At 23.2% G+C, this 57671-nt stretch carries 64 protein-coding genes, 1 tRNA gene, 1 rRNA gene and 2 pseudogenes (2 of these 68 only partly in view); 48 read left to right on the top strand and 20 right to left on the bottom strand.

The genetic code is table 11. The features are described from left to right. Both AC5SLW_RS00630 and AC5SLW_RS00635 read left to right on the top strand, forming a co-directional pair. A protein-coding gene (locus tag AC5SLW_RS00630) for a polysaccharide biosynthesis protein (RefSeq protein ID WP_494575225.1) crosses the window boundary here: on the top strand, positions 1-298 show its 3' portion. Its footprint begins 65 nt before the window's first position; only the last 298 of its 363 coding nucleotides appear in the window; the start codon falls outside the window, past its left edge; the stop codon is at positions 296-298. Further along, a complete protein-coding gene (locus AC5SLW_RS00635) occupies positions 279-1100 on the top strand; it encodes a polysaccharide biosynthesis protein (protein WP_494575227.1) in 822 nt (273 codons plus the stop codon). The genes AC5SLW_RS00630 and AC5SLW_RS00635 overlap by 20 nt, the downstream gene beginning before the upstream one ends. A gap of 78 nt (positions 1101-1178) precedes the next feature. Here the strand turns inward: AC5SLW_RS00635 and AC5SLW_RS00640 are convergent, their stop codons facing one another. Together AC5SLW_RS00640 and AC5SLW_RS00645 are read right to left on the bottom strand one after the other, a co-directional pair. Then, a complete protein-coding gene (locus tag AC5SLW_RS00640) occupies positions 1179-1835 on the bottom strand; it encodes a formyltransferase family protein (protein WP_494575229.1) in 657 nt (218 codons plus the stop codon). Further along, positions 1810-2655 (bottom strand): hypothetical protein, encoded by an 846-nt coding sequence (locus AC5SLW_RS00645; protein WP_494575231.1) that lies wholly within the window; start codon positions 2653-2655, stop codon positions 1810-1812. The genes AC5SLW_RS00640 and AC5SLW_RS00645 overlap by 26 nt, the downstream gene beginning before the upstream one ends. A gap of 51 nt (positions 2656-2706) precedes the next feature. Here AC5SLW_RS00645 and AC5SLW_RS00650 point away from each other — a divergent pair, with 51 nt between their 5' ends. Next, positions 2707-2907: a hypothetical protein gene (locus AC5SLW_RS00650; protein ID WP_494575233.1), complete on the top strand. Its 201-nt coding sequence runs from the start codon at positions 2707-2709 to the stop codon at positions 2905-2907. 44 nt (positions 2908-2951) lie between these two features. Here the strand turns inward: AC5SLW_RS00650 and AC5SLW_RS00655 are convergent, their stop codons facing one another. Beyond that, positions 2952-3587, bottom strand: coding sequence for a PIG-L deacetylase family protein (locus AC5SLW_RS00655; RefSeq protein WP_494575235.1), 636 nt, complete (start codon positions 3585-3587; stop codon positions 2952-2954). Then, positions 3580-4239 carry a WbqC family protein gene (locus tag AC5SLW_RS00660; RefSeq protein WP_494575237.1) on the bottom strand — a complete coding sequence of 220 codons (660 nt, stop codon included), beginning with the start codon at positions 4237-4239 and terminating at the stop codon, positions 3580-3582. Before AC5SLW_RS00660 ends, AC5SLW_RS00655 begins: the two co-directional genes overlap by 8 nt. Here AC5SLW_RS00660 and AC5SLW_RS00665 point away from each other — a divergent pair, their 5' ends adjacent. Then, positions 4240-5364 carry a DegT/DnrJ/EryC1/StrS family aminotransferase gene (locus AC5SLW_RS00665; RefSeq protein ID WP_494575239.1) on the top strand — a complete coding sequence of 375 codons (1125 nt, stop codon included), beginning with the start codon at positions 4240-4242 and terminating at the stop codon, positions 5362-5364. A 2-nt stretch (positions 5365-5366) separates the two neighbouring features. Here the strand turns inward: AC5SLW_RS00665 and AC5SLW_RS00670 are convergent, their stop codons facing one another. Then, positions 5367-6650 (bottom strand): radical SAM/SPASM domain-containing protein, encoded by a 1284-nt coding sequence (locus AC5SLW_RS00670; RefSeq protein ID WP_494575241.1) that lies wholly within the window; start codon positions 6648-6650, stop codon positions 5367-5369. A gap of 347 nt (positions 6651-6997) precedes the next feature. Between AC5SLW_RS00670 and AC5SLW_RS00675 the strand changes: the two are divergent. The 5 genes and pseudogenes from AC5SLW_RS00675 (at position 6998) to AC5SLW_RS00695 (ending at position 13215) form a co-directional block, all read left to right on the top strand. Continuing rightward, a pseudogene (locus tag AC5SLW_RS00675) lies at positions 6998-7896 on the top strand (N-acetylneuraminate synthase family protein). Beyond that, complete coding sequence (locus AC5SLW_RS00680) at positions 7893-9623, top strand: carbamoyltransferase family protein (protein WP_494575243.1); 1731 nt, start codon at positions 7893-7895, stop codon at positions 9621-9623. Before AC5SLW_RS00675 ends, AC5SLW_RS00680 begins: the two are co-directional and overlap by 4 nt. Positions 9624-9625: 2 nt before the next feature. Continuing rightward, on the top strand, positions 9626-10291 hold the full coding sequence (locus AC5SLW_RS00685; protein ID WP_494575245.1) for a cytidylyltransferase domain-containing protein: 666 nt from the start codon (positions 9626-9628) through the stop codon (positions 10289-10291). Positions 10292-10379: 88 nt separating this feature from the next. After that, positions 10380-11444, top strand: coding sequence for a sugar phosphate nucleotidyltransferase (locus tag AC5SLW_RS00690; RefSeq protein ID WP_494575247.1), 1065 nt, complete (start codon positions 10380-10382; stop codon positions 11442-11444). 70 nt (positions 11445-11514) lie between these two features. After that, complete coding sequence (locus AC5SLW_RS00695; protein WP_494575249.1) at positions 11515-13215, top strand: hypothetical protein; 1701 nt, start codon at positions 11515-11517, stop codon at positions 13213-13215. Between the two features lie 98 nt (positions 13216-13313). Here the strand turns inward: AC5SLW_RS00695 and AC5SLW_RS00700 are convergent, their stop codons facing one another. Continuing rightward, the gene (locus AC5SLW_RS00700) at positions 13314-14009 is read right to left on the bottom strand and encodes a class I SAM-dependent methyltransferase (protein ID WP_494575251.1); all 696 of its coding nucleotides are present in this window, start codon (positions 14007-14009) and stop codon (positions 13314-13316) included. Positions 14010-14041: 32 nt separating this feature from the next. Between AC5SLW_RS00700 and AC5SLW_RS00705 the strand changes: the two genes are divergently transcribed. The 7 genes and pseudogenes from AC5SLW_RS00705 (at position 14042) to AC5SLW_RS00735 (ending at position 20197) form a co-directional block, all read left to right on the top strand. After that, positions 14042-14983 carry an NAD-dependent epimerase/dehydratase family protein gene (locus AC5SLW_RS00705; RefSeq protein ID WP_494575253.1) on the top strand — a complete coding sequence of 314 codons (942 nt, stop codon included), beginning with the start codon at positions 14042-14044 and terminating at the stop codon, positions 14981-14983. Between the two features lie 21 nt (positions 14984-15004). Next, positions 15005-16006, top strand: a complete 1002-nt coding sequence (locus tag AC5SLW_RS00710; protein WP_494575255.1) for a glycosyltransferase family 2 protein — start codon at positions 15005-15007, stop codon at positions 16004-16006. Positions 16007-16041: 35 nt separating this feature from the next. Next, positions 16042-16839: an SDR family oxidoreductase gene (locus AC5SLW_RS00715; RefSeq protein ID WP_494575257.1), complete on the top strand. Its 798-nt coding sequence runs from the start codon at positions 16042-16044 to the stop codon at positions 16837-16839. Further along, positions 16833-17411 (top strand): D-sedoheptulose-7-phosphate isomerase, encoded by a 579-nt coding sequence (locus AC5SLW_RS00720; protein ID WP_494575259.1) that lies wholly within the window; start codon positions 16833-16835, stop codon positions 17409-17411. Before AC5SLW_RS00715 ends, AC5SLW_RS00720 begins: the two co-directional genes overlap by 7 nt. Before the next feature lie 2 nt (positions 17412-17413). Then, positions 17414-18248: pseudogene (locus AC5SLW_RS00725) on the top strand (N-acetylneuraminate synthase family protein). Further along, complete coding sequence (locus AC5SLW_RS00730; protein ID WP_494575261.1) at positions 18249-18977, top strand: cytidylyltransferase domain-containing protein; 729 nt, start codon at positions 18249-18251, stop codon at positions 18975-18977. Beyond that, positions 18974-20197 (top strand): aminotransferase class I/II-fold pyridoxal phosphate-dependent enzyme, encoded by a 1224-nt coding sequence (locus AC5SLW_RS00735; protein WP_494575263.1) that lies wholly within the window; start codon positions 18974-18976, stop codon positions 20195-20197. Before AC5SLW_RS00730 ends, AC5SLW_RS00735 begins: the two co-directional genes overlap by 4 nt. On the opposite strand, the gene AC5SLW_RS00740 is transcribed toward AC5SLW_RS00735, so the two are convergent. Then, the gene (locus tag AC5SLW_RS00740) at positions 20194-20946 is read right to left on the bottom strand and encodes a hypothetical protein (protein WP_494575265.1); all 753 of its coding nucleotides are present in this window, start codon (positions 20944-20946) and stop codon (positions 20194-20196) included. The two genes, AC5SLW_RS00735 and AC5SLW_RS00740, sit on opposite strands and share 4 nt — an antisense overlap. A gap of 21 nt (positions 20947-20967) precedes the next feature. On the opposite strand from AC5SLW_RS00740, the gene AC5SLW_RS00745 reads away from it, so the two are divergent. The 3 genes from AC5SLW_RS00745 to AC5SLW_RS00755 are packed head-to-tail and all read left to right on the top strand — an operon-like array spanning position 20968 to position 24241. Beyond that, on the top strand, positions 20968-22755 hold the full coding sequence (locus AC5SLW_RS00745; protein WP_494575267.1) for an ATP-binding cassette domain-containing protein: 1788 nt from the start codon (positions 20968-20970) through the stop codon (positions 22753-22755). Continuing rightward, positions 22748-23902 (top strand): glycosyltransferase, encoded by a 1155-nt coding sequence (locus AC5SLW_RS00750; protein WP_494575269.1) that lies wholly within the window; start codon positions 22748-22750, stop codon positions 23900-23902. Before AC5SLW_RS00745 ends, AC5SLW_RS00750 begins: the two co-directional genes overlap by 8 nt. 18 nt (positions 23903-23920) lie before the next feature. Beyond that, positions 23921-24241: an FkbM family methyltransferase gene (locus tag AC5SLW_RS00755; RefSeq protein WP_494575271.1), complete on the top strand. Its 321-nt coding sequence runs from the start codon at positions 23921-23923 to the stop codon at positions 24239-24241. Between the two features lie 101 nt (positions 24242-24342). On the opposite strand, the gene AC5SLW_RS00760 is transcribed toward AC5SLW_RS00755, so the two are convergent. Then, positions 24343-25698 (bottom strand): GMC oxidoreductase, encoded by a 1356-nt coding sequence (locus AC5SLW_RS00760; protein ID WP_494575273.1) that lies wholly within the window; start codon positions 25696-25698, stop codon positions 24343-24345. Positions 25699-25750: 52 nt separating this feature from the next. On the opposite strand from AC5SLW_RS00760, the gene AC5SLW_RS00765 reads away from it, so the two are divergent. From AC5SLW_RS00765 to AC5SLW_RS00785, 5 genes are all read left to right on the top strand, one after another. After that, positions 25751-26581 carry a hypothetical protein gene (locus tag AC5SLW_RS00765; protein ID WP_494575275.1) on the top strand — a complete coding sequence of 277 codons (831 nt, stop codon included), beginning with the start codon at positions 25751-25753 and terminating at the stop codon, positions 26579-26581. A 149-nt stretch (positions 26582-26730) separates the two neighbouring features. Then, on the top strand, positions 26731-27129 hold the full coding sequence (locus AC5SLW_RS00770; RefSeq protein ID WP_494575277.1) for a cupin domain-containing protein: 399 nt from the start codon (positions 26731-26733) through the stop codon (positions 27127-27129). A 7-nt stretch (positions 27130-27136) separates the two neighbouring features. Then, the gene (locus tag AC5SLW_RS00775) at positions 27137-28243 is read left to right on the top strand and encodes a DegT/DnrJ/EryC1/StrS family aminotransferase (protein ID WP_494575279.1); all 1107 of its coding nucleotides are present in this window, start codon (positions 27137-27139) and stop codon (positions 28241-28243) included. Further along, positions 28240-28977, top strand: a complete 738-nt coding sequence (locus AC5SLW_RS00780) for a class I SAM-dependent methyltransferase (RefSeq protein WP_494575281.1) — start codon at positions 28240-28242, stop codon at positions 28975-28977. Before AC5SLW_RS00775 ends, AC5SLW_RS00780 begins: the two co-directional genes overlap by 4 nt. After that, positions 28970-29914, top strand: coding sequence for a GDP-L-fucose synthase family protein (locus AC5SLW_RS00785; RefSeq protein ID WP_494575283.1), 945 nt, complete (start codon positions 28970-28972; stop codon positions 29912-29914). Before AC5SLW_RS00780 ends, AC5SLW_RS00785 begins: the two co-directional genes overlap by 8 nt. 364 nt (positions 29915-30278) lie before the next feature. On the opposite strand, the gene AC5SLW_RS00790 is transcribed toward AC5SLW_RS00785, so the two are convergent. Genes AC5SLW_RS00790 through AC5SLW_RS00820 form a run of 7 tightly spaced genes read right to left on the bottom strand, consistent with a single transcriptional unit; the run spans position 30279 to position 35507 of the window. Further along, complete coding sequence (locus AC5SLW_RS00790; protein ID WP_494575285.1) at positions 30279-30623, bottom strand: Gfo/Idh/MocA family oxidoreductase; 345 nt, start codon at positions 30621-30623, stop codon at positions 30279-30281. Then, positions 30610-31674 carry an NAD(P)-binding protein gene (locus AC5SLW_RS00795; RefSeq protein WP_494575287.1) on the bottom strand — a complete coding sequence of 355 codons (1065 nt, stop codon included), beginning with the start codon at positions 31672-31674 and terminating at the stop codon, positions 30610-30612. Before AC5SLW_RS00795 ends, AC5SLW_RS00790 begins: the two co-directional genes overlap by 14 nt. Then, the gene (locus AC5SLW_RS00800; RefSeq protein WP_494575289.1) at positions 31667-32782 is read right to left on the bottom strand and encodes a glycosyltransferase; all 1116 of its coding nucleotides are present in this window, start codon (positions 32780-32782) and stop codon (positions 31667-31669) included. The genes AC5SLW_RS00795 and AC5SLW_RS00800 overlap by 8 nt, the downstream gene beginning before the upstream one ends. 35 nt (positions 32783-32817) lie before the next feature. Then, positions 32818-33105, bottom strand: coding sequence for a hypothetical protein (locus AC5SLW_RS00805; RefSeq protein WP_494575291.1), 288 nt, complete (start codon positions 33103-33105; stop codon positions 32818-32820). A 59-nt stretch (positions 33106-33164) separates the two neighbouring features. Further along, positions 33165-33587, bottom strand: a complete 423-nt coding sequence (locus AC5SLW_RS00810) for a glycosyltransferase (RefSeq protein ID WP_494575293.1) — start codon at positions 33585-33587, stop codon at positions 33165-33167. Continuing rightward, positions 33565-34833 carry an O-antigen polymerase gene (locus AC5SLW_RS00815; protein ID WP_494575295.1) on the bottom strand — a complete coding sequence of 423 codons (1269 nt, stop codon included), beginning with the start codon at positions 34831-34833 and terminating at the stop codon, positions 33565-33567. Before AC5SLW_RS00815 ends, AC5SLW_RS00810 begins: the two co-directional genes overlap by 23 nt. Next, the gene (locus AC5SLW_RS00820; RefSeq protein ID WP_494575297.1) at positions 34833-35507 is read right to left on the bottom strand and encodes a glycosyltransferase; all 675 of its coding nucleotides are present in this window, start codon (positions 35505-35507) and stop codon (positions 34833-34835) included. The genes AC5SLW_RS00815 and AC5SLW_RS00820 overlap by 1 nt, the downstream gene beginning before the upstream one ends. A 73-nt stretch (positions 35508-35580) precedes the next feature. Here AC5SLW_RS00820 and AC5SLW_RS00825 point away from each other — a divergent pair, with 73 nt between their 5' ends. Beyond that, on the top strand, positions 35581-36543 hold the full coding sequence (locus AC5SLW_RS00825; protein ID WP_494575299.1) for an NAD-dependent epimerase/dehydratase family protein: 963 nt from the start codon (positions 35581-35583) through the stop codon (positions 36541-36543). A 10-nt stretch (positions 36544-36553) separates the two neighbouring features. Then, the gene (locus AC5SLW_RS00830) at positions 36554-37714 is read left to right on the top strand and encodes a glycosyltransferase (RefSeq protein ID WP_494575301.1); all 1161 of its coding nucleotides are present in this window, start codon (positions 36554-36556) and stop codon (positions 37712-37714) included. Here the strand turns inward: AC5SLW_RS00830 and AC5SLW_RS00835 are convergent. Beyond that, a complete protein-coding gene (locus AC5SLW_RS00835; protein ID WP_494575303.1) occupies positions 37711-38565 on the bottom strand; it encodes a glycosyltransferase in 855 nt (284 codons plus the stop codon). The two genes, AC5SLW_RS00830 and AC5SLW_RS00835, sit on opposite strands and share 4 nt — an antisense overlap. Further along, a complete protein-coding gene (locus AC5SLW_RS00840; RefSeq protein ID WP_494575305.1) occupies positions 38541-38810 on the bottom strand; it encodes a hypothetical protein in 270 nt (89 codons plus the stop codon). The genes AC5SLW_RS00835 and AC5SLW_RS00840 overlap by 25 nt, the downstream gene beginning before the upstream one ends. A gap of 50 nt (positions 38811-38860) precedes the next feature. Here AC5SLW_RS00840 and AC5SLW_RS00845 point away from each other — a divergent pair, with 50 nt between their 5' ends. From AC5SLW_RS00845 to AC5SLW_RS00950, 22 genes are all read left to right on the top strand, one after another. Continuing rightward, complete coding sequence (locus tag AC5SLW_RS00845) at positions 38861-39610, top strand: glycosyltransferase family 2 protein (protein WP_494575307.1); 750 nt, start codon at positions 38861-38863, stop codon at positions 39608-39610. After that, positions 39607-40605, top strand: coding sequence for an MraY family glycosyltransferase (locus tag AC5SLW_RS00850; protein ID WP_494575309.1), 999 nt, complete (start codon positions 39607-39609; stop codon positions 40603-40605). The genes AC5SLW_RS00845 and AC5SLW_RS00850 overlap by 4 nt, the downstream gene beginning before the upstream one ends. Before the next feature lie 36 nt (positions 40606-40641). Beyond that, entirely contained in the window at positions 40642-40872 is a 231-nt protein-coding gene (locus AC5SLW_RS00855; RefSeq protein WP_494575311.1) for a hypothetical protein, read from the top strand. A 47-nt stretch (positions 40873-40919) separates the two neighbouring features. Then, positions 40920-42308: a DUF8201 family protein gene (locus AC5SLW_RS00860; RefSeq protein ID WP_494575812.1), complete on the top strand. Its 1389-nt coding sequence runs from the start codon at positions 40920-40922 to the stop codon at positions 42306-42308. Then, positions 42301-42693 (top strand): FkbM family methyltransferase, encoded by a 393-nt coding sequence (locus AC5SLW_RS00865; RefSeq protein ID WP_494575313.1) that lies wholly within the window; start codon positions 42301-42303, stop codon positions 42691-42693. Before AC5SLW_RS00860 ends, AC5SLW_RS00865 begins: the two co-directional genes overlap by 8 nt. Before the next feature lie 2 nt (positions 42694-42695). Continuing rightward, complete coding sequence (locus AC5SLW_RS00870) at positions 42696-43028, top strand: FkbM family methyltransferase (protein WP_494575814.1); 333 nt, start codon at positions 42696-42698, stop codon at positions 43026-43028. Then, on the top strand, positions 43025-43813 hold the full coding sequence (locus AC5SLW_RS00875; protein ID WP_494575315.1) for a glycosyltransferase family 2 protein: 789 nt from the start codon (positions 43025-43027) through the stop codon (positions 43811-43813). The genes AC5SLW_RS00870 and AC5SLW_RS00875 overlap by 4 nt, the downstream gene beginning before the upstream one ends. Then, on the top strand, positions 43806-44531 hold the full coding sequence (locus tag AC5SLW_RS00880; RefSeq protein WP_494575317.1) for a hypothetical protein: 726 nt from the start codon (positions 43806-43808) through the stop codon (positions 44529-44531). Before AC5SLW_RS00875 ends, AC5SLW_RS00880 begins: the two co-directional genes overlap by 8 nt. Then, positions 44528-45826, top strand: coding sequence for a hypothetical protein (locus AC5SLW_RS00885; protein ID WP_494575319.1), 1299 nt, complete (start codon positions 44528-44530; stop codon positions 45824-45826). Before AC5SLW_RS00880 ends, AC5SLW_RS00885 begins: the two co-directional genes overlap by 4 nt. A 6-nt stretch (positions 45827-45832) precedes the next feature. Beyond that, a complete protein-coding gene (locus AC5SLW_RS00890) occupies positions 45833-46642 on the top strand; it encodes a Rossmann-fold NAD(P)-binding domain-containing protein (protein ID WP_494575321.1) in 810 nt (269 codons plus the stop codon). Positions 46643-46658: 16 nt separating this feature from the next. Then, positions 46659-47681 (top strand): GDP-mannose 4,6-dehydratase, encoded by a 1023-nt coding sequence (gene gmd, locus AC5SLW_RS00895; RefSeq protein WP_494575816.1) that lies wholly within the window; start codon positions 46659-46661, stop codon positions 47679-47681. Positions 47682-47913: 232 nt separating this feature from the next. Next, entirely contained in the window at positions 47914-48795 is an 882-nt protein-coding gene (locus AC5SLW_RS00900; protein WP_494575323.1) for an NAD-dependent epimerase/dehydratase family protein, read from the top strand. A gap of 54 nt (positions 48796-48849) precedes the next feature. Continuing rightward, a 5S ribosomal RNA gene (gene rrf / locus AC5SLW_RS00905) occupies positions 48850-48964 on the top strand. A 13-nt stretch (positions 48965-48977) separates the two neighbouring features. After that, on the top strand, positions 48978-49103 hold the full coding sequence (gene ykgO, locus AC5SLW_RS00910; protein WP_006997331.1) for a type B 50S ribosomal protein L36: 126 nt from the start codon (positions 48978-48980) through the stop codon (positions 49101-49103). Positions 49104-49108: 5 nt separating this feature from the next. Then, the gene (locus AC5SLW_RS00915; RefSeq protein WP_494575325.1) at positions 49109-49219 is read left to right on the top strand and encodes an aa3-type cytochrome c oxidase subunit IV; all 111 of its coding nucleotides are present in this window, start codon (positions 49109-49111) and stop codon (positions 49217-49219) included. A 9-nt stretch (positions 49220-49228) separates the two neighbouring features. Continuing rightward, positions 49229-50317: a Re/Si-specific NAD(P)(+) transhydrogenase subunit alpha gene (locus AC5SLW_RS00920; RefSeq protein ID WP_494575327.1), complete on the top strand. Its 1089-nt coding sequence runs from the start codon at positions 49229-49231 to the stop codon at positions 50315-50317. Positions 50318-50321: 4 nt separating this feature from the next. Then, complete coding sequence (locus AC5SLW_RS00925) at positions 50322-50630, top strand: proton-translocating transhydrogenase family protein (protein WP_020169127.1); 309 nt, start codon at positions 50322-50324, stop codon at positions 50628-50630. A gap of 2 nt (positions 50631-50632) precedes the next feature. Further along, the gene (locus AC5SLW_RS00930; protein ID WP_020169128.1) at positions 50633-52027 is read left to right on the top strand and encodes an NAD(P)(+) transhydrogenase (Re/Si-specific) subunit beta; all 1395 of its coding nucleotides are present in this window, start codon (positions 50633-50635) and stop codon (positions 52025-52027) included. Between the two features lie 6 nt (positions 52028-52033). Continuing rightward, positions 52034-52732: a transaldolase family protein gene (locus AC5SLW_RS00935; RefSeq protein WP_494575330.1), complete on the top strand. Its 699-nt coding sequence runs from the start codon at positions 52034-52036 to the stop codon at positions 52730-52732. 1308 nt (positions 52733-54040) lie between these two features. Continuing rightward, complete coding sequence (locus AC5SLW_RS00940) at positions 54041-55282, top strand: DegT/DnrJ/EryC1/StrS aminotransferase family protein (RefSeq protein ID WP_494575332.1); 1242 nt, start codon at positions 54041-54043, stop codon at positions 55280-55282. Beyond that, positions 55279-56100: an NAD-dependent epimerase/dehydratase family protein gene (locus tag AC5SLW_RS00945; protein WP_494575334.1), complete on the top strand. Its 822-nt coding sequence runs from the start codon at positions 55279-55281 to the stop codon at positions 56098-56100. The genes AC5SLW_RS00940 and AC5SLW_RS00945 overlap by 4 nt, the downstream gene beginning before the upstream one ends. Next, the gene (locus AC5SLW_RS00950) at positions 56101-56814 is read left to right on the top strand and encodes a glycosyltransferase (RefSeq protein WP_494575336.1); all 714 of its coding nucleotides are present in this window, start codon (positions 56101-56103) and stop codon (positions 56812-56814) included. Positions 56815-56882: 68 nt separating this feature from the next. Here the strand turns inward: AC5SLW_RS00950 and AC5SLW_RS00955 are convergent. The 3 genes from AC5SLW_RS00955 to AC5SLW_RS00965 form a co-directional block, all read right to left on the bottom strand. Then, positions 56883-56959: transfer RNA gene (locus tag AC5SLW_RS00955), tRNA-Met, on the bottom strand. A 6-nt stretch (positions 56960-56965) separates the two neighbouring features. After that, a complete protein-coding gene (rpsU, locus tag AC5SLW_RS00960; RefSeq protein ID WP_006997326.1) occupies positions 56966-57160 on the bottom strand; it encodes a 30S ribosomal protein S21 in 195 nt (64 codons plus the stop codon). 55 nt (positions 57161-57215) lie between these two features. Next, positions 57216-57671 carry the 3' portion of a DUF1013 domain-containing protein gene (locus AC5SLW_RS00965; RefSeq protein ID WP_271625934.1) on the bottom strand. It continues 132 nt past the right edge of the window, so only the last 456 of its 588 coding nucleotides appear in the window; its start codon lies beyond the right edge, outside the window; it ends in the stop codon at positions 57216-57218.

Below are 57671 nucleotides of genomic sequence, written 5' to 3' on the forward strand. Positions count from 1 at the left end.
AAAAGACAAAAAAGAATCATTCAAAACATTTCATAATTCGAATGTACTAATAACTGGTGCTGCTGGGTCAATAGGCAAAGCCTTTTGTAAAGATATTATTAACTATAATTTTAACAAGATTTATTTATTAGATAAAAATGAGAATGAACTTACAGAATTAAATAGAGAATTAATTTTAAAATGTAGCAAAAAAATAATTAAAAAAATTCATTATATTTGTTCAGATTTAGTTTTAATTAATTTAGACGATTTTTTAAAAAAAAAAAATTTCTCATTATTTGAATTTTGCAGCGATTAAACATGTAAGAAGTGAAGAAGAGTTACTTTCAACTAAGTATATGTTTATGACAAATTCAGATAAATTTATACCTACTGTAATAAATAATAAATATTTAAAATGTGTTTTTTCTGTTTCAACAGACAAAACTGTAAACCCAACAAGCTTATTAGGTGTAAGCAAATCTTTAATGGAAGAAAATTTGTCTTATTTTAAAAAAAAAAACAAAAAAATTTTTGTATCAAGTGTAAGATTTGCAAATGTAAGTTTTTCCAATGGTAGTATTTTAAAGTATGCAGTAGACCGTATAAACAAAAAAGAAATATTTGGTATACCAAGAATTATAAAAAGATTTTTTATTACGCATAGAGAAGCAAGTTCTCTTTGTATGAAATCTTTATTAGAAAGAAATAATGGTCATATCATAATCCCAAACAATAAGGTTTTAAATAAAAAGCATTTGATTAAAAATGTAGTAATCAAAATATTGCAATTAAAAAAATATAAACCAAATTTCATAAAAAAAATAAGTTCTAAAAATAAGAATATTAAAAGTAAATTCCCAGTTTTGTTAACTTCACCTAACAACCATGGGCAAAAGTACTTTGAGGAATTTTCTGAAGTTAATGAAAAAATTTATCCAGATATTTTTGATAAAACAATTTGTAAAATTAAATTGAAATGTAAAATAAAAAATTTACCAACTATTCTTAAAAAAATTTCCAAATTTGATAAAATAAATAAAATTAAAGATTATCTATTTAAAAATCATAATTCATATAAAATAAAAAAAAAAGTTTATAAAGTAAGCAGAACTATATAATTTAAAATTTAGTACTATTTTAAATTTTTTATTTAATAATTTGTTAATAAAGAAATGTTAATAAATAATATATTAATTTTAATTTTTAAACTTATTGATTGTAATTTGAAACTTTTTTCCATTTATATAAAAAAAATTTTTATATAGTGGATTAGTTGACCTAATTATATCAAATTGTTCTATTAGAGGTTTTCTTGGATCAATTTTATCATTCAAATTTGTAAGTTTTGGTAGATAAGTTGGTTTACCTTTTTGTTTATATAATTTTATATATTTGTGTTTATTTATAAAACGAGATATTAAACTTTCAGTAACTATCATTTGTTTAAGCTTTATTTCATTAAACATATCTGTTTTTTTTATTTTAAAATTCTCTTGAAATGCTATGTCACCAGAATCTAATTTATCATTTAGTTTAAAAAGAGTTGAAGTAAAATTTGTTTTCTTTTTCATTATTTGCCACTTTAGAGGAGAGGAACCACGATCTTTTGGTAATGCACTTTCATGAACAGTAAAGTAATTTTTATTTTTTTGTAATTTTATCTTTGAGGTGAAACCGACTAAAAAAATATTTTGAAAATTTTTTATATCTCTTTCATTAAATGAAACTTTAATTTTTACTTTTCTTTTAATTTTATCTTTTAATCTTTTTAAAGAAAAATATGAATAATTAATATTATTTTTTTTATCAAAAATGATTAAATATTTTTTATCTAAAGATTTTACTGTATTCATTTATTATTTTTCTTTTATTAATTGAAATGTTTTTTTTGTATTTAACTCCCATGTATTGTGAATTTATATTCTTATTGATATCTAAAAAATTAATATTAGTAAAATTTTTAAATTTTATAACATATCTTCTTTCTATTTTATTGGTTGGTAAAATTAAACATGGAATTTTTTTACTTATCATTTCGAACATGGTATTCCCCCCCGAACCTATGAAACATTTTACTTTGTATTTATTAAATATTGTGGCATAATTATTTATAATTTTGCTTTTTGGAATATTTTTATTCTCAATAAATTGTCTTAAAAACTTAAATGTTAAATTTTTATGTTTTGAAAGATATTTATAAATTATTTTAGAATAATTATAATAATCACTTCCCCCAAATGAAATCAAGTAATCCAAATTTTTATTTTGAATATTGTTTTGATTATTTGAGTGATTTAAAACAAATGCAAATTTTAAAAAATAAAATTTTTTGAAATTTGAAGATCTAAATATTTTAAATTTATTTATATTTTTAAAGTTATTAAATTCATCAATAATTATAATCTTACTTTTAAAATATTTTTTAAAATTTATTTTATTTGAATTAGGTAAGTCAATTAAAATGTAATTATATTGTATTGATGAATTATGTTTTTTAATAAATTTATATTTTTTCAATATTTTTTTTGATATTAGAGTATTTGTTTTAAAGTAAATTTCATATGAACTTTTAAAAAACAAACCAATATTAATACACCTGAATAAATGTCCAAACCCAAGATATTTTTTTGATCCAGCATTAGTTATAAATAAAATTTTTTTTTTGTTTTTCATCACAATAATTTAGCTATACATAGAAACCTATATTAAAAAAATTTAAATTAAATGTCTAAATACGTACTTTCTAAACGTAAAAAGAAGCTTAAATCTAAAGATTTAAATCTAGTTGATAAAATTTTTAATCCTGCATTGAAAATAGCCCTAATAAATATTGATAAGTTTAAAAATTTTCAAGAAGATATAGTTAAAATAAAAGTAAATTCAAAAAAATGTTTTTTGTTATTCTTTTTCACCTTAAAATTTTAAAAAAGGAACAAATGTACTATCAATTATTTCTGGTTATTTCTAAATTAATCAATAGATATTTTATTTATTTCAAAGCTTTCCGCATAATCAGCATTAATTAATTTACCATCAAAAGAGTTTAAATTTTCAATTTGATTCAACCATTTATATGAATGCCTTTTTAATTCGTCTTTATAGATTTTAATAATATTTATTTTTTTTTGAAAATTTTTAGAGATATTTATAAACAAATTTTTATTAAATGGGGTTGTGGGTTGATAAAAATTACTTCTATAAAAAAGTATATTCTTAACGTGTCTACCAGCTGATATTGAGGATTTTCCCACTGCACTATGGTCTTGATGTATATCATTTGGCCAGTGTGTGAAGATAATGTCTGGTTCTATTTTTTCTATAACCCTTAAAATATTCACTACTAAGTCATCATTAAATATAAGCTTGTTACATTTAAAATTTAAGTTAGTAAAACTTTTAATATCCAATTTCTTTTTTATTTCGGTAAAATTTTTTTTAACACTTCTTTTATTTCTAATAACTTTTTTGTTCTTTATTATTGAGTCAGTTACTATTAAATAGTGAATCTCAGAATACTTTTGATAATTTAAAATTGTACCACCGCATGCAATTTCAAGATCGTCTTGATGTGCACCAATGAATAAAATTTTTTTATTTTTAAACATTTAAATCTTTTTTATTTGAATTAAAAAGATAGTGTAAAATCGACAAATTATCATCAAGATTATTGTTATTTTTTAAATATTCAGTTTTAATATTATTTTGGCTAAGTAAATTTTCATCCAAATAATCCTTTGATCCTATACCAGTAATATAATTTGTAGCGTTTGTTTGTTTTAAAATCTCTAAAATTTTAAACCCTTTTTTTTCTTTTATAAACAAATTACTTGAAAAAATAGTATCATTTTTGATATTAAAATAATTCATAACATATTTTATTAACTTCATATTCAAATCTATTAAATACTCATGTTCATCACTGATAATCTTTTTTATAAACTCGTAGTGAGAATCGAAACAAGGGGCTTTTCTATAATTATGTTCCAAAATTTTAAATAATTTACTTGTCCAATTATTTTTATAATCTATTTTAATATTTTTTATTATTTCATTATAGTTTCCTTTGTTTTGGACTGGTATTGTTATCCAAGTAGGCTTGCTGTTTATTAAAATTTTATCCCTATTCGTCCATCCACGTCTATTAAACTTGACATCGTCAAGAACAACAAATAATTGACTTTTTTTTAACTTTTTAAAAAAACCTTTCCATGGTAAAAAATCTGGCTGGTGAATAAATACAAACTTCTTTTCTAACATATGATTAACTTTTATAAAACTAATATAGGCAAACAAGAAATAAAAGCAACAGAACTTGTTTTAAAAAGCGGCTTTTTAACATCTGGAAAATATAATTTGAAATTTGAGAAAGCCTTTTTAAAAAAAATAAATATTAATAAATTAAAAAATATTGATTGCTGTACTGTATCAAATTGTACCTCGGCATTAATGCTCAGCTTAAAAGCTTTAGGAATTACTAGAGGAGATGAAGTAATAATACCATCTTTAACATTTGTTGCTGATGCATCTGCTATAACACAACTAGGAGCAAAACCTGTTTTATGCGACTCAATTTCAGACCTAGATTGGAATATAAGTCCATTAAGTGTAGAAAAAAAAATTACTAAAAAAACTAAAGCAATAATTATAGTTCATTTTGCAGGTTTTCCTTGTGATATCCCAGCTATAAAAAATATATCAAAAAAATATAATATTGCAGTAATTGAAGATACTTGTCATGCACTTTTTTCAAAAAATAAGAATAAATTTTTAGGACTAGATTTTGATCTATCAACTTTTAGTTTCTATGGAAATAAAAATTTTACTACTGGAGAAGGAGGTATGGTTGTTGGTAAAAAAACAATTATAAATAAAATTAGAAATTTAAAATCTCATAATATAATTAGAGAAAATAACAAAAATAATTTTTATCCAGGCTACGAGATAAATGAATTTGGATATAATTTTAGATTAACAGATATCCAGGCTGCTATTGGAATTGAGCAATTAAAAAAAATAAACAATTTTAATAAAAGACGAAAGTATTTATACACTCATTATGTTAAAAAAATTAAATATAATAATTTAAATGTTAAAATACCATTTACAGATAGAAAAAAAGACAAATATTCGTATCACATATTTCCAATATTGCTGCCAAAAAATTGTGATAGAAGAAAAATTATTACTAAATTATTTTATCATGGAATTGAGACCAGTATTCATTATAAACCTATACATAAACTTAAAGCATACAAGACAAATGCAAGAGGTATTAAAACAGTTGACTCTTTTTATGATAGAATTCTTACTTTGCCTCTTTACCCCTCGTTAAAAGAAAAAAATATAAATTATATAGTTAAAATCTTAAAAAAAATTTTATAGTATCATCCATGCTTAAAATCATGACCTTTCCAGTCCATGGTTTCAAAATCCCAATCAATAGGGACATAATCTGCACCTTGCTTTTTTGCTCCATGTCTACAATTTCTACAACCTTTTTTTAAATCTTTTCTCTCACCTGCCTTATGTTTTTGTCTAATATAATTTATTTTTTTTGACTCCCACACATCTTTGATATTAAAAAATTCTGGTTTAGTATTAACTAAATCTTTACCAAGTTTTATTTTTTTTGCTTCTGTATCCATATATTGACCTAAGTTAAGTTCTTTTTCTTCATTATGTGCACCTGTGCAAGGAAGCAAGACACCATTTGCAGCTACTGTAAGTCTTTGAAATGGATATTGACATGCCCAATCTTTTTTAATTTCATCATCATTTAAATCATCAGATCTAAAATCTAATATTTCATTTACAGTGCACCAGCTTACACCATTTTCATACATAAAATTTTTATATTCTTCAACATTACGACTTATAGAGGGAAATATTGCATTAGTTCTAATTTGTGGTCTTACAAGATTAAGCTCATTTTTATAATAATTAATTTTTCTAATTGTATTAATTACTTTTTCAAAAGCATCGTATGATTTATCTTTTTTTTTGTTCCTTGGTGTTCTTATTTTATTATAATCTTCACCTAAACCATCTATAGAAAAACTTATCCAATTTGGTTGAGCTTTCACTAAATTTTCACAAAATTCATCCGAAAAATTTTGGCCATGAGTTAATGAAGTTACTTCTAAAATTCCTTTTTTGACAGCATAACTGAGAACATCAGTAAAAGTAGTTATGGAGCCATCTTCATTTTTGTATCTATAAAGGCTAGACTCCCCTCTCCAGCTGAAAAGAATTGAATAAACTCCTATCTCACAGCACTCATCAATTATATTTTTTACAACTGGCCAAGGGAGCATTCTTGTTGATCCGACTACAGAAGACTGAAATTCTTCAGTTATAGTGTAGCACATAGTACAACCCAAGTTGCAAGTACTAACCAATTCAATTGTCACCGCCAAAGGCGCATTGCCATGATCAAATTCTTTTGCTCTTCTATACCATTCCTCTCTATAATGATTATATTTTTTTAAATCTTCAGGATTTGAAAACTGTTTTTTTTTGAATTCTTTTTCTTCATTTTCACTTTTTAATAAACTAAATTGGCTCTCATTGACTGTAACTGTTTCATTTTTTCCCTCCCATTTAGTTTTTAATTCTTTTTCTCTTGGATAGATTTTTAATTTAGGATTTGAACCAAATAAATTATTCATATAATTGTATATATATTATAATAATCTACTTAAACTATAAATTTATCTTAAGCAATAGTAAACAGCCATATGGTATTCTAGATACTATAATATATAACAAAAAATACTTAACTAAGGCATTTAATTTTTTGCTATGATCTTCTCATTATTAGCATTAAATAATAAATTAATAACTAAATTTTATATGTTTACAATTTCAAAAAAAAAAATTATTCCAAAGAAGTTATATTGAACCAACTATGACTATTTTCATAAACAAAAAAAAAATATTGCTCGATAAAAATAGACCTTATCTCATTCTTGAAGCTGGTATTAATCATGAGGGAAGTATGTCTAAGGCTTTTAAAATGATAGATGATGCCTCAAAGACAAAGGCTGATGCTATTAAATTTCAATATTTTGAACTAGATGATTTTTATTTAAAAAATTCAAAAGGTTATAATTTGCTAAAAAAAATGTATTTAACAAAATCAAATATATTAAAACTTAAAGAATATTCAGAAAAAAAAAAATTACTTTTTTATGTACCGCTTACTCAAAAAGATCATTTGATTTTTTAGATAAAATAGGTGTTTTAGCCCATAAAATTTCATCTATGGATAACAATAATGACGATTTATTAAAACATGTAGCAAAGTTTAAAAAACCGGTAGTATTTTCTACAGGAATGTCAGATTTACAAAATACAAAACAAAAAATTAATTTAATTTCTAAATATAATAAAAAAATTATTATTTTACATTGTATTTCAAATTACCCAACATTAGCAAAAGATTTAAACTTAGAAAATATAAACTATTATAACAAAATATTTAAATTTCCAATTGGTTTGTCTGATCATTCTGAAAACATTTTTGGAATGATTTCGTCTTTAGATTATAAAACCTCAGTAATAGAAAAACATTTTACTTTTGATAAAAAAAGAAAAGATTTTGACCATAATATTTCAGTAGATTATAAGGATATTAATTTTTTTTATGATTTAATTGACTTTAAAGTAAAATCTACCGGAAAAAACTTTTTAAAACTTGAAAGACCAGATAAAAAAAACCAAAAGATATTTAGAAAAGGACTATATTATAAAGAAGATTTTAAAAAAAATGATTATCTAGCTAGGGATAATTTATTTGAAGCAAGACCAGGTTTAAATTTTAAAATGATTAATAAAATTAAAAGTAATAAATCTTATAAGATGAAAAAAAATGTTATAAAATTTAGTATTGTAAAAAGAAATGATTTTAAATGAATATAATTGGCTTTAGTTATGATTTTTTTATTTCATCAATATGCTTGATCTCAAAAAATAAGTTAGTTTTTGCGACACCTGAGGAAAGGCTGAATAGATCAAAAAATTCAAAAAGTTTTCCAACCCAGTCAATTAATTTATTAAAAAAAAGATATAATTTAGATTTAAGGAAAATAGATTATTTTGTAAATTCTGTTAATCCAGGTGTTTATTTAAATAAATTTAATCCAATTATATCATCCCAAAAAAAACATTTTTCTGAGCATTTGATATCTTTTCCAGATAATGTTCTTAATATAAGCTCCAAGAGAGATAAACTGACATCCACCTTAACTAAACAAGAATTTTTTTTTAATAATAACTCATTTAAAACTTATTTTGTAAACCATCATGAGGCACACGCGGCTAACTCTTTTTATCAGTCTAAATTTAATACAGCTTTGACCTTTGTATTTGATTTGCAGGGTGAAATTGCGTGTTCTTCGGTTTATATTTGCCAAAATGGAAAATTTGAAAAAATTGAAGAAATAGATTATCCCAATTCACTTGGCATGCTATATGCGTCAATTACTGAATACTTAGGATTTAGAGCTAATTCTGACGAATGGAAAGTTATGGCAATATCAAATTTAATTAAAGTTAACAATAATAAATATTATGACATTTTTAGAAAAAATTTAATCACTTATAATCAAGAGGGTAATTATAAAATTAACTTAGATTTATTTAATGGGTATTACCCATCAAAACCAGGATTATTTAATAACAATTTAATTAAAATTTTAGGTGAGCCGAATAATAATTCCGACAGACCAACCAAAAAACAAATTTTAATAGCCAATGCATTACAACAAGTTTTGGAGGAGGTAACTAATTTTAAAATTAATTTTTTTTCAAAAAAGACAGGTATAAAAAATATTTGTCTATCTGGTGGAATATTTATGAATTGTTTAATGAATGGAAATTTAGAAAGAAAATTTAAAAATTTAAATTTTTATGTCCCTTTTGCACCAGATGATAGTGGAAATTCAATAGGTGCTGCATTATATTTGAAAAATAATATCATAAAAAATAAAATAAAAGTAAGTAATTTAAATAATCCTTATTTAGGAAATTCTTATCCAGATTATGAAATTTTCAAAATTTTAAAAAAATATAAATTAAAATTTGAAAAAGTAAAAAAAATTGAAAAAAAAGCTGCAAATTTGCTTCATCAAAAGAAAATAATAGGTTGGTTTCAGGGAAATTCTGAATTTGGACAGCGCGCCTTAGGCAATAGGTCAATATTAGCAAATCCATTAATGAAAAATGTAAAAACTATTTTAAATTCTGCAATTAAATATCGAGAAGATTTTAGACCATTTGCACCTGCAATTATAGAAGAAAAATTTGACTATTATTTTTCAACAAATTCAAAAAATAAAGTACCTTATATGGAAAAAATTTATTTTTTAAAAAATAAGTTTAAGAATAATTTAAAATCAGTTTGTCACGTAGATGGTTCTGCTAGAGTTCAAACTGTTTCAAAAAGTTCTAATAACTTGTTTTATAAACTTTTATGTGAATTTAATAAGATTTCAAAAGTACCAATTTTGATTAATACATCCTTTAATATAAAAGGAGAGCCAATGGTATTTTCACCAGAGGATGCAATTAAAACATTTCATATTTCAGGGTTAGATTGCTTAATATTAGGCAATTATGTTATTGAAAAAAATAAAAAATAATAATGAAGACGCTTTTTATACTCCAAGCAAGAGTAAATTCTAAAAGATTATTTGCTAAGTCTATACTACCAATTTACAAAAATAGAAGTTCCATTGAAATAATTATTGATAAAGTAAAAAAATGTAAGTTTATCGATAAAGTTTATATTGCAACAGGACCGTTTAAAAAAAATAAAAAAATTTTTAGTATTCTAAAGAATAAAACGAATATTTTTTTTGGAGACGAAAATAATGTTAGAAAAAGATTTGAAATAATACAAAAAAAAGAAAACGCAGATCTAGTAATAAGAGCGACTGGTGATAATCCATTAATAGATATAGATCTATTAAGATACCTCTTAAATTATATAAAAAAAAATAACCAAATTTCTTACTTAAAAGTTAATCACGATTATGTTTCTCCAGGTTTTTCAGTAGAAATATTTAAAAGTGAATATTTTTTTAAACATCTTAATTCGGACCAATCCAGTTATGGAAAAGAACATGTTACTTGTCACATGTTAAAAAAAAATAAATCGAAAATTTTAAAACCTCCTAAAATTTTTCACACCCCCCCTATAAGAATTACCCTAGATACTATTGATGATTTTAAATTTTTGAAATATTTATATTCAAAAATAAAAAATCCTAATTTAAAAAAATTTAATAAATTTTTTAAATTTAAATAGCTTTAGATTAAAGAAAAATTTCTTTTAAAATTTATTAATGATATATATATAGTTGATAAAATAATGATAACTCATTTTTATGGATTAAATGAATAATAAAATATTAAAAAAACTTTCAGTTAATAAATATGAAACGATACTAAACTGTTTAAAAAAATTAAATTCTACTAATAAACAATTTCTTTATATTAAGGATAGGAAAGACAAATTAATTGGAATTTTAACAGATGCTGACATAAGACGGGCATTATTAAAAAAAAAAAAATTATCTGACACAATTAAAAATATTTATAACCACTCCCCAAAATTTGTTTTTGAGAGTGATAGTATTGATAAAATAAAGAATACTTTTAAAAAAACAAAAGTAAATTTTTTACTTGTAGTGAATAAAAGATATCAAGTAGTAAATTTTATAGATATTCAATCAATTAACTTTAATAAAAAAATTAAAAATTCAATGGTTATAATGGCTGGTGGGAAAGGTTTAAGGTTGAGGCCATATACTGCTAATAGACCAAAGCCATTAATGTTATTAAATAAAAGAAATACAATTTTAGATAATTTGATTTATTCATATAGAGAAATTGGTGAAGATAAAGTCTATGTGATAACAAATTACTTATCGAGTCAAATAACAAAAAAAATCAAAAAAAATAAAGATTACACAACACTTGTAGAAGTAATCAAAGAAAATAAAGAACAGGGCACAATTGGTGGAATTTCTAATATTGATAAAAAAAAATTAAAATTTCCAATAATTTTATCAAATGGAGATATTGTAAGTGATTTAAATTACAGATCACTTGTCAACTTCCACAAAATAATGAAAAATAATTTAACAATAGTCCTAAAACCAGTTCAAACTCAATCAAGCTATGGTGAGATCACCTTAAAAAAATTACAAATAAGAAAAATTGAAGAAAAAAAAATTAAAATCTCTTTTTTAAATGCAGGGATATATTGCATGGATGAAAAAATATTTGATTTAGTTAAAAAAGAATTTTTAAATATGGATAGTTTAATCAATTATGCCATCAGAAAAAAACTAAAGGTTGGCGGATATCCATTAATTGAATTTTGGATGGATATTGCTAATAAAAAAAATCTTGAAAAAATAAGAAATATATTCTCTAAAAAGAAAATATTTTATTGATGAAGGGGATATAAAGAAAACAGGTCAACTAATAAAATTATCAATTAAATTTAAATTAATAATTTACTATATGGCAAAAAACTATCTAATAATAAACTCTAATAGAATAGAAAAAAAGTTATTAGTTTATTACAAAAATAAGAACTATAAATTAATTTGTATAAATCTTGAATCAGCCCTTTTTTGTAAAAACAATAAATTAAAATTTTATTTCTTTGAAAGTTTTTTAAATAATCAAGATAAAAATGTTATATTTAAAAAAAGAATTCAAATTTGGAACCGTATTTTTAATTTCAAAAAAAGCACAAGTTTAATTAAGAAAATAATTACTTATGATTATTATTCTCTACATTATTTTTTAGATTCTTTAATTACCGGACATCATTTAGCAAAAAAATTATCTTTTTTTAATTCTAATCATATTGTTTATTATGGGGAAAGAATAGATTATAAAAATTTTTTTGAATTTTATTCAAAGAAGCAAAACGCAATAGTTCTTGGGTCTTTTTTTAATCACTGTAATACTAAAACAAAAATTACATTTAAAAATCAAAACAGTAGTAACATTTATCATATTAATTTCTTTAAAAGTCTAGCGCAAAAATTCATAAATTTAATGATTAGGCTAATAAAAAAAACTACAATTATTATTTCTATTTTTAAAAATAAAAAAAAATATGTAGATGTTATTTTTTTGAATAAAAATGAATTATTCAGATTTTCAAATATCAAAAAAAAAATAACTTTATTTTTATTAGGGATTAATGAAAAATCAGAATTTATGATTAAATATAAAAATATTTTTAATCATAATATTAGTTTTTATAATAACTATGATCAAACCTGTTATAAAAGTAAGATTCAACCTATTTTTAAAATAATAAATAAAAAAATTATAAAAAATTATAAAAAAGAATTTAATAATTTTGATCATTATATTAATAAATATTTTTTTTATAGAATTAATAAACTGTTAAATCAGTATTTTACTATTCAAAGACATTTTAAAAATAAAGAAATAAAGAATATCTTTATAAGTAATTTGTGGGACCTTGAAAGTTTTATGCCTGTTTTGTCTTTAGATAAGGTTTATACTGGTTTTAACTATCTTATTCCACATTCTACACTACTTCCCACATATTTGAGTAACTCTAAATCTGTTTTACTATATCAAGATAAGTTAGAAAAACTTATCCACAAAAAAAAATTAAATTTAAAAAAAAATCCTTTTAAATTTAAAGTCAACGAATATATTTTTAATGATAAATTATTAAATTTACAAAAAAATAAAAAAAAAAGATTAATAGTTTTATTGCAAAATAATTACCCAATTAGTGATATTATTTCTTCAGACAATCATAGAAATATTATTTTGAAAAATTTAGAAAAACTAAACATATTTTTTTCAAAAATTAATGATGTAGATATATATATTAAAATGCATCCTTTGCTAGAACAAGAAACCTTCTGGAAAAATTATTTCTCAACTTATTTAAAAAAATTTACTTTAATTCAAAATTGTTCGTATGAGCTTATTGATAAAAATTTTAAAAAATTTTTATTTTTACATTATCCAAATAAAATTTATTTCAACCTTATAAAAAAAAATACGGTAGCAGTCATGAGTGATTCATTTAAAATTAATCATAAAAATCAACAAATTTTTTCATCTGAAAATATTAAACTTACTAGATTTCAGAAATTAATAAAAAAAAAGAACACAGTTACGATTAAAAGCGAAAGTGATTTGTTAAAATACATAAGACAATAAATTACTAGTTTAATAAATCGTACTACTTTATTTTCATAATAATCAATTATCAATACAATCCAATTATTTCATATTAACCTTTAATATCTATTAAGCTTTTAACTAATTTTTTTTAATATAAGCTGGGAGTACAATGCAACAATTTTAAAATCTGAACACTTCTCTGTAAACTTTTTTATACCAATTATTGGATTGTTGTTTTTATTTTTAAATTCATCACAGAAAAAATCATCAAAAATAAGATATCCACCTTTTTTTAAATGTTTCCAAGAATTAATAGCATCAAAATAAACAACATCAGCATTATGCTCACCATCTATGAAAATAATATCAAATTTTTCTTCTATTGGGAGATCCTTAAAAAAGTCTTCTGACTTCAATCTTATTTTTTTAAATCTTGATGAATATTTTTTAAGATTATAGTCAAAATTTTTTTCTGTAATTGAAAAATTTTGATTATAATACTCTTCATTTGGCTCTATAAATGGATCAACACAAACAAGATAACTTTTAGCATAATAATCAAGGAAAAAACATGAAGATAATCCTTCATACGAACCAATTTCTAATATTTTCTTATCTTTTTTATTTTCAATAAAATAGACTATAAACGGAATATTTTTTAAAAACCAAAAATAATTCAACTGTTTATTTGTAATTTTTTTTTTAAAATTTTTAAAAGCTATCTTATTTTTAATATGAATTTTTTTTGACAAATAATTTGTAGTTATAATTTTTATTATAAAAATTAAATTTAAGTTAGCTTTAAGTATAAATAGTATTTTCTTTAACATTGTTGTAAACATTTAAGTAATAAGCAGATTATATGAAAAAAAAATTAAATAAAAATATAATTATTACTGGTGGATCAGGTTATATTGGAATTCACCTTATATACATTTTATATAAGTATAAAAACTACAATATAATCGTTTTAGATAAAAATAATCATTCATTTATTAAGAAACATAAAATTAAATTTTTTAAAACTGATCTAAAAAATTCTTATAAACTAAATAAAATATTTAAAAAAATTAAACCATTTTTAGTTATTCATCTTTCAGGGTTAGCATTTATTGAAGAATCTTTTGCAAGGACAAAACTTTATGAAACGAACAATCAGCTTGTTTCACTCAATATATTGAATGTTATGAAGAATAATAATTGTAAAAATATTTTATTTTCTAGCTCTTGCTTAGTATATGGAAATAATAATTATAAAGATGAAAATTTTAGTAAGTTAATGGGACTATCGCCATATGCAAAAAATAAAATTTATATTGAAAAAAAAATTCATTCATTTTCAAAAATGTATGGTTTAAATTTTTGTATTTTGAGATTTTTCAATGTTGCGGGAGTGTTAGGTGGAAAATATAAAATTGGTTTTAATAAAATCTCTGGAAATCGAATTGTACCTATAATTTTAGAGTCAATTATAAAGAATAAAACTTTAAACATAAATGGTGATAATTATGATACGCCTGATGGTACCGCTATTAGAGACTTTATTCATCCTCTAGATATTGGAGAATTTATTAAAAAAATGTTGAAAAATTTTGAAAGAGAAAAATTTAATGAGATTGTTAATTTAGGTTCCGGAAGAGGATATTCGATAAGACAATTAATAAAAATAGGTTTAAAAGTAACTAATAAAAAAAATGTTAAAATTTTAACTAAAAAAAAAGAAAAGGAGACGCTCCAATTCTTAAAGCAAATATTCAAAAAGCTAGAAAAAAATTTAATTGGAAGCCAGTTAACTCAAATATAAACAAAATTATGCAATCATCATATGAGTGGATTAATAAAAACTAGTATAATAATACCAACTTATAATCCCCTAAAAAATTTAACAATAATTTTTAGATCTTTAAAAAATCAAAAAAATGTAAATTTTAAAAATATTGAATTTTTAATTGTACAAAATAATAAATATTATTTTTCAGAAGTTATTCCTAGCTTTTTAATAAAAAATAATTTTAAATGTAAAATAATACATGAACCCCAATTAGGTCTGCACTATGCGAGGAACGCAGGTATTAAAATGGCACAATCAAATAATTTAATATTATTAGATGACGACATAAAATTAGCAAATACTCATTTATCAAACATGATCAAGTCTTTAAGATACTACAATTTAGTTGGGGGTCCAAACCTATTAGACAAAAAAATTAAAATTTTGAATTGGATAAGAAAATTTTATTTTAAAAAATTATCAGAAAATCAATATTATTGTCCATATTTGAGTTATTTAGATTTAGGAAATAAAAATAAAGCAATTAAACCAAATTTTATTTTTGGTATGAATATGGGATTTAAAAGGAAACTTTTTTATAAATTAAATGGTTTTCATCCTGATTTAATAGGACGTGGCTATGATAATATTTTTATAGGTGATGGTGAGACTGGTTTTTTAAATAAATGTGCAAAAAATAACACTATAGCTTTTTATAATTATAAATGTAAAGTTTTTCATGAATTACCAGCGAAAAGACTTACAAAATCTTATTTTATAGAAAGATCGAAGTATCATGCGTTTAATGACTCCTTTTCTATTTTAAGAGATAATAAAAGTTCAATTTTTGTTATTTTAAGATTATTTAAAAAAGTATTAAAATTTTTATATTTAAATATTAAACTTATTTTCTTTGCAAAAAAATCTAACAAGTTATATTTCAATTATAAATTACCTATGGAAATCCAATATATAAAAAGTTTCATAAAGCATCATTTTTTATTTATATTTGATAAAAAGTTAAATAGTTGGGTTAAAAAAGAAAAGTATTTTTAAAAATGAATTTTATAGAAGGTAAATTAGTATAATTAATGAACAAAATTAAAGATAAAGTTGTAGTAATTACAGGCGGTGCTGGTCTTTTAGGTATCCAGCATATTAACGCAGTTTTAAGTAATGGTGGCAAAGCTGTTGTAATTGATATTAATTTAAAAAAAATAAATTTACTCAAAAAAAAATTTAAATCTGAAGGTAATAATATTATTTTTGTAAGGTGTGATATTTCAAATGAAATGAGGGTCAAAAAAGCTTTATCAGAAATATTAAATAAATTTAGAAGGTTGGATATATTAATAAATAATGCATCAATTGACTATCCTCCATTAAAAAAAAATAACAAATTAAAATTAGAAAACTTTTCTATTAATGATTTTAAAAAAGATATCAATGTATCATTAATAGGTTCATTAATATGTACCAAAATTTTTGGTACATATATGGCAAAAAAAGGAGGGGGTGTAATTTTGAATATTGCTTCTGATCTAGCATTAATATCACCAGATAATAGAATTTATAATAACAATGAAAAAAAACTAGATTTTGTTAAGCCAATCTCTTACTCAATTTCAAAACATGGTTTAATTGGTCTAACTAAATATACAGCAACATATTGGGCAAATAAAAATATGAGATGTAATGCTTTAGCACCTGGAGGAATTTTTAATAACCAAAAATCTAACTTTTTAAAGAAAATAAAAAAATTAATACCATTGGGGAGAATGGCAAGGCAAGGTGAGTACGAAAATGCAATTTTATTTTTAATCTCTGATGACTCGTCTTATATGACGGGTTCGACATTAGTTTTAGACGGAGGAAGAACAGCATGGTAGATAATATTAAAATTTTAAAAAGAAATATTTTAACTACAAGAGATAATCTTAATATTTTAATCAATTCTGATTTACTTAATAAGATAGATAAGTTGTCTAGATTAATTCACACTTCATTAAAGAATAACAAAAAGCTCTTATTTTGTGGAAATGGTGGATCAGCAAGCGAAGCTTCACACATTGCAGCTGAGTTTGTTGGCAGGTACCTTAAAGAAAGAAGAGAGCAACCTGCTATTTCTTTAACAACTGACACCTCAATTATTACTGCAATTGGTAATGATTATAGTTTTAAAGAAATTTTTTCAAAACAAATAAAAGCAATTGGAAACAGGGGTGATATATTAATTGCACTTTCAACGAGCGGTAAAAGTGAAAATATTATTCATGCTATCAAATCTGCTAAAGCAAAAGGCATGAAGACAGTTTTATTCACAGGAGAAAAAAAATTTAAACATAAAAAATTAACTAATTTTGAAATTAATGCACCCGCTAAAAGAGTTGATAGAATTCAGGAATTACACCTTGTTTTACTGCACAATTTATGCGAATTAGTTGAGATAAAATTGAAATAAATATGAGTGTATACTTAATAGCAGAGATTGGAATTAATCATAATGGCGACCTAAAAATTGCCAAAGAATTGATTAAAAAATCAAAAGAAGCTGGATTTGATGCCGTTAAATTTCAAAAGAGGGATTTAGATTTAGTTTATTCAAAAGAATATCTTGATGGTTTAAGAGACAGTCCATGGGGCAAAACTCAAAGGGATCAAAAAAAAGGCCTTGAGTTTGAAAAAAAAGAATATGATGAAATTAATGAGTATTGTAGAGAATTAAATATAGATTGGTCTGCTTCAGCATGGGATATTAATTCGCAAAAGTTTTTACAAGATTATAATCTTCCATTTAATAAAATTGCCTCACCGATGCTAACATTTACTAAATTATTAGAAATGATAGCAAAAGAAAAAAAAAACCTTCATATCGACAGGAATGTCAACACTCGAAGAAATAGAAGTAGCTATAAATATTTTTAGGAAAAATCAGTGTGAATTTGAATTAATGCATTGTAACAGCAGCTACCCAATGAAAGAAGAAGATGCAAATTTACTTTGTATTCCTATGCTTAGAGATAAATTTAAATGTAATGTTGGCTATTCAGGACATGAAAGTAGTTTATTAAAAGTTTGCACAACAGCCATTGCTTTAGGTGCGACTTCGATTGAAAGGCACATTACATTAGATAGAGCTATGTATGGATCAGATCAGGCGGCATCAATTGAAGTTGAAGCTTTAAATAGCTTTGTAGAGACAATCAGAAAAATTCCTAAAATATTGGGCAATGGCAAAAAAACTGTTACTGAAACTGAAATTAAGATAAAAGAAAAACTTAGATCAGTAAGCCTTTAAATGAAACAATACTCCGTTCTTATTACGGCAAGAACAAATTCATCAAGACTTCCAAAAAAATGTCTACTTCCTTTTGGAGATCAAAACGTAATTTCGTATATTATTACTATAGCCAAACAAAACAATTTATCTCCAATACTTTCCACAACAAAACAAAAGTCAGATGATATATTGTGCAAAATTGCAAAAAGTCATAAAATAAATTTTTTTAGAGGATCTGAAAAAAATAAACTAAAAAGATGGTTAGACACTGCCAATAAATATAATCTAAAATACTTTCATACTCTAGATGCAGACGATCCTTTTTTTTGCACAAAACAAATAAAAAAAAGTATTAATTTATTAATAAAAAATAAACTTGATATAGTGTATCCATCTTTAATTTCTTCAAAAGGAGAGGCGTCAGAAGGTTATTCAATTAATGTTAAATTTTTAGAAAAAAAATTATCTAAAATGAATAATAGCAATAAAGATACTGAGATGATTACTAAATACATAAAAGGAGGTAAAAGTGCAATTTTATCAAATTCTGAGTTTATAACCAAATCAAGATTGACTTTAGATTATTATGAGGATTATATTTTTCTAATGACTATAAAATTAATACTAAAACAAAAAATAACTAGAGAAAAAATCCATAATCTTGTACTTAGAAATCCAGATTTAAAAAAAATTAATTTCTTTAAAAATATTGAGTGGAAAAATAGACAAAAAAAATTATCTAAATGATTAATAAAAAAAAATTAAATTGGAGATTTAAGGGTAATGAACTTAATTATGTTAGTGAGGTTTTAAAACAAGGTTTTAAAGCCGGATCTGATGGAGCATTTAGCTCATTACTTGAGGATAAATTTAATAAAACACATAATGTAAAATATTCCATAGCAGTTAATTCAGGAACATCTGGTTTATTCACAGCTTTATTGGCTCTTGGCTGTAAAAATGGAGATGAAGTATTAGTTCCAGCACTTACACCTTTAATGTGTGGACTATCAATTCATTACACCGGAGCATCACCAGTTTACGTTGACTCAGATTCTGAAACTTTCTTGATGTGCACCAAAGATCTTGAAAAAAAAATTACTAAAAAAACAAAGTGTATAATGGTAGTTCACATGTATGGAGCTGTATGTGATATGAAAAAAATCATACAATTATCTAAAAAATATAATCTGCCAATTATTGAAGATTGTGCTCAATGTTTTTATGGCAAAGATGAGAAAGGCAGAATAAGTGGAACTATTGGTGATATAGGAGTTTGGAGTTTTGAAAACTCAAAACAAATTACTTGTGGTGATGGAGGATTGGTAAGCACAAATAATAAAAAGCTTGCAAAAAAAATACGGCAAATTGCAGGACTTGGTTTTAAAACCATAACTGCCAAAACTGGAAGGATTAGAATAAATAAAGATAAATTTCAAAATCCTAATTGGACTAGATTTAGCGAAATTGGATATAATTTTAGAATAAATCAATTAGCAGCAGCAGTATGTTTGGCTCAACTGGAAAATTTTAATTTTTATATAAAAAAAAGAATAAATTCTGGTGAAAGTTATAGCAAAATTTTAAAAAATAATAAATTTTTCAAAGTTCAATCAATCCTAAAAAATAAACAGCATACCTACTATACATTTTCAGCATTATATTTGGGAGCAAATTACAGTGTTTCTTGGGAGTCGTTTAGAAAAAAATATATATATTTTGGTGGAGATGGAATCTATGCAGCATCAAAACTATTACATCAAGAACCAGCTTTTAAAAAATATGATATTGGTTATTGTTATAAAAATTGCAAAGATAAATGCCAATTAATATGTTCAAAAACGCCAGTTGCAACACACTTACAAAAAAATTTAATGAACTTTACAACCAATCAAAAAAATAAAAATGAAATAAGTAAGCAAGCTGACGCTCTTATCAAAACCTTAGATTTTTTTAAAAAATATTAAACTAGATTAATTTTAACATTTAGAAAATTAGAAGTTATTTTAGATTTTGTATAAATTGTAAATTTAATATTTGGAAAAAATTTTAATATAGCATCAAAAGTTTTTTTAAAACTTTTAACCATTTCAATTGATCTTTCATTTATTTCAATATTGCTTAGCTTGTATTTTACGCCACCATTAAAATAATCAGTCTCAAAAAAATCCATTCCATATAAGTTAATTTCATTTGGGTTTTTGGTACATGCTATAAACAAACTGTATAAACCAGTATTCCAATTTCCCTCAGAATTAACATTTATATTATTATAAATTGACAAAAATTTTGAGTTAATAAACTTTACATTCCTTGAAATAGAATTAAGCCTAAAATTGTTTCTTTTTAAATATAAACTTTTGTTATCTCTACCGTCACTAATTCTGCTAATAAATACTTCGTCAAGATAAATTGATTTTAAGCTAGATAGCTTTAGAATAGGCTCTGAAATATTAGAAACAATCGTAATAGGTATGTTTTTTATAATATCTAATATTTTGCTATCACAAATGTCATTTTTTTCAAAGTTAGCCAAAATAATTAAATCGACATTATTTCTACTTTTAATTTTAGTAAAAAACTTTAGACTTTCTCCTCTACACAAAACATCAATAATTTTTGGATAAATTGTCTGTTTTCTTCTAATAAATAAGTTTTTATAATGATATATACAATTGTAGTATATTTTAAATAATATAGGTTTTAATAAAATCATTATAAATTAATTAATTTTTTCATGCTAAAGTTAGTATTCCAAATCTATAAAACTTTAAATAAAGATTTAAAAGAAAAAATTTTAATTCTACAATTTTTGAATATTTTTCAAGCATGTATTGAAGTACTAATGCTTGGATCATTGGCGTCTTTTATTTCAATAATTAATAATCCTGAGATTTTGAAAAAAAATATGTATATCAAAGATTATTTTGAAAAAATTTTCAAAGGCAGTGTTGATGAATTACTAATTTTTTTTTCATTATATCTGATAATTCTAGTCATTTTAAGTTTTGCTCTATCAATATTTATTAATACTAAAATGCTCACAGTTGGCCATCAAGTGAATGCGTTTATTAACAATAAATTATTTAGCTATTATTTAGCTAAACCTTGGTCTTTTCATGTAAATAATAGTTATTCCGGTATTGTAAGGGTAATTAGCCATGACTGTTCTATTATTTCTGTAAAATTAATTACGCCACTTCTTAATTTATCTCATAAAATAATATTAGTTATCAGTATTTCAATTATATTGGCCATTTATAATCCATATGTAGTAATAATTGGAATTTTAGTATTTTCATTAATTTATTATTTAATTTTATTTAACGTAAAAAAAATAATTCATAAACATACCAAAATAGAGTCTGAACTGTTTAAAAAAAGAAATCAACTGATATTCAATACCTTCCAAGGAATAAAAGAGATAATTATTTACAATTTAAAAAATTACTTCCAAAAAAACTTTAATATTGTTAATTATGAACATATAAAACCAGCGGTACGTCTAGGTCTAATTGTGCAATTACCAAGATTTGTGGTGGAGGCATTTTCATATATTGTAATTATTTTATCAATCTTGATTGCTTTGATTTTAGGTTTTGGAACAAAAAGTATACTGCCAACTTTAGCTATTTATGCATTTGCCGGTTTAAAATTATTGCCATCTTTTCAACAGATATACATGTCTATTGTTAATATTAAAAATGGTAAAGTACTTTTTGATAAACATAAAAATAAAATTGTTAATAATACATCAGGGTCTGCATCTTTAAGTAGGAAAGTAAATAAATTCAATTTTAAAAAAAGTATAAGTTTTAGAAATTTAAAATTTTCATATTCTAAAGAAGATAAAAAAAATATTTTAGAAATTAATAAATTTCAGATCAAAAAAAATTCTATTATTGGTATTGCTGGAGAAACAGGTTCAGGAAAAAGTACACTAGTAGATCTGATTATGACCATCATAGAACCAACTAAAGGAAAAATACTTATAGACGGAAAAGTGTTAAAACAAAATCAGAAAAAATCTTGGATTTCTAATTTTGCATTTGTTTCACAAAACCCTTATTTTGCTAATACAAGTGTATTGAATAATATTGCGTTCGGTATCGAAAGTAGTGAAGTTGATTTAAAAAAAGTAAAAGAATCAATTTTGGCTGCAAATTTGAGTAATAAGATAAATACACTTAGTGAGGGCCTTAATACTGAAATTGGAGATAATGGATTAAAATTTTCTGGAGGAGAAAGACAAAGAATGGCTATAGCTAGAGCATTATATTTTGAAAAAGATATAATTGTTTTTGATGAAGCGACTAGTGCAGTAGATAGTTTAACTGAGAAAGAGATTATTAAGTCTATAAAAAGGCTAAAAAAGAAAAAAACAATTATAATTATTGCGCACAGGGTAAGTACATTAAAAATATGTAACAAAATTTATTTATTATCAAATGGAAAAATTTCTGGGAGTGGATCGTACAAGTATTTATTAGAAAAAAATAAATATTTTCAAAAACTTCATGGTTAGCAATTCACTAAATTTATTCTATTACGTAAATGTTACACCTAAACAGGGTGGACAATGGTATTATGCAATAGATCAGTATAATTTTTTAAAAAAAAACCTGAGTAGTAAATTTAACATAAAGGTAATTTCATCAAATTATAAAGTACAAAATTCACTTGAAAAAAATGGAATCACATCAAAAATTTTTGAAATATCATTATTAGATAAAATTTTTAAAAAAATTTTAAAAATATTTCCAAAATTAAAAAGATATAAAATATTAAACAGTTTATTTGAAAAAAAACTTTTAAATGAGGGATGCTCAGTGATTTATATTCCTCATTTTTATGGTATTTCAGATCTTATCAACAAAATTCCAATTATAGCTACTGTTTTAGACCTATGTCATCTGGATTATCCAAATTTAGAAGAGTTCTTAAAACTTAAAGAGTTTGAGTCAAGGGAGTATTTTTTAAAAAATAAAGTTAATAATGTGTTTTTAATTATTGCAGAAAGTGAGGATACTAAGAATAAATTGATTAATTTATACAAGATTAAAAGTGATAAAATTTTAATAAAATATTTTGATATATCCAAAAATTTAAAAGTAGTAAATCAAACTATAATACCTTCATTAATAAAAAAAAAATTCATATTTTATCCCTCAAATTTTTTAAGCCATAAAAATCATAAACTTTTAATAGAAGCTCAAGATTACTTAAAAGATAAATCAATTAATTATGTACTAGCTGGAAATGATAGAGGTTACCTTTCTAATATAAAAAATTTGATAAATAAAAAAGAACTAAATAATAGATTTTTTATTTTTGAAAGCTTGCCAAATGAAGAAATGAATTTTATTTATAATAATTGTGATTTAATTGTTTATCCAAGTCTCTTTGGTCCAGCCAATATACCTTTATTTGAAGCTTGGTATCTTAAGATTCCAGTCTTATACCCATCTTCTTTTGCTTCAATTGCTGGAGATGGGGCTATATATTTTGATAACAAAAGTCCTTTAAGTTTATCAAATGCAATCCAAGTAGCTCAAAAACAAGATATTAGAGAAACAGTAATTAATAATGGAGCAAGAATGTATGAATATTATAGAGACTTAGATCGAAAATTTACTTATGATTTAAATAAAAAACTTGCAGAGATTCAATAAAGTATATTAAAATATTTCATGAAAAGATTAATAAAAAATATTTTTAAGTTTTTCAAAATAATCTTAATTAAAGAAAAAAATTATTATAATCCTCAGGAAAACTTACTTAAGTCAATAGAGTATTTAAATATTCAATCAATTATAGATGTAGGAGCTCATGAAGGTAATTTTGTTGAAAAAATATTAAAAAGATTTCCTTTTATGAGAACTATCAGTTTTGAGCCAGCAAAAGAGCCATTTAGTCATTTAATTAATACAGCGAACAAATACAAAAATTGGAAAATTTTTAATTATGCCTTAGCAGCAAGGGATCAAAATATAGAGGGCAACCATCTTTAAAAGAGGTTATTGAATATTTAGAAAATAAAAAATTTAAAGTTTGGTCATTAGATCGAGTATTTGGCAATAGATCTTCAGGTGAAACTCTTCAAGTAGATATTTTATTTAATAGAATATCTTAATAAATATCTTGTAAGCTTTAATGTTAGTGTCATTATAGTCCATGTAGGATTAGTAAATCCATTTTCTGGAAAAACATTAGAACCGATTGTGTATACATTTTTATAACCATTAAGTTTTAGATTTTTATCAACACCAATAATTTTTAGATTTTTTGTTATTGGCGTACTACAACTTGGATGTTGACCAACGTAAACATTTTCGAAAGATTTATTTAATCTGTATTTATTATTAATACTTAAAATTTTTGTAATTTTTTTAACAATTTCTTTATAAATCCTAATATCACCCTTAAAAAAATCCCATTTAATATTAATCTTTTTTAGTCCAAATCTGTCATAAGAATTACTTAATGCAATACTTCCAGATCTAGGATTTTGTGAGAATGAGATTTCCAAACAAAATGTCTGATTATATCTTATTCTTTTACAGTAATTCATTATTTTGAAAAAATAATAATATAAGTTGATTAAGAAAAAATAAATTTTTTTATTTGTATATTTATTTGAGTTATAAATTTTTTTAATATACTTTCTGATAAAATCTTCTGCAGAATAAACAGCTATTTGTGTTACAGCAAATGTATTTTTAATTTTAAAATATATATTTTTTTCAAACATGTTTCCATTTAAGTAATATTTTTTAAAATCAAGTAAGTGACTTATTTCTTTCTCATTATAATTACCAATTTTAATATGGGGATGATCTGCTAAAGAAGCTTTATTTTTTTTTACTGCATTAAATAAGTTTAAAATGAGATGAGTATTGCCAAGACCACCAGAGCACAAAATTAAAGAATTTTTAATGCTAATCGTCTGTATTTCACCTTTAAAATTTATGATATCTATTTTATCTATAATTTTTTTATGTTTTTGATATGTTTTAGATATACTGCTCTCTTTTATTACAGTGATATTTTTATTACTTTCAATTTTAAAATATTTATAAATATTATTAAAGTTATATCTAATAGACTGAGAAATTTTAATATTCTTATTGATAAAAAATTTAATTTTATTTTTAGGAATATTAAGTTTATTTTCTAATTCCAAACTAGTTTTCTTGAGACTTGTATAAGAAAAACCCCATTTTTTCTTATCAAACTCATCTTTTGTTAACAGAAATATTTTATTGTGCCAAAGTTCAGAATTTCCACCTAATTTATTACTAAATAAAGGTAAATAATGAAAACTTGATTTTTGCACATACGGATTTGATATTATTGCTTTATTGTTTGCTCTTTCAATCATGCATATTTTATAATTTTTCTTTGAGAGCAGCCAAGCCAATAAAGAGCCAGCAGGTCCAGTACCAATAATTACAAAATCATATATCATATCTTTTTATAAAATAATTAATTATAACTGTAAATTATCAATTAACAAATTTATGAAAAATATTTATATACTAGGGGCAAATTCTAGATTAGCGACACACATTAATAAAAAATTTTTAAAAGAATTTAAAATTATTAGAATTACAAGAGTAGCAAAAAAAAATGAATTTACATTTAGAAATATACCAAGCTTTAAATACCAGCCACATATAGTTATAGACTGCATAAGAATATCAAATTATGCAAATATACCAGATATAATGAAAACTTTAAGAATGCAAAAAAAATTTGTAGACAAACATTTTAATAAAATTGAAAAATATATTTATTTTAGCAGTGAAGAACTTGTAAGAAAAAAATTAAAAAGATTTAATCGAAATAATATAACAAGTAATTACGTCTATTATAAATATTGCATGGAAGTATTTCTTCAAAAAAAATTTAATTTAAAAAAATTAAATATTATAAGATTGCAAAAAATATTTTTTGATAATGATACTTCTTTTCTGGGGGCATATCTTTCAATATTAAAGAAAACTAATATTATTTTAGTAAATAATAATTTACATGGGATTTATTACCAAAGTATTTTGGAAAATCTCAAAAAGTTATTAACTACCAAAACTAAATACAAGTTAATATCATACTGGAATGACAACCTTTCATTTCTATCACGATTTGATATGTTAAATTACTGTAACAAAAAATACTTTAGTAATAAATTTATTATTATAAAGTTACCTATAATTTTTAATAATTTTTTTAAAAAAACTTTTTACAGATATTGGGAAACGTGTATTAGATCTAGCACAATAGATAAACAAGGCAATCAGAAAAATATCACAGATTGTAAACTTCAAATTAATAAAATTGTAAAAATATGATAATTACAATTAAAGACAAATTAAAAACTTACTAAATTGAGTTAATATTCGAAATGCGGAATAGTATTGCTTTTAGTTTATTAGATATTATTTATAATTAAAGTAGGTTACAATTTAATTTAAATTAATCCAATAAAATTAATTGTAATATGATTGAAATTATTAAAAATCAGGAAAAAGTATACGCTATTATAATCAGAGCAAATTATAATAATGATGGACATAATTTTTTTACAGAAGATTCGGCTAGCATGCAAATTGGAAGTTTAATTTTTAAAAAAGGTAAAATAATTGAACCTCATTATCATCGAAAAATAGATAGAATTAGTAAAAAATGTGTAGAAACTATTTTTGTTAAAAAGGGTAAGCTAAAAGTTAATTTTTATGATCCTAAAAATTTTAATTTTTTAGAATATAAAATATTAAAACCCAATGATGTGATGCTTATACAAGATGGAGCTCATGGATTTGAAGTAATTGATGATCTAGAAATGATAGAGGTTAAGTTAGGACCTTATCATTCAGATGATTTAATTAGGCTAAAATAATTAGATAATGATAAGAGTAAATTCAATTAACTTATTGGGAAATGAAAAAAAATATATCAGTGAATGCATAGATACAAATTGGATTTCAGGATCAGGAAAATTTAATTATTTATTTGAAAAAAAAATACAAGGATTAATCAAAAAAAAATATGCTATATCAACTACTAATGGCACAACTGCTCTAGAAACAGCAATTCAATCATTAAATCTTAAAAAGGGAGATGAGGTAATATTGCCTTCATTTACTATAATCTCTTGTTTTAATGCAATAGTAAAAAATGGACTGATACCAGTACCAGTCGATTGTAATTTTGGAGATTGGAATATGGATATTGAAAAATTAAAAAAAAAAATAACAAAAAAAACAAAAGCTATTATAGTGGTTCATATTTATGGACTAGCATCAGATATAAAAGAAATAATCAAATTAAAAAAAAAATTTTCTTTTAAAATAATAGAAGACGCAGCAGAAGCAATGGGTTTAAAATATTATGATAATAAATATTGTGGATATTATGGAGATATCACTACGTTCAGTTTTTATGCCAATAAACACATAACCACAGGTGAAGGTGGTATGATTTTGACAAATAAAAAAAATATTGCAGATAGATGCAAAAGTATAATTAATTTATTTTTTAGTACGCCTAGATTTATTCATAGTGAAATTGGTTCTAATCATAGATATACAAATATACAAGCGGCTATTGGTTTAGCTCAATATGAAAAATTAAAATTTACTATTAAAAGAAAGATAGAAATTGGAAATATGTATCAAAACGGTCTCAAAAATTTAAAAAATATTTTTTTACCTCAAAAAGATAATATATTCTCAAAAAATATATATTGGGTCTTTGGTTTAGTTTTAAAAAATAATAATAAGTTAAAATTAGACAGACAAATGTTGTGTAAAAAATTACTTAAAAAAGGTATAGAAACAAGACCTTTTTTTTGGCCAATTCACAAACAGCCAATTTTTAAAAAATTTGGAAAAGAAATACTTAAAAATAGTGAATACTTATCAAAAAATGGTTTTTATTTACCTTCTGGTACAGCGCTAAAGAATAAAGAAATCAGATATATTATAAATGAAGTAAAAAAAATAATTAAATGAATTTTAATAAATATTCAGAATATTATGATTTATTTTATAAAAATAAAAAATATTCTAAAGAAGTTAAAAATATAAAAAAATTAGTTAAATTTAACAAACAAGAGAAAGTACTTGAAATTGGCTGCGGCACTGGGAATCATTCTTTTGAACTTTCTAAACATTGTGGTCAGGTTTTAGCTTTAGACAAAAGTCTTGAGATGATAAAAATTGCAAAAAAAAAATATTCAAAAAAAAACATAACTTTTAAACAATTAGAAATTCTTGATATATCAAAAAATAATAAATACGATAAAATTATCTTATTATTTCATGTTTTCAGTTATTTTACTAATAAGACTTATATCCATAAAATTGTAAACAAACTCAAACTAATTACCAAACCGGGTGGATATATAATTTTTGATTTTTGGAACTCGGAATATACAAAAAAAAATGAATTAAATAACAATATTCGAGAAATAAAATATAAAAATACCAAAATTGTAAGAGAGAGTATAATAAAAAAAAAGAAAAAAAATGTATTTAATGTAAAATATAATTTTTTTATTTCAAAAAAAAAACAAAAAAAATATCTATTCTTTGAAGAACATATAATGAAATCATTTAATAAGAGCGATATAAAAAAATATTTTAAAAAAAATTTTACTTTGATGAAGCTTACAAATTTGATGAATTTTAAAGATATAACTGATAAAGATTTTTCAGCATTAGCAATAATTAAAAAAAATGGATAAGAAAAATAATATATTTTTGGCAGGTCATAGAGGTTTAGTGGGAAATGCTATTTTGCAGGAATTAAAATTTAGAGGCTATAATAATATTTTTTTAAGATCAAAAAAACAGCTAGATTTAACCAATCAAAGTAAAGTAAATAATTTTTTTAAAAGAAATAAAATTGATTGTATTATTATTGCAGCTGCAAAAGTTGGTGGAATACTTGCTAATAAAAATTTTCCTGCTGAATTTATTTATCAAAATTTGATGATCCAATGTAATATTATTCAAGCTGCACATCAAAATAATATTGATGATATTTTAATACTTGGATCAAGTTGTATTTATCCGAAATATTGTAAGCAACCCATGAAAGAAGATTATCTTTTAACTGGTAAATTGGAGCCAACAAACCAACCCTATGCATTAGCAAAAATTGTTGGCATAGAGATGTGTAAAAGCTATAATACTCAATATAAAAGAAATTATAGATGTTTGATGCCACCAAATCTTTATGGAGGAAATGATAACTTTGATTTAAAAACATCTCATTTTTATCCAGCTATTATTAAAAAACTGTTTGATGCAAAATTAAGAAAAAAAAATTACATTAAACTTTGGGGAACAGGTAAAGCAAAGAGAGAACTTATGTATGTTGGAGATGTAGCAAAAGCAGTTGTTTTTTTTTTAGAAACTAAAACAACAGAATATCTTATAAATGTGGGTAATAAAACTGATCATACAATAAAATATTATGCAGATTTCTTAAGAAAAATTATATACCCGAAATGTAAAATTATTTTTGATAATAGTAAAAGTGATGGCACACCAAGAAAATTACTTAATCCAGATATAGCAAAAAAATATGGATGGAAACCACAGACAAATTTATCAAAGGGTACCTTGATGACTATAGAATCATATAAAAAAAGATTTAAAATCTTGAATTATGATTAGTCAATTTTGCCAATCTTAAGAATATTATTTATTATTTTAATACAGAATAGTGATATTTTTTTATTCTCATAAAAATTGACTTTTTTTAATAAAACCTCACTTATCATTCCTTTATAGTAATCTTTTGATGAAAGGAGATTAATTCCATTGAAAGTATGTTTATTTATCCTTGAATTAAAATTGTAGTAAAAGTTAAATTTAATATCTTCAAAAATTAGGACAAAACAAATTTTACCAATCTTATTATTTGTTATTTGAATATTTGTTAATTTTTTTGTCTGAATATATTTATAAAGATAAGATAAGTCATGATATGCGAGTCTCCACAAAATATTATCTTTAATTAAAGAATGTTTAGTTCTAGTTATATTATTAGTTTTTTTAATCTTAATTTTTTTTTTTTAAAATTCTCTATGTCACAAACGTATATATTTTTTTTATATTTGGATGACAATTTATATAATTTCAAAGCTTGTAATTTAGATGTGGTTAAGGGTTTTTCACAAAAAACATTATTTTTTTTAAGTAAAGATCTTTTTACCAACTCAAAATGTGTTTCGTTATTAGTTAGAATCATATCTAGTGAGGACTTATTTAGAATACCATCTTTTTTTTTTATTACGTTTATTTTTGTATTTTTAATATTTTTTAAAATGGGGTAAATTTTTTTTCCCCAATTTCCATAGCCAATAAGGTTAATTTTCTTCATTAAGCTTTTTTTTTAATTGTTCTGCAGTTGCAACACAACCATTCCACTTACTAGAAAATATAGTATATATTTTGTTATTTATTTTTTTTATTTCTGTAGTTCTTTCATCAGTTTTTTCTACATTACATTTAATTGTTCTTGTAACAAAAAAAGAACCGATATATTTTGCTTCTGTAATGAACGGTAAGTATTTTTTGCTACTATCTATAAACTTTTTATAATTAGATATTTTAATATTCTTATGAACTGTGTTGTTAATTAGTTTTTTCTTAAAGTTTTTAAAATAAGGAAGTTTGTTATTGATAACCTCAATTTTAGAATGTTTTACATCACTAAGTAAATGGTATTTAGTACCAACATAAGGGTCTAAACATACAAATTTACCATCTAAAACAACAAGGCTTAAATTTTTGTATTTAGAGGGTAGTTTGATAATAATTTTCTCAATTAACTCATATCTATATTCTGATACAGGTTTAACACCTAAGGATTTTAAAATTTGATTGTTGTTAGCATAGCTACAAATAATGATTTTATCAAAATCTTTAAGAATTTTTTTATTTACAAGTGTAGAAAAATTAATTTTAATCTTAGATTTCTTTAATAATTGAGTCATTTTTTTTTTAATTTTAAAATAATTTAATGTTTTTTCATTACTTTTAATGGCACCCTCAATAAGATTAGAAAATAACTGTTCATTAAATATTTTTTTAAAATAAAGGTTATTTTTATTAAGTATTTTTATATATTTATTAAAACTTGTAAGACTATTTTTTTTTGAGATAGCATAAATGTTATTTGTACTTTTTAGGACATCTTTACCATAAAAGTTTATAAATTTTTTATATGAATATTTAATTTGATTTATTGTTTTCTGTGATCTTGGATAATGATAGCCTCTATGAAATCTAAATTGATTAATTTTAGATGCTGAGTTTAAAATATCATTTTCTATTTCAAATATTTCGATATCATAATCTTTTGATAAAACTAATCCAGCCGTACAACCATAAAATCCAGCACCAATAATTGCTAATTTTTTTTTATACATTTTTAAAAATTTTATTATAGATCTTATGATGTGATTCCACATCAAATCTGAAGAGATTTTTTCTTGCTATTAACATTTTATTTTTTAATTTACTAGGATTAGCTATGAAATGACTAATTTTTTTACTTAAATTTAAAACATCTCCCACTTTTACCAAATCTCCACCACGACCATTCAATAAGATTTCAGAAGCACCTGCATTCATATTTGTGGAAATTACAGGTGTACCTAAAGTCAAAGCTTCGACAATTACATTCGGAAAGCCTTCATAGACTGATGTTACAATTAGTAGTGATGATTTTTTTATGAGCCAAAAGGGATTGTGCAAATTTTTAATCATCAAAACTTCATTTTCTAAGTTATATTTTTTTATTAAGAGTTTTATATTTTGCTCTTCTGGACCAAAGCCAACTAAAATAAGTTTGAATTTTTTTTTAATTTTAATCATTGAAAAAGCTGCTAGTAACGTATTGTGATCTTTTCTTTTTGAGAATCTTGAGACACAAATAAAAAACTTTTCATTTTTTTTTAATTTAACATTTTGTTTTTTTGCTAACTCTATTATGCTTTTGTCATATGAGGGGCTATAAACAGTGTTGATTTTTGACTTTACATGTTTAGATAAATCTTTAGATAATTTTTTGCTAATTCCAATCCTTACATCAGCTTTTTTGTAAAAAAATTTCATTAAGATTAAGATTGTTTTTTTCTTAATAAAATCTAAATAATTTTTAAAAAAATATAATTCATCTATGTGATTTCTATCCACAGTAATAAGCTTTATAAACGACAGTTTATATTTAGAGAATATTGCTACTAAATTTGCAAAATTTTGATTAGAAATCATTATAATTTTTTTATATTTATTTTTCTTTTGGTATTTTTTTAAGATTTTTCTGATTTCAAAAATTGATAAAATGGTTCTTGATGAATTTAATTTGATAAAATTAATATCAGTAATTTTATTATTCAAAATACTTTTATTTAAGCTTATAAAATCAATATCATAAATTTTTTTATTTAATTTTTTAATTAATCTATATAGAGAATTATCTGAGCCACCACCAAAAGAGTAAGGGTGAAAAAATATTAATTTTACTTTTTTCATAATTTTAATTTAATCTTAATATAAACTTAAATGCATTAATGAATATTTAAGATAAATTTTTTTAAATTTTTAATTATTTTAATTAAATATAGCAAGTAAACAAAAAACTTATTTTGGTTATTATTAATTCTAATTTCGTTTAGATCTTTTAGGTGAGTTCTGTACTTTATTTTTGAAGAAAACCCTCCTGGCCTAAAATATCCAAACAATTCTGTTTTTTTAGTACCTGATCCAATGTATTTTTTTGAAAACAACATTCTTAAAAAAAAATCCAAGTCAGCGCTTAAGAATTTAATATTATAAAACCCTATTTCTTCATGCACTTTTCTTTTAACAAAAAATCCCATGGAATGTGTTGTGTAAAAATTAAAAGTATATTTAGCTAGGTTTGAGTTAAACCCATATTTTCGATAAAATTTGTGTACTGTGCCAAATATAAAATCAATTTTTTTTTTTTAAAATATTTTACAGCATAGTTTACAGCGTTATGATTGAATACATCATCAGAATTTATAAAAGCCAGAATTGATCCATTGGAATATTTTATTCCTTTGTTCATTGCATCCCACAAATTTTTATCTTTTTGTCTTTTGTATATGTGTATATATTTTCTATATTTATTAATTATTTTTCTGGTGTTATCTGTCGATAACCCATCTATTATAACATATTCAATATTCTTATATTTTTGATTAATTACACTTTTGATTGTTTTCTCTAAATATTTTTCTCCATTCTTCACTACAGTAATAATTGAAACAATTGGTTGTGTTAATTTATTCTTAATTGTTTTTTGGTTTATCATTTAAGGAGTCTCTTTTTTTATAAAATGATATCATAAAAGCAAAATTCATCCAAAATATTGTAGCACTATATGTGGTAAAAAAACTACCTGACGGTAGGATTGGTATCAAGCTAGTTACAACAAATATAAGACCAGATAGTAAATAAATATTTTTAGATTCTAAATATTTTTTAAAGCTTATCGATATAGCAATCATAAATATGATAATAAAAGATATGTAGCCAATAATTCCAGTTTCTGAAAGTACCTCAAAATGAGTTTGGTGAGGATGAGTTGCCCAATTATCTCTATTATAGATATTATTTACATTATTTTTATAAATTTCTTTTCTGCTTTCGTTACGAAATTGTTTTAATCCAATACCAAATATTTTGTTTCGTAAAAATATTTCATAAGCAGTTGCATAATGGACCCCATAATGACTAGTTTTTACATAGTTTATTATCCCCATGTTCTTAACTGGAACAACTATCTGATTGATACGGGTGTTTATGCTTTTATTTAAGAATCCTATAGAAAAAGATATTATAATTAAACTACTCAAAATATAGATTTTATATTTAATTTGTTTAGCTAAAAAAATAAATAAAACAAAACCTATAAAAATTTTTAAGAAATTAGATCTTTCACCAATTACAAATGAAGCAGTAAAAAAAATAATTATTAAAGTAACAGTATATAGGTTAATCTTTTTTTTTAAGATAAGATGGGATATTATTAAAAAAATAAAACCATTATAAAAATTTCCAATTTTTAATTCTGCGCCTAAAAAACTAGATAGTCTACCTTCCATATAGGATGTATTGCCCAATATGTTAAATCCAAAAATAAATTCAAAAAACACATCAAAGGTAACTATAAGAAAAAAAATAAACCAGATATTTAGTATATTATCAAAATATTTTTTTGAGTTAAAAATTAAATAATATTTAAGAGCAAAAACAAATATTAAAAAGCGAATAAAACCAATTTGCCTTTCAAAAGAAAAAATGTCTCCAGTATTAAAAAAAATATTTAAGATTAAAATACAATAAAAAAATGAAAGCAAAATAAAAAAAATATTTTTAAATTCAGAAAATATTTTCTTTTTTAAAATTTCAATAATAAAAAAAATATCTATTAATATAACGGCTAAATTTATGTATAGAGATCCAGATAATAGACACAAAGGAAGAATACATATTATTAAATATGGAATTATTTTTATATTATTTTCTTTTTTTAAAAATAAAAATTTTTTTAACATTACTTTAATAAGAATAATTTTAGCATACAAAATAAAATTAAAAAACCATCCCTAAAAGCATTAACTTTTTTTTTACCTGCAATACGAGGTCTTTCATATGATGAAATGTCTAAGAAACTTAGGCCAATTTTTTTTGCTTTTATTGGTAGCTCTACACATAACCTAAAATCTTTTTCTTTAACAGATAGTTTCTTAAAAGATGATGTTCTACCCATTGTGTAGGTGTAAAGTATGTCTGAAATAGGTAGATTAAATAAAATTTTACCAATTAAACTAAAAATTTTATTTCCTGTCCAGGTGAGTAAAGTATCATCTTCACTTCCAGAATTTTTTAAATACCTAGACGCAAACAAAAAATCTAAATTTTTTTCCTGCATTAGTTTCATCATATTGGGCAGTTCATTAGGATTAAAAGAGCCATCAGCATTAAATATGCAAAAAAATTCATTTGTGTTGTTTTCAATACCCTCTGTAATAGCAGCTCCGTATCCAAGATTTTTTTGAAATAAGACTTCTACAGGATATTTTTTAATAGCATCTATAGTCTCCAGGTCATTTTTAGAGAGACATATTTTTAATTTACACCCTAAGCTAATTTTTAAAATTTCATCTAGAACTGCAGGTAATGACTCTCTTTCATATTTTGCTGGAATTATTAAAGTTAGATTATTCATGTATTTTCAAGTATATGATTTTGTATTTATATGAAAGATATTTTAATATAGAATAATAATTTTATTAATCATAATGAATATATTAATTACAGGTTGTGCAGGATTTATTGGCTTTAGTCTAGCACAAGGATTACTATCTAATAAAAAACATAAAGTTATCGGAATAGATTCAATTGATAACTATTATAGTGTAAAATTGAAAGAAGATCGTCTTGATATTTTACGATCACAAAAAAATTTCAAATTTATAAAATTTAATTTAAAAAGTAAAAAAAAAACAAATGAAGTATTTAAAACAAATAAAATAGATTATGTTTATCATCTTGCAGCTCAAGCAGGTGTAAGATTTTCATTTGAAAAACCCGAAAAATACTTAAATGATAACATTTATGGATTTTATAATGTTTTAGAAAATTCAAAAAATTATAAAGTAAAAAAACTTTTTTTTGCATCATCAAGTTCAGTCTATGGAGATGCAAAAAAATTACCTGTTAAAGAAAACTATGTGCTAGATGAAAAAAACCTTTATTCATTGACCAAGAGTTTTAATGAAAAATTAGGTAAAATTTATGCACAAAAATATAATATGAATATTTGTGGCCTTAGATTTTTTACAATTTATGGTGAATGGGGTAGGCCAGACATGTTTATGATGAAATATATAAATTCATCTGTAAATAAAAATATTTTTACATTATACAATTTTGGAAATCATAAAAGAGATTTTACTTATATAAAAGATGTTGTTTCGCTTTTAGAAAAACTTTTATTTAAAAAATTAAAAAATAAATTTTGTTCAATCAACATATCATCATCTAATCCTTATAAACTAAGTAAAATTATGAATGAGATTAATTTATATTTTAAAAAACCAAAAATTAAAAAACAAGAACGAGATGAAGCGGATGTCTTAAACACACATGGATCAAATAAAGAATTAAAAAAAATTGTTGGAGAATATAAATACACCAATATTAAAATTGGAATTAAAAATTTATGTGAGTGGTATAAAAGTTATTATAAATTAAAAATTTAAAAATTAAATTTTGAATAAAGTAAACCTAGTCTATTATTGGTCTCCACATATAAATCAACAAGTAGCAACTGTTAAGGCAGTTAGAAACTCAATACTATCAATTAAAAAATTTGGAAATAAAAAATATAAGCCAATACTGATCAATGTTTTTGGTGAATGGAACGATCAAAAAGAAGATTTAAATAAAAAAGGAATTGATTTTGTAGATCTATTAAATTTAAATATAAAACTTCCAATAAATGGTTTTTTAAAAAGCAGAATTTTTTATATTCTAATAAGTTTGCTATCAATACCAAAACTAATTTTTTTAATAAAAAAAAATAAACCAAATTTTGTTATCGGTCACCTTATAGTTTTTCCTATTTTATTTGTTAGCCATTTTTTTAAGCATAATAGTTGTAAATTTATCTTAAGAATTTCTGGTCTCCCAAAATTAAATTGGTTTAGAAAATATTATTGGAAATTGTTATCTAAAAAACTCTATTGTATTACTACACCAACCTACTCAACAAAATTATTAATAGAAAATAAAAAAATTTTTAGAAATAAAAAAATTTTAGTCTTAGAAGATCCAATTTTCATTATGAAAGATATTGCAATAGCAAAAATGAAAGAACACAAATACAAAAATATTAGTGAAAAAAATATAATTTCTGTTGGAAGACTAACTGAACAAAAAAATTTTGGCTTACTAATCTCAGGAATTATAAAACTCTACACAAAACACCCTGACTTAAAATTAATAATTCTCGGTTCTGGCGAAAAAAAAGATGAATTAAATAAAATGATCATTAACAACCTGCCAGACAATATAGTAAAAATTATTCCTTATACATTAAACATTAATCATTTTTATACAAAATCAAATTTTTTTATTTCTACTGCTTTGTGGGAGGATCCTGGGTTTGCCATTTTAGAAGCTGCCATGCATAATTTAACAATTTTATCGAGTGATTGTTTAAATGGCCCAAAAGAGTTTCTAAATGAAAATAAAAGGGGGTATGGATTTATGAATGGAAATATTTTTGATTTCGTTAAAAATTTAAATTTAGTGTTAAGTTTAAAAGAAAATGATAAAGAAAATTTTAATAAAAAAATTTTAGCAAAAAAATATTGTAAAAAATTTACTATTTTCAATCATTATAAAAAGTTGGAAAAAATATTATTTTAGCAAAAAGAATTTATATATTCTAAATAATTATTTAAATTTTTATCAAAATCGTATCTTTTAAGACCTTCATAACATAATTTTATTTTATTTTTGTTATTTCGTTTTTGTGATTTTATTAATAAATTTGAAAGTTTTTTGTAGTCCCCAACCTTAAAAAGATTTCCAAATTTTCCATCAGACAGTATTTCCCTTGGACCAGTCGAGCAATTGGAGGATATGATAAATTTTTTCATTGCTGCAGCTTCTAGCAGTACATTTGGTAAGCCTTCATATTTTGAAGATAATAAAAAAATATCTGCTTGTTTGATATATGGATAAGGATTTTTCTTATAATCTAAAAGAGTAATTTCATTTTGCAAATCATTTTTATCTATAAAGTTTTTCAATTTATTTTTTAAAGCTCCCTTACCAATTATAACAACCTCAAACGAATCAATTTTAAATTTATCTTTCATATATTTTATAGATTTTAAAATAGTAATTTGATCTTTTTGATCAACAAAGCGTCCAACATTAATTAATCTAGTTTTTTTTTGTATGGAAAATATTCTAGGAACCTTTTTTTTTGACAATTTTTGTATATTTTCTTTATCCAGAGGGTTAAAAATACATTTACTTGATAATTGAAATTTTTTGTCAAATATTTTTTTAAAATCTTTACTATTGACTACTACGCCGTTTGCAAGTGATATAATTTTTTTAAATATCAAAAATTTAAATTTATTATTTGACCACCCTAAAGGTGATGAGTTAGCTCTAACTATAATTTTAATATTAAATAATTTTGCTATTAGAATTGCATAAATATTTGCCTGAAAAGAAAAAATTATCTTCTCTTTATTTGTACACAATAAAAAAAAAATAATTTAATTAAACAAAATAAATATTTAATATTTCTAGAGGTAAAATTTTCTACATTTATAAATGGAGTGACTAATTCTGTCTTTTTTAGTTTATTTTTATATTTTTTTCCTGAAGTTATTAAATATACTTTTTTAAGGTTATTAGAAAAATGTTTTGCTAAATAAAAAAGGTTTTTTTCAACACCTCCACCTTCAATAGAAGGTATAAAAATAATAATTTCTTTGTTTAACATTCATTTTTTACCTAACAAAAAAATATAAAAAGCGCTATAACTAATTATTAATGTGTCTAATTAGTGTTATAATACCTTTTTACAAAAAACATCAATTTATTGAAAAATCAGTTGACTCCGTTATTAACCAATTATTTAAAAATATAGAAATAATTATTATTCACGACGACCCAAGTGATATAGATTTTTCTTTAATTGAAAGAATTAAAAAAAAAGACAAAAGAATAAAAATAATTAGAAATACTAAAAATTTAGGAGCAGGTATAAGTAGAAATTTAGGAATTGCTGCTTCAAAGGGTGAGTATATTGCATTCCTAGATGCTGATGATATGTGGTATCCGGATAAATTAAAATTACAGATTGATTTTATGAAGTCAAATAATATTGAATTTTCTCATACTTCTTACGAGATAGTTAATGAGAATGGAAATATATTATCAGAAAGAATATCTCCAGCACAATTAGAATTTAATCAACTGGTTAAATCATGTGATATAGGTCTATCCTCAGTAATTCTAAAAAAAACTATTATAAAAAATTTTGAGTTTCCATCATTAAAAACGAAGGAAGATTATGTTTTTTGGTTAATGCTTTCTAAATCAGGAATTAAGATTTATTCATTAAATAAGACCTTAATGAAATGGAGAAAATTAGATAATTCTTTGTCTAACAATATTCTTCAAAAATTAATAGATGGATTCAGAGTTTATAATATATATTTAAAATATAATTTTATTCTATCTCTTAAATGTTTATTTATTTTATCTGTAAATTTTATTAAAAAAAAAAATAGATTATGAATTATTTAATAACTTTTTTAATAATACCAATAGTAATATTTTTAAATAAATATTTGATAAAAGAAAATATATTACTAAATGATACAGGTAATAAACATCAAAAATTTTCAATAATAAAGAAAGTTCCTTTAATTGGAGGTTTTTTTATTTTGATATTTATTTTTTTGTTTGAATTTAATATTTCTTTCAAGATATTAGCTCTATTAACCTTTTCTATTGGCTTATTTGCAGACCTAAATTTATTGAATTCTCCTAAAATAAGAATTTTGCTTCAATCTTTTTTTATTTTTATTTTTTTATTTTATGCAGATGTGCGATTAGAAAATTTACGAATAAACTTTTTAGAAAATTTACTAAAAAATGGTTTATTCAATCAACTATTTTTAACTTTTTGCATAGTTGTAATCATTAATGGAACAAATTTTATAGATGGCATGAATGCAAATGTATTATTTTATTATTTTATAACTTTTTTTATTATTTTAAAACTAGACAGTAATTATAATTTATTTTTTTCACAAGAAGCTATTAATATGCTTATTCTGCTATTACTAATTCTAATAATTCTAAATTTATACTCAAAATTATTTATGGGCGATAGTGGTAGCTACTTAATAAGTCTTATGACAAGCTATTTCTTAATTAATCTATATTTGATGAATCAATTTATATCTCCATTTTTTATTGTTTTATTGTTGTGGTACCCTGCATATGAAAATTTATTTTCTATTATAAGAAAATTTAATTTGGGAAAATCTCCAATAGAACCTGATAACAATCATTTACATCACTTAATAATGAAATTTTTAAAAAATTATTTTAAGAGAAATACTTCTAATAACTTGACTAGTTTGATCATTAATAGCTTTAATTTTATCACAATATATCTAGGGTATATAAATATCAGAAATACACAAATACAAGTTCTATTAATTTTGTTCAATATTACCTTTTATAGTATTGTTTATTTTCGGTTGTATAAAATCAAAAAATAAAAAAATAACTTATACTAAAAATTATAATTTATAAAAATGCTTGTTAATTTTATTTACCTATTTATTGTTTCATTATCTTCGATTGGTTTTGGAGCTATTATCTTAAAAAAAACTAATATGGCAAATGATGAATTCTATAATTATGGAATTTTTGGTTTCGTAGGTCTTTTTTTTTTAAATTTAAGTTCGTATTCTTTTAGTTTGATAGGTCAGATCAATTCATCAATAAATTTATTAATTATATTTTTAGGTATTTTTTTTTTATAATAAACTTTAAAAAAATAAATATTAAATTTTTTTATTTATATGGTTTAATTTTTATTTTAATATTTTTTGCGATCTTGGTAGGTAAACCTCATGATGATTTTCACTATTACCATTTCCCATATATTCACTATTTAATCAATTCTGATTTTATTTTTGGTATAGGGCATTTAAATCATGGATTTAGAACACCATCTTCCATTTTTTATTTAAATGCAATTATGTTTAATAAATTTACGGGATATGGAACCTTTCATTTTGGAGCTGCATTATATCTATTATTTGCAAATTTATATGTAATCGAGAAAATAAAATTTTATTTAGGAAAAAATAAAAATTTTATTATATTTTTAATATCAATTTTTATTTTCTCTAACATTTTTTTTTATAGAATTGGTGAACACGGAACAGATCGTTCAGCACAAATATTATCATTAATTTTTATTTTTGAAATTTTTGTTCTTTTTAATCTGAAAGAAAATATTAATGAAAGAATTAAAATAATGTTAATTTTACTTGGGTTAATAATATCCCTCAAGGCTTTTTACGTATTATTTTTTATTTTTCCTATAATAATAATGGGACATTTATTTTTTTCTTTAAAAAAAAAATTTCATGAAATTATAAAAATAATTTTTTTAAACTTTTACTTTATTTTATTTATAGTTAATTTTTTATTAATATTATGTATCAATTTTATTAATACTGGATGTTTTATTTACCCTGTGGGACTTTCATGTATTAACGATCTCCCATGGTCAATAGGCACTACAGAAGCTGATAAAATGAAAAATTGGTATGAGCTATGGTCCAAAGGTGGAGCAACGCCCGATATGAGAGTATCCAATCCAACGGAATATTTGCAGCAATTTAATTGGGTGAACAACTGGTTTAAAATTTACTTTTTTAATAAAGTAAGTGATTTTATTCTAGGCCTGACTTTAACTTTCGTAATTATTTTTTTTACATTCAAGTTAAATTTTAAACTTACGACGTATAAATTTAATGCTTTAATAATATGTTTGGTAATTTTGATACTTGAATGGTTTTTTAATCATCCCGCACTTAGATATGGTGGCTATAGCCTCTTTGCTGCAATATTTTTTATTTACTTATCTTCATTAAGTTTTAAAAAATATTCAACACGTAAAAATTTTAAAAGAGGTATTAATTTAATGATTTTATTAGCTTTAGTTGTATTTTTAAGTAGAAATATAAATAGAGTTAATAAGGAGATTTCACAATATAATTATAATCCATTTATAGAGTTTAAATACTTAATAACAAATCATGACTTTAGAATTTTTAAAAAAATTAATCAATTAAAAGAAAGCTTAAATTGTAAAAAAATAAATAATAGCAAAAATTCTTGTAAAAAATTTGAAGTTCAAATTAATAATTTAATATTAAATAAACTATTTATATCTAGAGATGATTAAAAAATTAACATTATTTATTATTTCAATTTTTGATTATTTTTATCAAAAGAAAATAATTAACTTTCTTAAAAAAAAAAACTTCATTATTGATATAATTGTAGATGTTGGAGCACATAAAGGTGAAACAATTAAGTTATTTTTAAAACATTTTAAACCAAAAAAAATTATTTCATTTGAAGCAAGTCCTAAAAATTTTTCAAAATTAAATAAAAAGATTAACAGAATTAGGCAAAGATTTCCTAAAACGAAAATTATTATAGAAAACATAGGCCTGGGTGAGTTTAAAAAATCTCTTCAATTTAAACAAGTAAATGAAAGCTCATCATCAACTTTTGCAAAAATAAATTTTGACTCTAATTATTATAAAAAAAAAAAATTTATTTAGGAATTAAAGAAAATAAAGATTATTTTAAAGCTGAGACTATCGAAGTAATACCCTTAGCTAGTTATTTAATTGACAGAAATATTGATGCAATATCTATTCTAAAAATAGATACAGAAGGATATGAATATGAAATTCTTAGAGGTTTAGATAATGAATTTTCAAAAATAAAGCTTATTTTTTTTGAGCATCATTATGAAAACATGATCAGTAAAAGTTATACCTTCACAGATATAAATCGACTTCTAGTTTCAAAAAATTTCCAAATGATTTTTAAAAGTAAAATGCCATTTAGAAAAACATTTGAATACATATATGTAAATAAAATAAATTTATGAAGGCCAGTATAATTGTTATAAATTATAACTCTGAGAAATATATTGAGGAATGCCTGAACTCATTAATTAATCAGTCATATGATAATATTGAAATTATCTTTTTTGATGATTGTTCGACAGATAAGTCGCTCCAAGTAGTTAAACAATTTCAAAACATAAAAATTTTGAAAAATACAAGTGAAAAAAGAACAAAATATGGGAGCTTTAATCAAATGTTTGGTTTAAGAGAATCTTATAAAGCAAGCAAGGGAGATATAATTTTTACACTTGATAGTGATGACTTTTATAATTTAGATAAAGTTAAGTCCGTGATGAGAGTATTTAAGAGTACTAGTAAAAAAATTATTGTGGATATGCCAACAATTATCGCAAATGATAAAAAATATTTAATGCAAAATAGAAATTTAAGTAAAATATCTATACTTAATCATTTTAATTTTTTTCCTCAGCAAAGTTGTTTTTCATTTAGACGAGAAGTATTTGCTAATTTATTAAAAGATGTTTTTTTTTTAAAATACCCAAATGTTTGGTTTGATTTTAGAGCATCAATATATGGCAATTATATCATTAATGACTTTAGTATTTTAGATGAGTATCTAACATATTATAGAAAAACACAAAATAATGTATCGTCTAATTTTAATAAATTTTCAGACGAGTGGTGGGCTAGACGTTTAGAATACCATCACTATGAAAAAGAATATTTAAAAAATAAAGATATAAAGATAAATACTAATATAGATTTTTATATTACAAAATTTATGAACTATTTAAAAAATGATTAAAAAGAAAAAAAATAAAATAGAATTTATTATAGTATTATTAATCCTATTCGTTTTTGTATTTATATTTGAAATACCTAGAAAATTTTTTAATATTTCACGACTTACATATGATGAAAGATTAAATATAAGTTATGATTTTTGTTCAGATCGGTCAGTTGGATTTATAAATTATGTAAAAAATAAACATGATATTAAAAATAGTGTAAATTTTATAAAATACACAGGTGTTAGAAATCCAAATTGGATTTTTTTTGATAGATCAAGTAAACAAGAAGATGAATATCATATTTTATTAAATTATAATAACGATAATGAAATATTTTTAGAAAGAATTAATAAAAATACTTTTAGATACAAGTTTGATCCAAAATATAATCATAGAATCTTTAAAAAAATTGTTATAGAGAATTTAGAGAATTTAGACAATTATGAAATATCTATTCATAATAATTTAATTATCCCCAAAGATACAGTTATCAGCAAATTAAATTCCAAAACAATAAAATCCAATGCTGAAATTTATTTAAATGAGTCCAACAATAAAATGATGCAATCTCAGCAAAAACAAGAAAAAAATATAACCATCAAAATTAAAAATAATCAAAATAAAATAAATGATGATCTAAAAATTAAATTTAAATTAGAACATATATATAAAATTAAAGATTATGAAATAATTGAAAAAATTAACAATTGTTATTTGGTTGCAAAGAAATGATTGAAATATTCAATATATTTATTTTTGTTCTTTTAGTTTCACTTTTAATCTTGCCAAACAAATCTATTCTGGTTAGCTTAAATAAAGGCAATACAAGATATTCAACCTTCGAAATTTCGTCGCTAAACCTCTTATTGATATTAAATATCATTTGGTTTTCTTCAGTGATAGATATTAGAAAAATATATACTTTTTTAGTTATTTTATCTTTTTTAACAATTAATTTAACAATATTTCTGCATGATCTAAATAAAAAAAATTTATTTAAAAATGAAAGTGTAAGCTATTTATTAATTTTTATTATTACTTTTTTGATATCCATAATAATTGCTCATGATTTATTTTTTAGTCATGATGTAAGACTTTTTTGGTTTGAGAAAACGATAATGTTTTATAATGATTTATTTGTAACAAGTGATGATACAATAAAACCTGAATATCCGCATTTTGGAACCTACTTGTGGGCCTTTTTATGGAAATTTAGTTTTTTAGATTATGAATATTTTGGGAGAATTTTTTACACATTTATCTATACATTCTCAATTTATTTTTTAATCAATAAAATTAAATTCAAAAAAAATTTTATTAAATATTTCATATTTATCCTTATAATTCTTTTGAATTTTAAGATGAAGTGGTTTGATGGGAGGCAAGATATATTAATATTTAGTTTTAATTTATTTGTTTTTGCTTTCTTGCATGAGTTAATTTTTAATAAATCAAAACAAACAATCCACGCAATTGGATTTTTATTAACCATCAATCTTCTATTATGGACAAAAAATGAGGCTATGCTTTATATTTTTTCATATTTTATTGCTATCTTGTATTATATTAAAGGTTCTAGAAGATTTGTCATATTATCAATTATTATTTGTTTACTATCAATTAAATTTATTTTTTATGAATTTCATAACATCGAAGCGCACTTAAATAGAGATACCTTTCCATCTCCTTCTAATTTTTTTACTTATATTTTAAGTTTAGATTTGCAAGAAAGAGTTCCCCAGGTGTTTTTTTGGTACATTGTTGGAATTATTAGAAACCCGATTTTGTTATTATCTATTATATTTTTGTTTTTTATTTTTTTAGAAAATAAAAAATATTTTATGAAACACTTATATTTATTTTATATTTATTTGATAATTTCTATTGGAATTTTCTTTGTTTATACAATATCAACTTATGATTTCCCTTTTCACATGATAGGATCTTTTGGCAGGGTTTTTCTTCAATTTTCAATGATTTTTTTAATTCCCGTATTAAAATTTTTTGAATATAAAAAAATGATTTAACTATTTATGAAAAAAATTTTAATAATTGGAAAAAGAGGCCTTATAGGCAATTATTTAAACAAACTCTTATCATTAGATTATAATATAAAATTAATCAGTTTTTCTAATTTCACTAGACTCAAAGATAATGAGCTAAGAAATTTTAGATTTGTTATTAACTGCTCTCTAAATAAAAAATATATTTCCAATAAATACAATCTTAAACATGATAATGATCTATTTATCTCAAAAAAAATAGCAAAATTAGATATAATTCAAATTATGCTAAGCACAAGAAAAGTTTACAAACCAAGAGCCAACATAAAAGAAAATTCAAAAACACTAGGTATTGATTTTTATGGTAGAAATAAAATTATTACAGAAAATAAATGTAAAAAAATTAAAAATAATTTTTTGATATTAAGAATATCCAATATACTAATTAGCTTGGAAAATAAAAAAAATCGTTTACATAAAACTTTTTTAGAACATTTTAAAGATTATCTCACAAAAGACAATTTTCTTATAAATAGAAATTGTTTTAAAGATTTCATTACCATAAAACAATTTTCAAAAATAATCTGTTTAATAGTGTCCAGAGATCTTAAGAGAGGAATTTTTAACGTATCTTTAAACCACAAAATCTACACTTATGAAATATTGAATTGGTTGACTAAATTTAAAAAAGATAAAATAAAAATTATATATACTAAACAAAAAAATAAAGATTCGTTCACTTTAAATAACGATAAATTATGTGGAAAATTAGATCTTAAACTTAAAAAAATTGATGTTAAAAACTATTGTTATGAGTTAAGTAGTAAGTACTTTAGATGAAAAAAAAAAAGCTTTAATATTTGGAATTACAGGACAAGATGGCTCTTATCTTGCTAGTTTTTTACTTAAAAAAAATTATATAGTTCACGGTGTAAAAAGAAGGTCTTCCTCATTTAACACCGGTAGATTAGATCACCTTTATCAAGACCCTCATGAAAAAAATAGAAAACTTATTTTACATTATGGTGATATTACTGATGCTATATCAGTATCATCCTTAATAAAAAATATTAAACCTGATGAAATTTATAATCTAGCAGCACAATCACATGTTGCTGTTTCTTTTGAGGTTCCAGAATATACTGCCAATGCTGATGGAATTGGAGCTTTAAGAATATTAGAAGCAATTAAATTTCATGGATTTGAAAATAAAACAAAATTTTATCAAGCAGGAACATCGGAGATGTTTGGTAAAGTTGTTGAAATACCACAAACTGAAAAAACCCCATTTTATCCAAGGAGCCCTTATGGTGTTGCAAAAGTTTATGCGCATTGGATAACAGTGAATTATAGAGAGGCTTACAAAATTTTTGCTTGTAATGGTATCTTATTTAATCATGAAAGCCCCGTTAGAGGTGAAACTTTTGTCACTAAAAAAATAGTTATGGCTCTATGTAAAATAAAATTAGGTAAACAAAAAAAATTGTTTTTAGGTAATTTAGATGCCAAAAGAGATTGGGGTCATGCAAAAGATTATGTAGAAGCAATGTGGAGGATGTTACAAAATAAGACTCCCAAAGATTATGTAATTTCTACTGGTAAGCAATATTCAGTAAGAAATTTTGTAAATTTGTCATTAAAGGAACTTAATATAAAATATCATTGGAAAGGTAAGGGCATTAATGAAAAATGTTATGATGATAAAGGTAACTCTATAATTGAGTGTGATAGAGAATATTTTAGACCTCTTGAAGTTGATACATTGCTTGGAGACTCGAGGAAGGCAAGAAAAGAATTAAATTGGAAGCCAAAACATAATATTACCAGTTTGGTTAAAGAAATGATAAGTGTTGAGCTTAACAACTTGAATAAAGTTTAAACATAATGCTCAAAAAAATTCAAAGATATATATTGCTGGTCATATTGGATTAGTCAGATTATCAGTTTATAATTTACTTTTGAGTCGTGGCTACAAAAATATATTATGCAAAAGAAAAAGAGCGCTTAATCAAGAAGTGAATTACTTTCTTCTTCTGCTGGAATAATTAATGAAAGTTCCATCATGATCTTTTTATAGATTAATTTATAGATAATGTTAAATTATTTAATAAATGCCAAAAATTATTATTGTTACTGGTGGAGCAGGTTTTGTGGGTTCAAATCTCATAAATGTCATGTTAGAAAAAACAAAATTGAGACTAATAAGCATAGATAACTATTCTTCAGGAAGTAAAAAAAATCATATTAAGAGTCCAAGAGTAAAATATATTAATGGTGATACTAAAAATATTTCCAAGATTTTAAATCCTTATAAAAAAGATATTAATTCTATTTTTCATTTTGGTGAATTTTCAAGAATATATCAAAGCTTCTTAAAGATGAAAGAGTGCATCAATTCTAATACAATTGGTTCAAATGAGGTATTTAATTTTTGTCTCTCCAATAAAATAAAACTTATATATTCAGCAACATCAGCCAGTATTGGAAATAAAGGAGTTGATAAAAATTTATCTCCATACGCATTTACTAAAGCTAAAAATTTAGAATTATTAGATAACCTCAAAAAATGGTTTAATTTTAAATTTGAGGTAATTTATTTTTATAATGTTTATGGGCCAGGGCAAATAAGTAAAGGTCCTATGGCTACAGTGATAGGAATATTTGAAGATCAGTTTAGAAAAAAAATACCATTAACAGTGGTAAGTCCTGGTTCTCAATCTAGAAGATTCACACATATTAATGATACAATTAAAGCATGCTATTATGCTTGGAAAAAAAATGAATGTAAGCATTACAGTATATCTAATAGAAAAAGCTATACGATTTTTGAAGTAGCAAAATTATTTAATACTAAAATTAAACTTCTTCCAAGTAGAAAAGGTGAAAGATACGCTTCTGCTTTAACGAGTATGAATTTATCTAATAAAGTTAACAAAATGTTTGGAAAAATTAATCTTAAGAACTACATAGCAAATATTGTCAAAAACTCATAAAAAAGACTATAATTCTTTAGTTTACAATATATCTAATTTAGGTATAACAATTCCGCCGGTGATTATTGCGAAGGGGTAATACCCGATCCCATTCCGAACTCGGAAGTCAAGCCCTTCAGCGCCAATGGTACTTTGTCTTAAGACACGGAAGAGTAGGACATTGCCGGCTATAAAAAAATATTATGAAAATTAAAAGCTCGTTAAAATCATTAAAGAAAAGAGACCTTAATTCTAAGCTAGTTAGAAGAAGAGGAAGAGTTTACATAATTAATAAAACAAACCCAAAATTCAAAGCAAGACAGAAGTAATTTTTATGGATAATCGAGACCATAAGAATACCTGGAATAATTTCACAAAGTTTGTGTTGTGGGGAACTGTCGCTGTTATAGGTGTTTTAGTTTTAATGGCAATATTCTTGCTGTAGAGTTCTCCTATGAGAATTGCTTCAATTTTAGAAAATCAATTAGTAGAAAAAAGAATTGCTATCACTCCTGAGATTGCAAAAAAATATATAGCTCTTGGTTTTGAAATTTCTATAGTTGAAAAATATGGTGAACACTTAGGATTTAAAGATAATGAATACAAAGAGTTAGGTGTTGAAATCTCTTTTAATGAAACAGAAATATTAGGTAAAGCTAATATTATTATTCAGTTAGGTTTATTATCGGATGAAAATCTTTTAAATTTAAAAGAAAACCAAACGCTCATTGGAGTATTCAATCCTTATGCTAATAAAGAAAAAATAGAAAATTTGTCTAAAAAAAATATTAATGTTTTTTCTTTAGAAATGTTACCAAGAATTACTAGAGCCCAATCAATGGATATTCTTTCTTCACAAGCTAACCTTGCTGGTTATAAAGCAGTAATAGAGTCGTTTGCAAATTTTGAAAAAGCAATACCCATGATGATGACAGCAGCTGGCACCATCCCAGCAGCAAAAGTATTGGTGGTTGGTGCAGGAGTGGCTGGTCTTCAAGCTATTGCAACAGCAAAAAGAATGGGTGCAATAGTTTTTGCAACAGATGTTAGAATGGCATCTAAAGAACAGGTTGAAAGTTTAGGGGGAAAATTTTTAACAGTTGAGGGGTCTGAAAATCTTGAGACTGAAGGTGGCTATGCAAAAGAAGCCTCTGAAGAATTTAAAAAAAAACAAGAAGATCTTTTAGCTGAAACTTTAAAGAAAATAGATATTGTAATATGTACAGCTTTGATACCAGGCAAAAAAGCTCCATTAATTATTAAAGGTTCCATGATTGATAATATGCAATCAGGCTCTGTTATTTATGATTTAGCAGCAATTCAAGGTGGTAATTCAGAGTTTACTGAAGCTGATAAAATTGTAGTTAAAAATGGAGTAAAAATTATGGGTGAAACAAATATTTTAAATAAGCTTCCCGTTTCAGCATCAAATCTATATTCAAAAAATGTGTTTAATTTTGTGTCAAATTTATATGATAAAGAAAATAATAAGATTAATATTAATTTAGAAGATGAGATAATTGAAAAAACTTTAATAAAATAGAATTATGGAAATAGACCCTTTTATATTTAGACTAAGCATATTTATTTTATCAATTTTTATTGGTTATTATGTTGTATGGAGTGTAACCCCATCTTTGCACACACCATTAATGTCAGTTACTAACGCGATATCATCAGTAATTATTGTTGGTGCTATAATTGCAGGGTTGGCCGGAAGTACAGACAATGTTTTTACAATCTCGAATATTCTTGGTTTTTTAGCAATTTCTCTTGCTGCCATTAACATATTTGGAGGATTTTTGGTCACTCAAAGAATGCTTCAAATGTATAAAAAAAAGAAGAAAGATAAATAATTATGTCAGCAAATTTATCAGCAATATTTTATTTAGTATCAGGAGTTCTATTTATATTGGCATTAAGAGGTCTGTCATCGCCAGAAACATCAAGACAGGGTAATTTTTTTGGAATTTTAGGGATGGTGATAGCTATCACTGTTACATTTTTATCGGTTGGAAATTTTTCTAGTGGGCTTATTTATGTACTGATTTTTTTATTAGTAGGAGGTCTTATAGGAGCATTCATTGCATATAAGATACCAATGACGGCTATGCCAGAGTTGGTAGCAGGATTTCATAGCTTAGTTGGACTATCAGCAGTTTTTGTTGCAATTTCAGCTTTCTTAAATCCAGAAGCATTTAACTTGGGATCAGTGGGTGCTATTAAACTTGCAAGTTTAATTGAAATGTCAATTGGAGCTGCAGTTGGTGCCATTACTTTCTCAGGTTCAATAATTGCTTTTTTAAAGCTTCAAGGAATAATGTCAGGGTCACCAATTACCTTTAAAGGTCAACATTTTCTCAACGCTTTATTATTAATTTCAATTCTAGTTTTAACTTACTTACTTTGCTCATCTCAATCATCTAACTTTTTTTGGATATTAATAGCAGTTTCATTTTTAATAGGATTTTTATTAATCATTCCAATTGGTGGAGCAGACATGCCTGTGGTGATTTCAATGTTAAATTCATACTCAGGTTGGGCTGCAGCAGGAATTGGTTTTACTTTAGAAAATACGGCATTAATTATAACAGGTGCCCTTGTTGGATCTTCAGGTGCAATTTTATCCTACATAATGTGCAAAGGTATGAACCGTTCTTTCTTTAATGTAATTTTAGGAGGATTTGGTGCAACAGAACAGTCTGCATCAACTGGAAATAAAGAACAAAGACCAGTTAAAAGTGGTAATGCTGAAGATGCAGCTTTCTTAATGAAAAATGCCTCATCAGTTATAATTGTTCCTGGTTATGGGATGGCAGTAGCTCAAGCACAACACGCACTAAGAGAGATGGTAGATACATTAAAGAAAAATGATATTAAAGTTACCTATGCAATTCATCCTGTTGCAGGAAGAATGCCAGGTCATATGAATGTATTGTTAGCAGAAGCAAACGTTCCATATGATGAAGTTTTCGAACTTGAAGAAATTAATAATGATTTTGCTAATGCAGATGTTGCATTTGTAATTGGGGCAAATGATGTAACCAATCCTGTTGCAAAAACAGATCCACAAAGCCCAATCTATGGAATGCCAGTTCTTGATGTTGAAAAATGTAAATCAGTATTATTTGTAAAGAGAAGTTTATCTCCTGGCTATGCTGGAATTGATAATGAATTATTTTACAAGGATAATACTCTAATGTTATTTGCAGATGCTAAAAAAATGACTGAGGATATAACTAAAAATCTTTAAAAATTAATGACAACAAAAATATTTTGTGACATTGCAGAATTAGATTTAATAAAGAAGTTCAATAAGAAAAAGATAGTTAAAGGCTTTACAACTAATCCTAGCTTAATGAGAAAAGCTGGAGCAAAAGATTATAAATCCTATTCAAAGAAAATATTAAAAATTTGCAATAATAAACCTGTTTCATTAGAGGTATTTGCTGACGAATACAAAGAGATGAAAAAACAAGCTCTTCAGATTAATAACTGGGGAAAGAATGTTTACGTAAAAGTTCCAGTTGCAAACTCCAAAGGTATTTTTATGGGTAAAATTATTAAAGAGCTTAACAATTTAGATATTAAGCTTAATATCACAGCAGTTTATAGTGCAAAGCAAACAGAAAAAATTCTAAAATTAATTAATAAGAAGACTAGAGTTATAATTTCAATATTTGCTGGTAGAGCAGCGGATACTGGTAAAGATCCAGTTCCAGAATTTAAAAAAAGTATAGCTTTAGCAAAAAAATTTAAAAATGTAGAGATCTTATGGGCAAGTGTAAGAGAACCATATAATTACTTGCAAGCAAAACAATTAGGTTGCCACATAATCACAATTCCACCTTCAATTATCGAAAAAATTGAAAAGTTTGGAAAATCTTTTGAACAATTAACGAAAGAGACTGTAAAAGCCTTTCTTTTAGATAGCAATAAATCAAAATTTAAAATCTAAAAAATATTAGTTTTAAAATAATAAATTTAAATTGTAACACTTTTTAGTATAATTAGGATATTAAATAAAAAATCAAATTAAAATATAAATTAACAAAAAAATTAAAGTTTTAATTGGCAGATGACTTATAATAATAATATTTTTGACTTATCATCTAAATACAAAAATTAATCAATCTTATGAAAAAAAAAAATACAAAAGAAACAGTATTTCTTTTTAGTGCAATTTTATTATGCTTTTTTTTTATTCAATTAATTATTTTGAAAAACTATAAAATATGGGATTTACTACTAGTTCCAATTGGAGATGTTCCTTATCATGATTTTTCATGTTTGCAAGACTGGACTAAATTAGAAAAATATTTTTATACAAGTTCTAATTTTTTATATTCTAGACATACTACTTGTATTTTAAGCTATCCAAGAATATGGATTTTAATTTCTAGTTTTTTTAAATTAGACATCAATACTAACTTTATTTTAGCAATAAGTTTTTTCATTACTATTTATTTTTTAATTTACCTTTTTTATATAAAAAAATTTAAATCGTATTTTTTTTTATATTTTTTTTTTAGTGGTTCAAGTTTATTACTTATAGAAAGAGGCAATAGTGATATAATAATTTTTATATTATTGACTATTTTGTTTAATATAAACCACAATTTAGTGAAATATTTTTTATTTATTATTACATCTTTTTTGAAATTATATCCTTTTTTTTCTATTTTATTTTTTTTTAAAACAGAAAAATTTTTAAAAATAATTATTTTAGTTTTATTTGTATTTTTTTATTTTTTAATATTTAAAGAGGATATAATTTTAAGTATAGCAAATACACCAAAAACTGGATATCTTAGCTATGGTAGTTGGGTAATTTATGCAAACTTAGCAAAGTACTTTAACATTAATTTACATTATTTTATAATATCTATTTTAATATCTTTATTTTCAATATTTTTTTATGTAATTTTTTTTAAAAAGTTTTTTAAAAAAAATATTGTTAAAATTGACAACTCATTTTATATAGGAACAGGTATATTTATATCTACTTTTTTGTTGTCTAGCAACTTTGACTACAGATTAGTTTTTTTATTTTTTTTAATACCCACTATTATAAAAATTCAAAATCAATGTATAAAGTTTATTTATCAAACATTAATAATTTTATCTTGCGAATTTTACCGCTTAGGTGAATTTTTTGGAATTTATGGAAAATTCATTAATCAATTATCTAAAACTGTATTATTAATATTAGTAATTAACTTGTTGTGTTATAGTATTGAAAAAAAATTACTTAAACTAATAAAATATGAAAAATAATATTATAGAGAAATCCTTAAGCAGTTTATTAGAAAATAAAAATTTTGAATTTGCCAATTTTAGTCATCCATTACTAAGCAATGGTTACTCAAAAGAAGATATAATAGAGGGATGTAAAGTTATGCTTTCAAAAAAAATAACTATGGGTTCAAAAACATCAAAATTTGAAAAATATTTTGCAAAAAAATTAAAGGTAAAATATGCTCTTATGGTTAACTCTGGATCATCAGCAAATTTACTATCTTTTTTTTGTTTAATAAATTTCTTAAAAAAAAATATGGTCAAAAAAAACTCAGAATGCATTATTCCAGCTTTATGTTGGTCTACAACATTATGGCCAATTATCCAGTCTGGTTTAAAACCAGTTTTTGCTGATGTTGATTTAGATACTTTTTGTATAAGTTATAAATCTTTACTAAAAAAAATTAATAAAAAAACAAAAGTAATCATTATTGTGAATGTTCTTGGAAACTGTCCTGACATATTCAAGATTAGAGCTTTAGCAAAAAAAAAAAATATCTACTTGATTGAAGATAATTGCGAGTCACTTGGCTCAAAAATAAGATCAAAATATCTTGGAACAATTGGGGATTTTGGAACTTTTTCATTTTATTACTCTCATCAAGTTACAGGGGGAGAGGGCGGTATGATTACCTGTAAATCTAAGGAGGATTATCAAATTTTAAAATCTTTGAGAGCTCATGGTTGGGATAGAGAGTTTTTTAAAAAAAAAGTTAAAGATTTTAATTTTATTAATCAAGGTTTTAATCTTCGACCTTTAGACGTTTCAGCAGCAATTGCTTTTAATCAGTTTAAAAGATTAGATAAAATGATTAAAATTAGATCAAAAAATAGAAATTTAATTATAAAAACTCTTAAATCTTCTACGAACTGGAATAATCAATTTTCTTTTTTTCAACCTAAAAAAAAATTAAAGCCAAGTTGGTTTGGTTTTCCTATTATTATAAATAATTCAAAAATTTATGATAAAAAAAAATATTTAGAATTCTTAAATAAAAAAAAAATAGAAACAAGACCAATTATAAGTGGAAATTTTGCTAACCAATCATCGGTTAAACTATATAGAATTAAGTTTAAAAAAAATGAGTTCACTAACGCTCAAAAAATTGAAGATGATGGTTTTTTTATTGGATTACCAACAACTCCTCTAAAAATTAAAGATGTAAAGAAATTATCAAACTTATTATTATCTATTGAGCTTTTCAAATGAAGGTTTGTGCTATAACTGGATCAACAGGAATTTTAGGAAAAAAAATAAAAAAAAACTTATCATATAAATTTTATGAATTTAAAGGAGATATAACATGTTTTAAAGATGTATATAAATGGATTCAAAGTAAAAATTTTGATTTATTAATCCATCTAGCTGCAATTGTTCCTACAAAAGAAGTGATTAAAGATTATCAACACGCTTACAATGTGAATGTATTGGGAACAAAAAATATTATAAACAGTCTAAAAAAAAAAGAGAAACCGAAGTGGGTTTTTTTTGCATCATCAAGTCATGTATATCAGGTTAAGACTAAAAAAATTTTACTTGATGAGAGTTCTAAAGTGCGCCCATATTCTACATATGGTTTAACTAAAAAATTAGCCGAAATTCAAATAAAGAAATTAAAAAATTTTGATATCAAATTTTGTATAGGAAGAATATTCAGTTTTACTGATAAGGCTCAAAAGATTCCATTCATTATTCCTTCAATAATTCAAAAAATAAAAAATTCTAAAAAAGATAAAGTAATATTTAAAAATCTTGATCATTATAGAGATTTTATTTCTACAAATGATATTTGTAAAATTATAGATAGGTTATATTGCACAAAATCAGAGGGAATATTTAATATTGGCAGTGGTCAAGCGATAAATCTTAAAACAATTGCAAATGTATTTGCAAAGAAATATAAAAAAAAAAATATTTTTGAAGATAACAAAAAAAAAACATACTTAATTTGCGATACAAGAAAAATTAGAAAAAAAAAAATTTTTTTAAAGAAATTTAAAAATAAAATTGATTATTTTTACAATTAAATGATTGCAATAATAATACCAACTTTTAATGAAAGAAGTAATATTTTTAGATTAATAAAGAAATTACTTAAAATAGATGATAATTTTAATATTTATATTATTGATGATACTAAGGAGTATCATCTTAAAGAAGAATTTAAGAAATTGAATAATGTTTATTATTTACATAGAAAAAATCAAAGAGGAAGAGGGTCTGCTGTTATCAATGGATTAAATATTGCATTAAAAAACAAAAAAAATGATATTTTTATTGAAATGGATGCTGATTTTTCTCATAGGCCAATTGAATTGAAAAAAAAAATTAAAAAATTTAAAAAAAAGAAATTAGATTTGTTAATAGCCAGTAGATATTTAAAAAAAAGTAAAATTTATAATTGGTCAACAGGTAGAAGATTGTTTTCTAGATTATCTAATTTTTTAGCTAGAATTTTACTAGATCTTAATGTCACAGACTATACTAATGGCTATCGAATATATTCAAAGCAAGCAACTAAAGTTATAGTTAAGTATTGTGGTAATATTGGTGATGGTTTTATAGTTTTATCAGAAATATTACTTCAAATAAAAATGAGAAAACTTAAAATTGCCGAGGATAATACTATTTTCAAAAATAGAAAAAGGGGTGAAAGCTCAGTCAATCTGTCTCTAATTTTAAGTTCCTTATTTGGAATATTTAAACTATTTTTTTTAAAAAAAAAATTAACAACTATTTAATGTTATTTGTTAAATATTTCTTATGAAGATCATAAAAAATTATATTATCAGAAAAATTTTAGTTTAATTGGTTGCGGGGGACGGATTTGAACCGCCGACCTTCAGGTTATGAGCCTGACGAGCTACCAGACTGCTCCACCCCGCGGTATATTTAAATTCTATTTTTAAGCTTATTAAGCTTTTTAACTCTTTTAATATTTTCTTGTAGAATTCTTTTTTTCTTTTCAGAAGGTTTTTCATAAACGCTTTTTAATTTTACTACTTTAAAAAAACCATCTCTTTGCAATTTTCTTTTAAGAACTCTAAGTGCTTGTTCAATATTGTTATCTTTAACTTCTATTTTCATAAATATTTTTTAAGAATGTTTAAGTACCATTATATAATTTTGGTGTCTATTAAAATTAATCAATGTTCGAAACTTCTCTTGTTAGTTTTGCCTTCTCTTTTTCTTTTTTTTCTCTTTTTATTCTTCTTTCAGCTTTTTCAATAGCCTCAATTAGATCCTTTTGAGAGAACAACCCTAATGCCACAGGGTCTTTAGGATTCAAATTATTATAATTCCAATAACTTTTATTTTTAATTGCAGTAACAGAAGCTTTTGTTATTCCAACTAGTTTTGCTATTTGTGAATCTTTTAATAAAGAATGGTGTTTAATTAACCATAAAGCTGAATCTGGTTTGTCTTGTCTTTTAGATAAAGGAATGTATTTTTTAATTTTTTTATCTTCAGTTGAAATTTCAATATCAGTATTTTTTATCTGTAATTCTTTATTTTCATCTTTTGAAGCTAACTCAATTTCTTCTCTAGTAAGTTGACCAGATATAATGGGGTTGTAAGCCATTATTCCTTTTGCAAC

Source organism: Candidatus Pelagibacter sp. PS_40, from assembly GCF_059417765.1.

Bases quoted from the DNA above. Each gene is read 5' to 3' on its own strand.
- AC5SLW_RS00750 (WP_494575269.1), top strand. From the start codon at position 22,748: ATGGTTAGCAATTCACTAAATTTATTCTATTACGTAAATGTTACACCT.
- AC5SLW_RS00655 (WP_494575235.1), bottom strand. From the start codon at position 3,587: ATGTTTAAAAATAAAAAAATTTTATTCATTGGTGCACATCAAGACGAT.
- AC5SLW_RS00855 (WP_494575311.1), top strand. From the start codon at position 40,642: ATGCTTGTTAATTTTATTTACCTATTTATTGTTTCATTATCTTCGATT.
- AC5SLW_RS00735 (WP_494575263.1), top strand. From the start codon at position 18,974: ATGATTAATAAAAAAAAATTAAATTGGAGATTTAAGGGTAATGAACTT.
- AC5SLW_RS00820 (WP_494575297.1), bottom strand. From the start codon at position 35,507: ATGAATAATCTAACTTTAATAATTCCAGCAAAATATGAAAGAGAGTCA.
- AC5SLW_RS00775 (WP_494575279.1), top strand. From the start codon at position 27,137: ATGATAAGAGTAAATTCAATTAACTTATTGGGAAATGAAAAAAAATAT.
- AC5SLW_RS00650 (WP_494575233.1), top strand. From the start codon at position 2,707: ATGTCTAAATACGTACTTTCTAAACGTAAAAAGAAGCTTAAATCTAAA.
- AC5SLW_RS00930 (WP_020169128.1), top strand. From the start codon at position 50,633: ATGTCAGCAAATTTATCAGCAATATTTTATTTAGTATCAGGAGTTCTA.
- AC5SLW_RS00900 (WP_494575323.1), top strand. From the start codon at position 47,914: ATGCCAAAAATTATTATTGTTACTGGTGGAGCAGGTTTTGTGGGTTCA.
- AC5SLW_RS00760 (WP_494575273.1), bottom strand. From the start codon at position 25,698: ATGATATATGATTTTGTAATTATTGGTACTGGACCTGCTGGCTCTTTA.
- AC5SLW_RS00880 (WP_494575317.1), top strand. From the start codon at position 43,806: ATGATTAAAAAGAAAAAAAATAAAATAGAATTTATTATAGTATTATTA.
- AC5SLW_RS00885 (WP_494575319.1), top strand. From the start codon at position 44,528: ATGATTGAAATATTCAATATATTTATTTTTGTTCTTTTAGTTTCACTT.
- AC5SLW_RS00840 (WP_494575305.1), bottom strand. From the start codon at position 38,810: ATGTTAAACAAAGAAATTATTATTTTTATACCTTCTATTGAAGGTGGA.
- AC5SLW_RS00745 (WP_494575267.1), top strand. From the start codon at position 20,968: ATGCTAAAGTTAGTATTCCAAATCTATAAAACTTTAAATAAAGATTTA.
- AC5SLW_RS00800 (WP_494575289.1), bottom strand. From the start codon at position 32,782: ATGAAAAAAGTAAAATTAATATTTTTTCACCCTTACTCTTTTGGTGGT.
- AC5SLW_RS00875 (WP_494575315.1), top strand. From the start codon at position 43,025: ATGAAGGCCAGTATAATTGTTATAAATTATAACTCTGAGAAATATATT.
- AC5SLW_RS00795 (WP_494575287.1), bottom strand. From the start codon at position 31,674: ATGTATAAAAAAAAATTAGCAATTATTGGTGCTGGATTTTATGGTTGT.
- AC5SLW_RS00790 (WP_494575285.1), bottom strand. From the start codon at position 30,623: ATGAAGAAAATTAACCTTATTGGCTATGGAAATTGGGGAAAAAAAATT.
- AC5SLW_RS00815 (WP_494575295.1), bottom strand. From the start codon at position 34,833: ATGTTAAAAAAATTTTTATTTTTAAAAAAAGAAAATAATATAAAAATA.
- AC5SLW_RS00935 (WP_494575330.1), top strand. From the start codon at position 52,034: ATGACAACAAAAATATTTTGTGACATTGCAGAATTAGATTTAATAAAG.
- AC5SLW_RS00730 (WP_494575261.1), top strand. From the start codon at position 18,249: ATGAAACAATACTCCGTTCTTATTACGGCAAGAACAAATTCATCAAGA.
- AC5SLW_RS00715 (WP_494575257.1), top strand. From the start codon at position 16,042: ATGAACAAAATTAAAGATAAAGTTGTAGTAATTACAGGCGGTGCTGGT.
- AC5SLW_RS00920 (WP_494575327.1), top strand. From the start codon at position 49,229: ATGAGAATTGCTTCAATTTTAGAAAATCAATTAGTAGAAAAAAGAATT.
- AC5SLW_RS00945 (WP_494575334.1), top strand. From the start codon at position 55,279: ATGAAGGTTTGTGCTATAACTGGATCAACAGGAATTTTAGGAAAAAAA.
- AC5SLW_RS00665 (WP_494575239.1), top strand. From the start codon at position 4,240: ATGATTAACTTTTATAAAACTAATATAGGCAAACAAGAAATAAAAGCA.
- AC5SLW_RS00710 (WP_494575255.1), top strand. From the start codon at position 15,005: ATGAGTGGATTAATAAAAACTAGTATAATAATACCAACTTATAATCCC.
- AC5SLW_RS00700 (WP_494575251.1), bottom strand. From the start codon at position 14,009: ATGTTAAAGAAAATACTATTTATACTTAAAGCTAACTTAAATTTAATT.
- AC5SLW_RS00825 (WP_494575299.1), top strand. From the start codon at position 35,581: ATGAATATATTAATTACAGGTTGTGCAGGATTTATTGGCTTTAGTCTA.
- AC5SLW_RS00690 (WP_494575247.1), top strand. From the start codon at position 10,380: ATGAATAATAAAATATTAAAAAAACTTTCAGTTAATAAATATGAAACG.
- AC5SLW_RS00680 (WP_494575243.1), top strand. From the start codon at position 7,893: ATGAATATAATTGGCTTTAGTTATGATTTTTTTATTTCATCAATATGC.
- AC5SLW_RS00765 (WP_494575275.1), top strand. From the start codon at position 25,751: ATGAAAAATATTTATATACTAGGGGCAAATTCTAGATTAGCGACACAC.
- AC5SLW_RS00890 (WP_494575321.1), top strand. From the start codon at position 45,833: ATGAAAAAAATTTTAATAATTGGAAAAAGAGGCCTTATAGGCAATTAT.
- AC5SLW_RS00865 (WP_494575313.1), top strand. From the start codon at position 42,301: ATGATTAAAAAATTAACATTATTTATTATTTCAATTTTTGATTATTTT.
- AC5SLW_RS00845 (WP_494575307.1), top strand. From the start codon at position 38,861: ATGTGTCTAATTAGTGTTATAATACCTTTTTACAAAAAACATCAATTT.
- AC5SLW_RS00740 (WP_494575265.1), bottom strand. From the start codon at position 20,946: ATGATTTTATTAAAACCTATATTATTTAAAATATACTACAATTGTATA.
- AC5SLW_RS00950 (WP_494575336.1), top strand. From the start codon at position 56,101: ATGATTGCAATAATAATACCAACTTTTAATGAAAGAAGTAATATTTTT.
- AC5SLW_RS00720 (WP_494575259.1), top strand. From the start codon at position 16,833: ATGGTAGATAATATTAAAATTTTAAAAAGAAATATTTTAACTACAAGA.
- AC5SLW_RS00850 (WP_494575309.1), top strand. From the start codon at position 39,607: ATGAATTATTTAATAACTTTTTTAATAATACCAATAGTAATATTTTTA.
- AC5SLW_RS00645 (WP_494575231.1), bottom strand. From the start codon at position 2,655: ATGAAAAACAAAAAAAAAATTTTATTTATAACTAATGCTGGATCAAAA.
- AC5SLW_RS00915 (WP_494575325.1), top strand. From the start codon at position 49,109: ATGGATAATCGAGACCATAAGAATACCTGGAATAATTTCACAAAGTTT.
- AC5SLW_RS00785 (WP_494575283.1), top strand. From the start codon at position 28,970: ATGGATAAGAAAAATAATATATTTTTGGCAGGTCATAGAGGTTTAGTG.
- AC5SLW_RS00670 (WP_494575241.1), bottom strand. From the start codon at position 6,650: ATGAATAATTTATTTGGTTCAAATCCTAAATTAAAAATCTATCCAAGA.
- AC5SLW_RS00770 (WP_494575277.1), top strand. From the start codon at position 26,731: ATGATTGAAATTATTAAAAATCAGGAAAAAGTATACGCTATTATAATC.
- AC5SLW_RS00780 (WP_494575281.1), top strand. From the start codon at position 28,240: ATGAATTTTAATAAATATTCAGAATATTATGATTTATTTTATAAAAAT.
- AC5SLW_RS00705 (WP_494575253.1), top strand. From the start codon at position 14,042: ATGAAAAAAAAATTAAATAAAAATATAATTATTACTGGTGGATCAGGT.
- rpsU (WP_006997326.1), bottom strand. From the start codon at position 57,160: ATGAAAATAGAAGTTAAAGATAACAATATTGAACAAGCACTTAGAGTT.
- AC5SLW_RS00660 (WP_494575237.1), bottom strand. From the start codon at position 4,239: ATGTTAGAAAAGAAGTTTGTATTTATTCACCAGCCAGATTTTTTACCA.
- AC5SLW_RS00640 (WP_494575229.1), bottom strand. From the start codon at position 1,835: ATGAATACAGTAAAATCTTTAGATAAAAAATATTTAATCATTTTTGAT.
- AC5SLW_RS00925 (WP_020169127.1), top strand. From the start codon at position 50,322: ATGGAAATAGACCCTTTTATATTTAGACTAAGCATATTTATTTTATCA.
- AC5SLW_RS00695 (WP_494575249.1), top strand. From the start codon at position 11,515: ATGGCAAAAAACTATCTAATAATAAACTCTAATAGAATAGAAAAAAAG.
- AC5SLW_RS00810 (WP_494575293.1), bottom strand. From the start codon at position 33,587: ATGATAAACCAAAAAACAATTAAGAATAAATTAACACAACCAATTGTT.
- AC5SLW_RS00685 (WP_494575245.1), top strand. From the start codon at position 9,626: ATGAAGACGCTTTTTATACTCCAAGCAAGAGTAAATTCTAAAAGATTA.
- ykgO (WP_006997331.1), top strand. From the start codon at position 48,978: ATGAAAATTAAAAGCTCGTTAAAATCATTAAAGAAAAGAGACCTTAAT.
- AC5SLW_RS00755 (WP_494575271.1), top strand. From the start codon at position 23,921: ATGAAAAGATTAATAAAAAATATTTTTAAGTTTTTCAAAATAATCTTA.
- AC5SLW_RS00940 (WP_494575332.1), top strand. From the start codon at position 54,041: ATGAAAAATAATATTATAGAGAAATCCTTAAGCAGTTTATTAGAAAAT.